A 57,671-nucleotide genomic window follows, 5' to 3' on the forward strand; every position below is an offset into this window, starting at 1 on the left:
GCAGGCCGCCAGACAGGCCAGTGATCGTGCTGCTCATGGCAGCAGCGTGGTGCAACACGCCACGCGTGAAATCAGCCAGCTTGCCGGTGAAGTGGGGCAACTGGGCGAGGCCATGCAGCGCCTGATACAGGACAGTGACAAGATTGGCGGTGTAATCGATGTGATCAAGGCGGTCGCAGAACAAACCAACCTATTGGCCCTCAACGCGGCGATCGAAGCCGCACGTGCGGGTGAGCAGGGGCGCGGCTTTGCCGTGGTGGCCGATGAGGTGCGCTCGCTGGCTCAGCGTACACAGTCATCCACGACTGAAATCGAGGCGCTGATAAAGTCCTTGCAGGATGGCACCGGCGCGGCATCGGAGCTGATGAATGCCAGCCGTCAACGTACCGAAGGCACAGTGGCGCTGGCGCGGCAGGCCGAAGAATCGCTGCTTGAAATCACTCATTCGATTGGGACCATCGAACAGATGAGCCAACAGATTTCTGCTGCCGCTGAAGAGCAGAGCGCCGTCACCGACGAAATCAATCGCAGTGTCATCAGCGTACGGGACATCGCCGATCAGTCGGCCACGGCCACCGAACAAAGCGCGGCGTCTACCGTGGAACTGGCGCGCCTGGGCAGCAACCTGCAAGGCATGGTTGCGCGCTTCCGGATCTGATTGCAGCCACTTTCAAAAAGTCGCGAGGCCCAAAAGTCTCACCCTGCAAAAAGAGCAGCGCTGGCAATCAGCGCTGCTCCACCAACTGCAAAAACCTTCGGGTTCGCTCGTTTTGCGGATTCAGCAGAATTTCGCCCGGGGTGCCGTCTGCCACGATGCGGCCGCCCTCCATGAACAGCACTCGGTCAGCGATGTCCTGAGCGAATTTCATCTCGTGGGTAACCAGTAACATGGTCATCTGAAATTCGTGGGCAATCGAGCGAATCACCGACAGCACCTCGCCGACCAGCTCCGGGTCGAGCGCCGAGGTAACTTCATCGAACAACATGACCTGCGGGCGCATGGCCAGCGCTCTGGCAATCGCTACACGTTGTTGCTGACCACCGGAAAGCTGGCTCGGATAGGCATCGGCCTTGTGTGCAAGCCCGACCAGCCCCAGGTATTGATGCGCGCGTTCAAGGGCCTCTTCGCGAGGTAGCCTGAGTACCCGTAACGGCGCTTCGGTGACATTTTCCTGCACGGTGAGGTGCGGGAACAGGTTGAACTGCTGGAACACCATGCCAACCCGATGCTCTACCGGGGCTCTGCGTGAGCCAGGCCATTGCCATTGGACCTTGCGCGCCGGCACGGTTTTGCCAGCGACCTCAATACTGCCTTGCTGGTAGGTTTCCAGGCCCTTGATGAGGCGCAGTACGGTTGATTTTCCCGAGCCGCTGGGACCGATCAACGCGACTTTCTGGCCTTGAGGAATGCTCAGGTCGAGGTGATCGATGATCCGGTTGCGGCCGAAGTCCTTGACCACGTGTTTCAGCTGTATCTGCGCAGTGGTGACGGGTGGGATTGCGGTGTGTGCGAGATCAGACATGGCTACGCCTTTCCAGGTATTTGAACAGCAACGAGGTCGGCACACTGATCGCCAGAAACATCAGCGCCATCACTGTGTACGGTTCGTTGTAACGGTAGGTCATGCCGGCGACCTGCTTGGCAGCCTGAAACAGTTCAGGGATGGTGATCACCGCCAGCAGCGGCGTTTCCTTGAACATGCCGATCAGGTAATTGCCGAGCACCGGCAGCATGGGTTTCAACGCCTGCGGCAGGATGATGCGCCGCCAGGCGTCGCCACGATTGAAGTCAAGGGCGCGTGCGGCTTCCCACTGTCCGGCCGGGATGTCGTCAATGGCACCGCGATACGCTTCGGCAATATAGGCCGCGTAATAGCAGCCAAGACCTATCACACCGGTGGTTATTGCCGGGAAGGTGATGCCCGCCAGCGGCAGCGCGAAGAACAGCACATACAACTGGACCATCAACGGCGTATTACGGAAAAAGCTCAGGTAGCCTTTGCTCAGGCGATGCACGATGGTTATCTGCGAGCGCAATGTCAGGGCCAGGATCAGACCGAGCAACACTGCGAGCAGGAACCCCAGCACCACGACCTGCACGGTCACCAGCAGGCCTTGAAACAGCTCCGGCAGGATCGACCAGGCGAATGCGCTATCAAACTCCATCGTTCATCCCCTGGTCGTACGCCACGCGGTGGCGTGCTGCTCATAGCGCCGGACCAGCCAGCTCAGTGGCCAGGCCATCACGAAGTAGCAGACCAGCACGATGCTCCAGATCAGCGTTTGCTGGCCCAACGTGGTTATCAATTGACTGCCGGTAAAGGTCAGGTCGGTGAGGGTAATGAGGGAAACCAGCGAGGTGGTTTTCAGCAGCTCGACCAATTGGTTGCCCATCGGCGGGATCATGAAGGGCAGGGCCTGCGGCAGAATAATTCGCCGAAACGCGCTTATCGGCCCAAAGTCCAGCGCACGCACAGCATCACGTTGGCCCTGGCTGACGTTGATCAGTGCCGAGCGAATTATTTCCGCGCCATACGCCGAAAACGTCAGGCCCAGCCCCAGCACACCCGTGGTCATGGGTGACAGGCGAATGCCGAACAGCGGCAGGATGAAGAACAGATAAAACAGCAGCACCAATGCCGAGATGCCACGCAGCACTTCGACATACACCGTGGCGAACCAGCGTAACGCCCTGAATGGCGACAGGCGCATCAGGGCGATTACAAACGACAGCACCAGCACCAGCAGTTCGGCAAGCAAGGTGATCTGCAGGGTGATCCAGGCGCCGTGGGCCAGTTGTCTGGCGATGAAGCCGGCGGTTTCCAGTATTGCAGCATCAACAGGCATGGCCGTACTCGTGTGGGTCAGGGCCGTTGACTGCACGCCCTTGCGGGGCGAGGCAGGTCATGGGTTGCAGCGTTGGGCTGCGGTGATGGCCGGGTCAGCCAGCTCGTTTTCGGTGTAGCCGTATTTCTGCAGGATTTTCAGCAACTCGCCCGACGCCCGGAGTTTGGCCAGTTGCTCGTTGAAAGCTTTTTCAAAGGCCGGGTCATTCTTTGGCAGACCATAGGCGTGGTAATTCCAGCCCGGCTTGCCATTGGCGTCCGGGATCTGCTCGAAAGGCAAGGCGCGCTCGATGTCCGGGCTGTTGGCCTTCTTGATCAGGCTGATGACTTCGGCATCCGGGAAATACACCACGTCAACACGACCCGCCTGCAAAGCCGCCAATGCCTCGGTGTCCTTGTCAAACAACACCACGTTGCTGTTGGCGATACCGCTGTCCTTGGCTTCCTGAACCTGATTGCTGCCAGGTTGCGTGGCCAGCCGCGCCTTGCCGTTACTGGCAACGTCCTTGAGGCTGTGCAGGTTCAGCGGGTTGCCGGTTTTGACAATGAACGCACCGCCGGATCGCGTCACCGGATTGGAGAACGAGATCACCTTGCAACGATTCGGGTTGATGAACAGGCCTGCACCGATCAGATCGAAACGACCTGCCGCCAGACCCGGCACCAGCGAACCGAAATCGGTGATAGGCGTCTCGATCTGCTTGATACCCAGCGGTTCGAGAATCGCACGCAGTATCTCTACGTTGGCCCCGGTCGCTTTGCCATCGGTGCCGATGTAGGCATAGGGCTGTTCGTTGGCTATGCCAGCGGTCAGGCCGTCAGTGCGGCCTTTTTCCAGCAGTCCGGCCAGGGCAGGGAATGAAACGACGGCATTCAGCAACAGCGCTGAACCCATCAGGGCTGGGAACGACAGGGGGTTGATGCCTTTCATTGCGGGTGCTCGAAGTAGGGGGATAGGGGCTTCTTGCTGATGCGGCCTGAACATGCGAGTCAGATGCGCAAGGTAGCCTGGTCTTGCCTGCATCCTGCTTCGGCAACGTTTGGTGCATAAGATGAAACTCTATAGCTATTAAAAAGATAATTTAAATATCGATAAGGAATATGCATATACGCAGTCGCCGACGCCATGGACTCCAAACGTCGTGCGACCAATTGATGTAAGCCCAGGTATTTGTCAGTGCATCCCTGTTTGTAACTCCAGACGCCGGCCAGGTATCGCAGCAATCAATTCCTGGGTGTAAGCCGCTTCAGGTCTGGCAAAAACATCCTCGGCCAGACCCTGCTCGACGGTCTTGCCATGCTTGAGCACCAGAACCTGGTGGGCAACGCTGGCGACGACTGCCAGGTCGTGGGACACCAATACGTAGGCGATTCCGGATTCAGATTGCAGTTCGACCAGCAAGTCAAGAATCTGCGCCTGCACCGACACGTCCAGGGCCGAAACCGGCTCGTCGAGTAGCAGCAGATCCGGTTGCAGGGCCAGCGCTCTGGCAATCGCTACGCGCTGACGCTGGCCACCGGAAAGCTCGCGGGGCAGTCGGTCCAGATACGCCACGGGCAAGTGTACTCGCTCGATCAACTGGCGCGCGGCGTGCTCCAGTTCACGGCCTTTGAGTAGGCCGAACGAGACCAGAGGTTCGACGATGCTCTCAAATAGCGTGAAGCGTGGGTCAAGGGCCGCGAACGGGTTTTGCTGTACTAACTGGATACGCCGCCGCAGCGGTCTGAATTCGCGCCAGCCCAGGTCGGTGACATCCTGGCCGTCCAGCAAAACTCGCCCGTGCGTGGGTTTTTCCAGGCCCAGCGCAATGCGCAGCGCAGTGCTTTTGCCAGAACCGGACTCGCCGACGATGGCCAGGGTCTGGCCGGGATAAACCTTGAAGTTGACTTCCTGCAATGCCTGGAAGCCTGTGTCTTCACCTTTCACATAGGGCAGACGATAGGTCTTGCCGATGTTGCTCAGGGTCAGCAGAGGCGTGTCGCTGCTCGATACCGGGCGCACTGTTGCCGGGCTCTTGCGTTGGCCGAAAGCCGGTGCTGCCGCGATCAGTGCGCGCGTATATGTATGGCGAGGCGTGATGAGTATCTGTCGCGGCGGGCCTTGTTCGACCAGCTCGCCCTTGTTCATCACCAGCACACGGTCAGCACGATCGGCAGCCACGCCGAGATCGTGGGTAATGATCAGCAGGGAAATGCCGCGCTCGGCCACCAGGCGCTGCAGGTGATCAAGGATCTTGCGCTGCACTGTCACGTCCAGAGCGCTGGTGGGCTCATCGGCGATGATCAGGCGAGGATTGCCCGCCAACGCGATGGCGATCAGCACGCGCTGGCGCATGCCACCGGATAGCTCATGCGGGTACTGGCGGGCGCGCAATACCGGCTTGTCCAGACCGACCTGTTGCAGCAACTCCAGCACATCGGCATCCACCGCCGGGTAACGCCGGCCGTGGGCCTGAATCAATGCTTCGGCAATTTGCCGGCCGATGCGCAGGGTAGGGTTGAGGCCGACCATCGGGTCTTGCGGCACCAGACCGATCACGCTGCCGCGAACCCGACGTTTTTCTCGCTCGCAGGCGTGGCTCAGGTCGTGACCATCGACGTGCAGCTCGCCGCCTGTGATGGTCGCGTTGTCTGGCAACAGGCCGAGTATGGCGTTGGCCAGGGTCGACTTGCCGGACCCGGATTCACCGACAATTGCCACGGTTTCGCCCCTGGCCACCTGAAACGAGACGCCGCGCACGGCCTGGTTGGTCTGGCCGTCGAAGCGGTAGGCGACACTCAGATGACGAATGTCGATCAGTTGAGCGGTATCGGTCATCGTTGAGTCTCTTCCAGAGTGCGGGCGATGTGGTTGAAGCTGAACACCACGCCGACCACGAACAGGCCCGGCAACAGCGACACCCAGGGCGCGGTCATCAGGAAGTGACGACCGTTGGCGATCAGCGTGCCCCATTCGGCAGCCGGTGGTTCGGCACCGAAGCCGAGGAAACTCAGCCCGGCAGTCGCCAGAATCGCTGCACCGAAATCCAGTGTGGCAAGCACCGCCACCGGGCCCCAGGCGTTGGGCAGAATGTGGCGCAGCAGGGTTCGGGTCCAACTGGCACCGCCCAGACGCGCCGCTTCGACGTAAGGCAGGGTCTTGACCCGCAGCACTTCGGCGCGGGTTGTGCGGGCGAAGCCGGGGATGATCCCTACACCCACCGCGATGGCCACCGGAATGGTGCCGAAACCGATGGCGGTGACAATCGCCAGCGCCAGTAACAGGCCGGGCAGGGCCAGCAATACATCGATCAGGCGCATGATCACTGCATCGATGCGCCCGCCTGCAAAACCGGAAATCACCCCCAGGCTCAGACCACCGGCCATGGCGATGCCCACCGCCAGCAATGCGGCTTGTACCGACAGGCTCGATCCGTGTACCACGCGGGTGTAGAGATCACGGCCCAGTTCGTCGGTGCCGAACCAGTGCGCGGCATTTGGCGCGGTGAGCTTGTCGCTGGGCGAGGTGGCGTAAGGCGCGTAGCTGCTCAGCAGGTTGGGTGCCAGCGCGGCCAGTAATGCAAAGGCGACCATTGCCACCGCGAGCAGAAACCCCGGACGACGCAGCAGAGGCTTGGCGGCCTCTACGGCGCGACTCAGGTTGCTACGCCGCCGCCATTGCGCGGCGGGGGCGGTTTTGCCGGAAAGGCTTTGACTGGAATCAACAAGGCGGGTCAGGCGCGCAAGGCGGTTGTCGAAGATAGTCATGGCGTCAGGAGACCTTTGGCGTGTGGGCGATGCGCGGATCCAGCGCGGGGTACAGCAGGTCAACGATCAGATTGACCACGACGAAAGCAGCTGCCGAGACCGCAACGATGGCCAGCACCACCGGAATGTCCTGGCGCAGCACGGCCTCCTGGGCAAGTCGACCGACCCCTGATCGGGCAAAAATGGTTTCCACCAGCACGGCACCGGACACGGTGTTGCCCACTTGCAGACCGATCAGCGTCAACAGCGGCAAGGCAGCGTTCTTGAACGCATGGCGGGCCTGAACCTGGGCGCGAGTGAGGCCCTTGGCGTAGGCGGTAATGATGTAGGGCTCTTTCCAGACGCCCTGAAAGCCGCGTTGTAAAACCTGCGCGTACACTGCAGCACTGGGGATCGCCAGTGTGACAGCGGGCAATATCAAGCTGGAAAAGCCCTGATTGCCGGTCGCTGGAAACCAGCCAAGGCTGAATGCGAACAGCTGAATAAACAACAGGCCCATCCAGAATACCGGTACTGAAAAACCCAGCGACGGCAGCCGGGACAAGACGACCTTCAACGGCTGCCAGCGCACGTAGGCGGTGAGGTAAGCCAGTCCGACGCCACCGATCAGCGACAGAACAATGGCCAGCCCCGCCAGGCTCAGGGTTTGCGGCAAACGTTCGACCAGCAGTTCTGAAACCGGACGATTGAGTGTCAGCGAATTGCCGAAGTCACCTTGAACAGCGCCCCACAGCAGGTCGACATATTGCTCGAAGACGCCTCGGTCCAGCCCGTAATAGAGCTTGGCTTGCGCCAGGTCCTGCGCGGACAGGGAGTCGATTTCGACACCCGAGGCGCTGAGCATGATCGACAAGGTATCGCCGGGCAGCAGATACAGAATGAAGTAGGTGATGCTGTAAGCACCCCAGAGTACCAGCAGCGCCTGGGCGATCCGGCTGAGGATATAACGGCTCATGGCGCTGCGATCTCGATATCGTTGAACAGCGCAAAGCCTTCCGCCGTCCAGTGGAAGTTACGCACGTTTTTCGCCGTGGCGGCTTGCCAGACCCGCTCGTAGACCGGGAATGCCGAACCTTCATCGATCAGCAGGTCCTGCAGGTCGCCATAGGCTTTTGCGCGTTGTTCGCTGCGCGTGGCGGTCAGCCCGGCGTCAAACAGTTCCAGGGCTTTGGGCAGCGTTTGCGGTGCGTAAAGGTTGGTCGCCAATGTCGAGCTATTGGCGCTACGCGGGTCGATGATGGTCTGCAGGATGATCGGGTCGGCGCGGGTCATGTAGGTGGACGTCAGGTCATAATTGCCTGCCGCATTGGCAGCTGCCCATTCGGCGGTGGTCACCACGTTGAGCTTGAGCTCGATACCCACTTTGCGCAGCTGATCCTGAATCAGCACATCGCCAGCGGTTTCAGCGGGGGAGAGGTTGTAGGCCAGCTTCAGTCGTTTGCCGTCCTTGTACCGATAGCCGTCGGCGTTCTTCTGCCAGCCGGCTTCGTCGAGCAAGCGCTCTGCACCTTGAGGGTCGTAGGCCAGTTTTTCGGCCTGGTTCTTATAAAACGGCGTGGTGACGTCGTAGATGCCGGAGACCACCGGAAATTGCGGGTTGTAAACAGTGGCGGCGTAGGTCTTGCGGTCGATGGCTTTTTGTAGCGCCAGACGCACATTGCGGTCAGCGAGGATGCGATTGCCGCGCGTGTTGGGGTACATGTTCAGGGCCGGCCCTGGCAGCGAGCGGCTCTGGATAGTCGCGCCCCTGGATTTGAACAGGTTCAGGTCCACTTCGGAAAACGGGTTGCGTGGCCAGAGGATATCGACCTGGCCTTGAACGAACTGGCCATTGCGCACGCTCTCTTCCGGAACGTAACTGACCTCGACCGCATCCAGATGCGCCTCGCCCCTGTTCTGCGCATTGGCCGATGGCCAGGCATAGCCCTTGCGTTTGATCAGGCGCAAACCGCTTTCAGGGGTGTAGCGCTCCAGCACGAATGGCCCGGTGCCGATGATTGCACCCAGCGAGCGTTCCTTGACGCTGAGTGTGTAGGACTCCGGGGCAAGAATGGCGAGGTTGGTGGTTGAGGTGGCTTGCAGAAAGCCCGCATTTGGCGTGGCCAGCACCAGTTTGACAGTGAAATCGTCGACGACTTCGGCGTGGTCGTAACCCTTCAGGTAGGTCGCGCCAAAGGTTGCAGGCAATTGCGCGGCAAACGCTTTATTGCTGTCGTAGGCGGTCTTCACGGCCTGTGCGTCGAAACGCGTGCCGTTGCTGAACGTCACATCCTTGCGCAAGTGGAAGGTGTACTCCAGCGCGTTTTCACTGACGTCCCAGCGTTCTGCCAGCCAGGGAATGATAGTGCCGGTCTGTGGGTTCTGATCGGTCAACGACTCGGCGACATTACGCAGCACCACGCGGTGCTCCAGCCAATACACCTGGAACGGATCAAGGCTGACCAGCGTGGTGTTGTCTCTGAAGAAAGCGACTTTGAGCGTCTTGCTTGCCTGGCTGTCCTGGCCGGAGGGCGAGCAGCCGAGCAGGGTGAGGGCGGTAATGACGGCGAATAACAGGCGTGCAAGAAGAGGGCGCACGGTCATCGCGCTGTCCTCCGATATACGAATCTGTAGGCGAAAGTCGAAGGTTGAGTGCGGTGCATGGAAAAGTCCTCTTCAAGTCGAGCGCAGCGATCCGGCTGGTTTTAAGACCGTATTCTTATGTAAGGAGGCTGTAAAAGTATTTTTTCTTATAAGCTAATATAGGTTTTTATGATTTATTTGATAATTTATTATGCTTTATAGGTATTTTATGGTGCCTGGTTAATGTCTGCGGTGTAGGTTCGCAGCGATTCCAGGGAGAAGTGGGGTGGAACCTGTTCTTTCCTTATCGCCACACATTGCTGATTTTGCGGGTGAGTCAGCCCGCAGCCAGAAAACCGCGGAGGATCAGCATATGGTGGGTATCAATAGAGCGGGGCCATCGGGCGCTTATATTACCGGGCACACAGACCCCGAGCCTGCATCAGGGCGCGCACGCGAATCCAGCAGCGGCGCCAGCTCTTCGAACAGTCTGCAGGTGCCGCCGCCCCCTTCAGAGACTTCCGCTTCGCAGGCGCGAGATCGGCGTGAGAGGCTTTTGCGGTCCAGACCGCTGTCGCGCGAAACCAGGGAGTGGCTGGAGCAGGGCATGCCGCCAACGGCGGAGGCTGAAGTGCGTAGCAGACCGCATGGGTCTGCCGATGCCGCAGCACCGCATGCACCTGCCGAGACAAGACCCAGGCCGCAGCACGCAGGGGTGACGGCACACGCCAATAGCATCGTTCAGCAATTGGTCAGCGCGGGCGCTGATCTTGCCCATACTCGTACCACGCTGCGCAATATCATGAGAGGCGAAGAGATGGCTCTTTCTAGAGCCGAACAGAGTATTTTGCGCGAGCATTTCCCTAACATGATTGCGACTGGAATCAACCCCCATTCAGAGCTCGCTATCGAGCTCCGTCATGCGCTCCGTAGAGCGGATCGCCAACAGGCGGCGTCAACTCCAGCAAGGACACCGACGCGGCCCCCGGCGGCCCGTACCCCTACGCAATCATCATCGAGTAGCAGCCAGCGTTCATTATTTGGGCGGTTCGCCCGGCTGATGACGCCTGATCAGAGACGTTCGTCAAACGCATCGACCTCTCAGACACCGGTAGACAGAAGCCCGCCACGCGTCAATCAGGTACCCATACGCCCCGACAGGGCTGCGATGCGTAATCGTGGCAATAACCAGGCCGCCGCAGCCTTGCAGGGATTGGTTCAACAAGGGGTCAATCTGGAAGACCTGCGCACGGCGCTTGAAAGACATCTATTGCGGCACCAACCGATCCCCTTGGATATAGCGTACGCGTTGCAGAGCGTGGGCATTCCCCCAAGTGTTGACACGGCTGAGAGCCTTGTGGAAAGCCCGCTGATGGATTTGAGTGTTGCGCTGCACCGCGTGCTTGGGCCACGTCCCGTTAGTGCTCCGCCTCGCCCAGCCGTTCCGGTGCATCCTCCAGCTGCCTCCAGGCGACCAGATGGCGCGCGTTCCAGCGCATTGCGGGTAATTCCGGAGCGGGAGGATTATGAAAATAATGTGGCTTACGGAATGCGCTTGCTTAACCTGAACCCGGGGGTTGGAGTAAGGAGGGTTGTTGCAGCCTTTATAACCGATCCGGCGGACCGGCCGGCAGTTGTGGACGATATCCGCGCAGCCCGGGACCCTATAACCTCGCAATTCAATCAACTGCGTACGGTCTCCAAGGCCGTTGTTGAATCCCAAAATCCGCCCTTCAGGGACGCGGAACACCATCACCCGGACGATGCGACCCATTGCCTTTTTGGTGAACCATTGTCGCTGGAAAATTCTCGTCAGCAGGTGATCGGCCTGGCGGGGAATCCGACGGACACGTCGGAGCTTTACAGTCAGCAGGGAAATAAGGACCTGGTGTTCATGGATATGAAAAAACTTGCCCAATTCCTCGCAGGCAAGCCTGAGCATCCGATGAACAGACAACCGCTTGACGCCAGAACCATCGCTAACTACGCGTTTAGAATCGTGCCCTGATCACGCAGCCCCTGTAGGTCTGATTGCAGTGGATGGTTTGCGAACCGGCTTGATGCCGGTTCGTTCGTTTACAAGGTGGCTCCCGCCGCGCCTGCCTTGCTCTTGAGCGCTGCTTCAAGGCGGTCAATGAACAGGCGCACCCTGTGAGGAACGCGCTGGCGTGTTGGCAGCACTGCCGTGACAGACAGCTGTTCGGGCATTGCATCTTCGAAGTCCACCTGCTGAAGGCTGCCTTCGTTGATTTCCTGTCGGACATCCCAATAGGTCAGCATGGCCAGTCCCATACCTTGTTTACATGCCGTGCGCACGGCCTCGACGCTGTTGGCAGAGAAGGGGCCCTGAGCGCGAATGGTGATGGGCTCGCCGTTTCTTGTGAACGGCCACCAGGGCATTGCGTGCAAGGCAATGCACGGGTGGTGTCTGAGTTCCTCCAGTAGCGCTGGTTTGCCGTGCCTCGCCAGGTAGTCTGGACTTACACACACCACCCGTGGGTTGGGCGCCAGCGACCTGGCCACCAGTGCCGAGTCGCGTATCGTGGCAATCCGGATGGCGACATCGATTCCCAGTCCGGCGATGTCGACAATGCTGTCCGACAGCGTCAGGTCGATACTCAGTGCCGGGTTTTCCAGCATCAATGCGGGCAGCAACGGCATGATGACTGTCTGACCAAACACACTCGGCGCCGTAACCCGCAAAACGCCACTGGCAGAGCCTGCATCAGCCTTCAGCGTGGTGCGGGCGGCCTCGCTTGCTTCTAGTATGGTTTTGGCATGAGGCAGAAAAACTTCGCCCTCTGGCGTCAGTGATACCGAGCGGGTTGTACGGTGAAACAGCCTGACGCCCAGGTCGTTTTCCAGCGCAGCCAGACGTCTGGAGATTGCCATCGGTGACAACCCGAGTCGACGCGCCGCTTCCGACAGGCTTCTGCTGGAAGCAATGGCGGCGAACACCTCTATATCAGATATTTGCACGGATTATATCCATTTTCGTTAAAGCGCCTTATCTGCACGGCCGGGTTCCAATGGTCTTCGCCAGCCCTTACCGTTGCTACAGGTTCTGTCCATGACTGCGGGCAATTCGCAGGCGATCTGCACAGTGAGGGTTTGAAGTATGAGCGAGATAAACAAACACGTTACAGCCCCGTTCGACATGGGTCATCTCAAACTTAAGAACAGGTTTGCGGTGGCACCCATGACACGCGTGAGCGCGGACGAGCAGGGCAGTGCAACGCAGAACATGACGCGCTATTACGAGCGGTTCGCCAAGGGTGGTTTTGGCCTGATCATCACCGAGGGCAACTATACAGATCGCAGTTCTTCCCAAGGCTACCGCTTCCAGCCCGGGCTCACCGATGACGAGCAGGCTCAGGCATGGCGTGCCACGACCAATGCTGTGCACCGGCATGGCAGTGTCATGATTGCGCAGCTCATGCACGCAGGCGCACTCAGCCAGGCCAATCGCTTCGTCAGCGAGTCGGCGGGCCCTTCGGCCATTCGTCCCAACGGCGAACAGATGGCGTTCTATTACGGCGCGGGCAGCTATCGAATTCCGCGAGCCATGAGCGACAAGGATATCGCCGAGGCCATCGACGGGTTCGCCCGTGCCACGCAGCTGGCTTTAGGCACTGCGGGTTTTGACGGTGTCGAGATTCACGGCGCAAATGGTTACTTGCTGGACCAGTTTCTGACCGATTACAGCAATCAACGCACCGATCAATGGGGCGGTGAGGTCGTACAGCGTCTGCGGCTGACGCTTGAGGTCATCGCCGCGGTGAAAAAGGTCGCCGGGCAGGCACCGGTGGGTGTGCGTCTTTCACAAGGCAAGGTCAACGACTTTCAACATAAATGGGCGGGGGGCGGGCGCGATGCCGAAGTCATTTTCGCTACGCTGGCCGGTGCCGGCGTCGATTACATCCATGTAACCGAACACGAAGCATGGCAGCCGGCCTTTGCCCAAGGTAAAGCCAGCCTGGTCGAACTGGCCCGACGCTACGCGCCAGGCGTTGCGCTGATCGCCAATGGCGGCCTGCACGACCCGGAAAAAGCCGACCAGGTGCTTCATCAGGGGGCGGACATCATCGCAGTGGGCAAGGGCGCGCTGGCCAATCCGGACCTGCCACAGCTGTTGCGTCAGGGCGAGCCACTCCGCGACTTCGATCCAGCCATTCTCGGGCCGATTGCCAACATCAAGGACAGCGAGCTGGCATTCAACGGGATGAATTGAACAGGTTTTCATAGGTGGGCTCGCTTCCGGTTCCAATCCTGCATTACCTTTGACTCTATCCTCCCTGGGGGGATAGAGCGCCGGTCTGAATTGTCCAGGCCAGAGCTCAAGCCATGAGTGAACACGACCACCCCCACGGCCATACGCACCTGTCCCATACAGCTGTTATAAAGCGCCTGAAACGAGCCGACGGTCATTTGCGCAGCATCATCACCATGATCGAAGAAGGGCGCGAGTGTGTGGATATCGCCCAGCAGCTGCACGCGGTCGAGAAAGCGGTGTGCCAGGCCAAGCGTACGTTGATTCAGGATTATATCGATCACTGCCTTGAAGACACGCTCGGTTCACTTGCCAGGGGCGAGCGCGCACCATTGGAAGCCTTCAAGCAAATCACCAAATACCTCTAGGTCTCACGTGCCCAACTTCGTCGAGCTGTTGCAGCAAGGGGGTTCGCACGCCTGGCTGTATTTCCCCAGTGCCATTCTGCTGGTAGCGTTGCACGGGCTGGAGCCCGGGTATTCAAAAACCATGATGGCGGCGTTCATTGTGGCCATTCGTGGCTCTGTGAAACAGGCCGTGATGCTCGGCGTCGCCGCTACCGTTTCGCACACCGCCGTCGTCTGGCTGGTGGCAATCGGCGGGATGTATCTGGGCCAGATCCTGATGTTCGGCTTGACCGGGGGGCTTATCCCTTGCCCAGCAGCCATCACCGTGTTGCTGCTGTGCCTGCAGGTGAAGCAGGTCACCCTGGGCGCGATGATGGTGATCTGTTTCAGCCTGGGTCTCGCCGTCACGCTGGTCACCGTTGGCGCTGCCGCCGCCATCGGTGCGCGAAAAGCCTCGAATCGTTTCCCCTGGCTCAGTGCAGCTGCTCGACACGCACCTTACCTGTCCAGCGTCCTGATTATTTGTGTTGGGATGTATGTAGGGGTCAACGGCTGGATCAGCCTGCATTCGTGAGCTGGCCCGGTGCTTGAGCGTGGCCGCTATCACAAAAATAATTTGTGCATCTTTAAAATATATATTGATTTTTATTGGTATCGCCCGGCCTTAGCATGAGTGGAACTTGAATAAGTCGCCGGACAGCGAGCACGCTGCCCGCTTTCACACGCCACCAAGAGCTGAAATCGGAGTCCTGATGAGTCTTTCTCCTTTCCACCTTGCAATCCCGGTTTATGACCTGGCCGCGACACGTGCCTTCTACGGTGAGGTGTTCGGTCTTTCCGAAGGGCGCTCCAGCGATCAGTGGGTCGACTTCGATTTCTACGGGCACCAGTTGGTGATTCATGAACACCCGAAAACCGCCTCTCAAGAGAGCGTGCACAGCAACCCGGTAGACGGTCACGACGTTCCGGTTCCGCACTTCGGCATCATTCTGGAATGGGCTCAGTGGGAAGCTCTGGCCGAGCGCTTGAAATCCTTCGGCACCGAGTTCGTCATCGAACCCTACATTCGATTCAAGGGGCAGGTGGGTGAGCAGGCCACCATGTTCCTGTTCGATCCCTGCGGTAATGCGCTTGAGTTCAAGGCGTTCAAAGACATGAGTCAGCTGTTCGCAAAATAGTAAAAAGCCTGGCGCACACTATGTTGCGCCAGGTCTGCTAGAGCGGGCGCAGCGCTAACGAGTCAGAGCGTGTTCGTTGATCAGTTGGACCAGCGCGGTTACCGGTTCGGTCAGGCTGCGGCGAGCGCGATGTACCAGCCCGATATCGCGATGGAACGTATGCTCTGTCAAGTCGATAGAGCGCACACCGGCGTGCCATCTCTGCAGGGTTGCCGTTTCCGGAACCAATGCGACGCCGACGCCGTTGGCGACCAGTTTCATAATCGCATCCAGTTCATCGAGCTCGCAGACTTCGCGCAGCGAGACATGGGTCTGGCGCAGGAACTTATCGACCTGTCGGCCACCAAATGACGATCGATCGTAACGAATGAATGGATGAGCCGAAATCAGTTCGGCCCAGTCATCCCCCTGCATGTCAGCAGGCACGATAAGGCGATAGGGTTCACGGACCAGCGTTGTCCAGCGCAAGTCGCTTTGCAGTGAGAAGGGCGGACGGATGATCGCTGCCATGTCGATCTCGCCAGCGTCCACCTGATTGACCAGGTCCATGGACAGGCCGGGAATGACGCGCGTCCTGCACGCGGAGAATTGCTGATGAAACCGAGCCAGCGCTTCCGGCAGAAAGGAGCGTTGTACAGAGGCAATTGCGCCGATGGTCACCAGCACGCTCGCGGGTAGCCCTACTGTCGTAGTGCCAAGGCTGCTGAACTGGCGCACCAGATCCTGACCTTGTAACAACACCTGCTGCCCCATGCGGTTGAGCTGGGCTGAACGTCCTTTTCGGTCGAACAGCTCAACGCCCAGTTCAGCTTCAAGGCGCTGCATCTGCGCACTGACAGCGGCCTGGGTGAGCCCGATCTTGCTGCCCGCCGCAGCGAACGTGCCTTCTCTTGCCACGGCGATAAACGTTTTCAGTTCTTTGATCATGGGCAAAGAATAATTGTATTTTTGCTAAAAATGCATTTGTTTATTTTGTTGTTGGCGGGTTGTCGCCGCTTCAGCGTCATAGGCGCCCGGGCGCTGCCTCAGACAAAAGGTACTCTTTCCTGGAACCAGGCAACGGCCTGGTTTTTGAATGCTTCGGCGGGCGGCGTTAACGGATAGCGCTGATCGTAGGCCAGTACGATGCGCTGAGTGGGCAGCGTTTCGCGTATCGGGCGACACACCAAGGGCTGACCGTCGTAGCTGCGGTCGCCGAAGGGCCTGGTATAGGTCAGGGAAACACCGAATCCGTTGGCGACGAGGCTGCGCTGAAACTCGAAGCTGTGGGTGCGCTGGAGGCTTTGAGGCGACAGTCCATGCATGTTGAACAGGTCCAGCACGTGCTGCCAGCTGTGGACCTGATCAGTAACTACCAGATTGCCTTCACTGAGTGCGTGCAGACTGACATCGGGCTCGTTTGCCAATGGGTGATCAGCCGCCAGCAGGGCATGGGCAGTCAGTTGACGCAACTCGATACACGCCATGTTTGTCGGCAGCCCCAGGTCGTAGGTCAGCGCCAGCTCCAGAGTACCTTCGGCGAGGCGCTTGCCCAGATAGTCGAAGCCGCCTTCGCGCATGTCGACCCTCACTCGCGGATGTTCCTGTTGCAGGCGCCTGAGGATCTGCGGCAGGCAATAGGGTGCCAGGTCCTCGTAACAACCCAGTACCAGCTCTCCGGAAAAGTCGTTGTTGTCGCTGCCGATGTCTGAAAACGTCCGGGCTTCGGCCAGAACCCGCCTGGCCTGTGCCATCACTGTACGCCCGAAAGGCGTAAGCGATACGCCCAGTCCGCGTTGACGAACAAACAGCGGCTGACCAAAAAGCTGCTCGAGTTCGGTAATCGCCGTTGAAATTGACGGTTGGGAAACATGCAGCTCTTCGGCCGCCAACGTGAGATTGCTGTGTTTGGCGGCAGCGAGCGCATAACGGAGTTGTCGCAGACTGAACTTCATAAGAATTTCTTGGGTGATAAATCAATACATATTATTTTATCTTCGCTGAGTGTCATGAAATATTTGCCCCTTGCCCACATTTATTCTTCTTCGAGGGAGTTTCAGGCCATGACACAACATTCGTTTGCCCTCACGACAGAAGACATTGAGGCCTTTCAGCGCGATGGCGCAATTTGCCTGCGCGGCGTTTTCCGCGACTGGATCGGCACCATTGCCGACGGAATCGAGCGCAACCTCGCCGAGCCGGGTGCTTACGCCAGCCGTTACGTCGAGAAGGATGACAAACCGGGCGGCTTTTTCGACGACTATTGCAACTGGCAGCGGATTCCAGAGTTTCGCGCCATGGTCGAGGATTCACCGGCAGCGTCTGTCGCGGCTGCCGTGATGCGCTCCAGATCGGCACAGTTTTTTCATGATCATGTTCTGGTCAAGGAACCCGGCGCGCAGAAGGCCACGCCATGGCACCAGGACATCCCTTACTATTTTGTCGAAGGTAGCCAGAACGTGAGCTTCTGGATCCCCGTGGACCCGGTGCGCGAGTCGACGCTGCGGCTGCTTGCCGGCTCACACCGTTGGGAGAAGGGCATAAAACCGGTGCACTGGGCCGATCAAAGCGATTTCTACAAAGATGCTGGCGGGTACCGCGACGCGCCGGATCCAGATACTGATACCGAGCAAGGCCTGCAGGTACTGGAGTGGGAGATGCAGCCGGGCGACGCGGTGCTGTTCGATTTCCGTACCGTGCATGGTGCTAGAGGCAATGCGTCGGCTCAGCGCCGTCGTGTCTTGTCGCTGCGCTGGCTTGGCGACGATATACGTTACTTCGAGCGTCCAGGACGGACCTCTCCACCGTATCCAGGGCATGCGATGCAGACCGGTCAGAGACTGCGCGAAGATTGGTTCCCGACGATACATCAAGGAGCTTGAGTTTCATGTAGATGAAACAGGTTCGCCACTGATGTGACGAGCATTTGCACTGCCATAACCCTGTTCACTGTGTTGGAGCGTGCGATTGTGAAGATCAGAAAAAACCTTACCGCCACACTGATTGCTCTCGGGCTGTTTGCCGGCAGTGCTGCAAGCCAGGCCGCCGGTTGGTGCGAGTCGGGTAAACCGGTCAAATTTGCCGGGCTCAATTGGGAAAGCGGCATGTTGCTCACCGACATACTGCAGATATTGCTCAAGGACGGCTATGGCTGTGCGATCGATACATTGCCAGGCAACTCCATCACCATGGAAAGCGCCTTGAGCAATAACGACATTCAGGTACTGGCGGAGGAGTGGATCGGGCGAAGCGAGGTCTGGAACAAGGCGTCGGCCAGTGGGAAGGTAGTCGGTGTGGGGGCACCGATTATCGGGGCCACCGAAGGTTGGTATGTGCCACGTTATCTGGTCGAAGGCGATGCCAAACGCAACCTCAAGCCCAAGGCTCCCGATCTGAAGAAGATCGCCGACCTGACCCAGTACGTGGCGCTCTTCAAGGACCCGGAAGAACCGGACAAAGGCCGTTTCTACAATTGCCCGGCGGGCTGGACCTGCGAGTTGGAAAACAGCGAGATGCTTAAGAGCTATGGCCTGGAAGCCAGTTATACCAACTTCCGCCCGGGTACAGGCCCGGCGTTGGATGCTGCCGTTTTGTCGAGCTACAAGCGGGGCGAGCCCATTCTTTTCTACTACTGGTCGCCGACGCCGTTAATGGGACAAGTCGATCTGTTAAAGCTGGAAGAAAAGCCGGGCGTCGATAAGAAAATCAGCATTCAGGTAGGGCTTTCCAATGTCTTTCACGAGCAGGCGTCGGAATTGGTAGCCGTTCTGGAAAAGGTCAATCTGCCGATCGACCTGTTAAACCAGAACCTGGCCCGCATGAGCAAGGAGCGTATCGATTCACCCAAGCTGGCGAAGATATTCTTCAAGGAGCACCCGGAAATCTGGCACACTTGGGTCAGTGACGCTGCTGCCAAAAAGATCGAAGCAACGCTTTAAGGCAAGAAAGGGCATGGATGCCCTTTCTCTTATCGCCGCTGGAGTGCTTGCGTACGCCACCAGCGACCTGGCCGGGCTATTGGTCAGTCTGCCTAATCGATGATATCGGCCACACCCTGATCCTCCCCGAGAAATCCGCCGCTCTGGTGATGCCACAGCCGCGCATAGGTGCCGTTCTTGCCGAGCAGTTCGGAGTGGGTGCCTTGTTCGATGATGCGACCGTCGTCCATGACAATGAGCCGGTCCATGGCTGCGATGGTAGACAGGCGATGGGCGATGGCGATCACGGTCTTGCCTTTCATCATTTCATCGAGGCTTTCCTGAATAGCCACTTCGACTTCCGAGTCCAGCGCGCTGGTGGCCTCGTCCAGCAGCAGGATCGGCGCGTTCTTGAGCATCACCCGGGCAATCGCGACACGTTGACGCTGACCGCCCGACAGCTTGATGCCACGCTCACCCACCAAAGTGTCGTAGCCGCTATTGCCTTGCTTGTCGCTCAGTTGGCTGATGAACCCATCGGCCTGGGCACTGGCCGCCGCGCTGTGGATTTGCGCATCAGTCGCGTCGGGACGGCCATAGGCGATGTTGTCGCGAATGGAACGGTGCAGCAGGGACGTGTCCTGAGTGACCATGCCGATGGCGCTACGCAGGCTGTCTTGAGTGACATGCGCAATATTTTGCCCGTCGATGCTGATCGCTCCTTCGTCCACGTCATAGAAGCGCAACAGCAGGTTGATGAGTGTGGACTTACCGGCGCCGGAGCGACCCACCAGGCCGATTTTTTCACCCGGCCGAATGGTCAGGTTCAGGGCATCGAGCACCTGACGTTCACCGTTGTAATTGAAACTCACATTATCAAAGGTTACCGCACCACCCGTGGTGACCAGGGCGGCTGCATCCGGCGCATCCTGAACCTTGGGGCCGCGGGTCAAGGTTTCCATACCGTCCTGTACGGTGCCAATGTTCTCGAACAGCGAGGTCATTTGCCACATGATCCAGTGCGACATGCCATTGACGCGCAACGCCATGGCGGTAATCGCTGCAACGGCACCGGTGCCAACCTGACCCTGGTGCCACAGCCACAGGGCATAACCACCTGCACCCATGATCAACGCAACGACCAATACCTGATTGACGATCTCGAACTGGCTGACCAGGCGCATCTGGCGAAAGCCGGTGAGCTTGAAGTCCTCCATTGCAGCACGTGCGAAGTGCGCCTCGCGTTTGGAGTGGGAGAACAGCTTCACAGTGGTGATGTTGGTGTAGGCATCCGAGATACGCCCGGTCATCGATGAGCGCGCGTTAGCCTGCTCCTGTCCGACTTTGCCCAGGCGAGGCACGAAATACAGCATGGCCAGACCGAACAGGGCGATCCAGGCAATGAAAGGCAGCATCAGCTTCAGGTCGAAGCCGCCGGCCAATGCAATGATCGCGATGAAGTACACCCCGATTCCGGGTGCGATTTCGATGAGGGTGAACAGCACCTCACGCACCGACAGGGCCGTCTGCATCACCTTGGTGGTGACACGGCCAGAGAATTCATCGGAGAAAAAAGAAAGGCTTTGGCGCAACATCAACCGATGGAAATCCCAGCGCAGCCGCAATGGCAGGTTGATCGCCAATACCTGGTGCTGCACCATCGTACGCAACGCCACCAGCCCGATGCTGGTCAGCAGTACCAGACCGATGCCCCACAGCACGCTACTTTCCTGCATGGCCGTCGCGTCGCCGGCCTTCCACGCCGACAGCAGGTCCACGACCTGTCCGAGGAAAGAAAACAGCCACGCTTCGTAAATCGATACGCCGGCACTCAATAGCGCAAGCGCCAGGATATAGCCACGAGCCCCCCGTGTGCAGGCCCAGAGAAACCGCACCAGACCGTCAGGAGGCGGCGGCACTTCGTCGGGCGGGAAGGGGTCGAGCCATTTTTCAAACGCGCGAAGCATGGTGGTCTCCGAAAGGATTTAGTGAAGATTCTGGCATTGGACGCCTGTGCACAATGCGTCGAGGCATTACCAGGGAATGCAGAGGTTTCTGAGCTTACGGGTCATTGGTCGTCGGCAACACTACGCAGGCTATCCCACAGTCCCATCATTTGAGTGACTGCAGTATCCAGTGTGGCATAGGGAACACCGTCGCGAGCCAGTGTAGACAAGCCCAGAAGAAAACTGTCGAACGCAGCAGCGAGGGTCTCCGGTATCACCGTCGCGGGCAGCTCCCCTGCGGCAACGGCGCGGTGGATGCAGGCAACGATACCCGCACGATTCAGGTTCCGGGCTTTTGCGAGCGGTGCGGAAATAGCCTTGCTCTCTTCCGTGCAAGCGCTCATCAGGCCTAACGCCACCAGGCATCCCTTGGGATGATCGGGCTCGCACTGCATTTTTGCGGACCGGCGAAGGGTCAGTTCAATCGCCTCCCTGGGCGGCAGAGTGTTGTCAAACAGGCTGTCGGTAACCCGACCGTGGGTGGCGAGGTAGCGCTCCATCACCTCATTGAACAGCGCTTGTTTCGAGCCAAAAGCGGCGTAAAAGCTTGGCGCGGTAATGCCTCCGCCTATGTTCGCCTTCAATTGGCTCAAGGATGTCGCATCGTATCCATGCTCCCAGAACAAATGCAGCGCCTGATTGATTGCCACGTCACGGTCAAACGTGCGCGGACGTCCCATCTTTGCCATGCCAGGTCTCCTTCAGAATCATTTAAATACTAGTCGATACATAAGTCATTGACTACCTTGGATGTCCTGCCTATATTTGTATCGATCAGTATATTAGTGGAGAGATTCGAATGACGGCAGACGAGAAACAGTGCGAAAAACTTCCGCTCGGGGCATTGCTGGCTTTGGCGATGACAGGGTTCATTTGCATCGTGACCGAGACGTTGCCTGCGGGTTTGCTGCCCGAAATCGGCAGTGGCCTGGGAGTCTCGGCATCGTTTGCAGGGCAAATGGTGACTGTTTATGCGTTGGGCTCACTGCTGGCAGCCATTCCGCTGACCATCGCTACGCAGAGCTGGCGCCGCCGAACAGTCTTGTTGCTGACGATTGTCGGCTTCCTGATATTCAATTCCGTCACTGCGCTGTCTTCCAGCTACTGGCTGACCCTGATCGCGAGGTTTTTCGCTGGCGTCTCTGCGGGGCTGGCCTGGAGCCTTATCGCGGGTTACGCACGACGTATGGTCGTCCCGCAATTGCAGGGCCGCGCGCTGGCGGTCGCGATGGTAGGAACGCCAATCGCGTTGTCATTGGGCGTGCCTCTGGGAACCTGGCTGGGCGGGTTGATGGGCTGGCGCATGGCATTCGGGTTGATGTCCGGAATGACCCTGCTGTTGGTCATCTGGGTGCTGATCAAAGTGCCGGATTACCCTGGCCAGTCCGCTTCAAAGCGCATGGCATTGCGTCAGGTCTTTTTCACCCCGGGCGTACGCTCGGTACTGGGAGTGGTCTTCACCTGGATGCTGGCTCACAACATTCTTTATACCTACGTCGCGCCGTTTGTTTCCGAGGCTGGGTTGGCGAGTGATGTTGATTTGGTATTGCTGACATTTGGTGTCGCCGCGCTGGCAGGCATCTGGGTAACGGGACGGCTGGTTGATCGTCATTTACGCAAGACCGTGCTGGCCAGCCTCGCGAGCTTTGCGGCGGTTTCGGTGTTCCTGGGCCTGTTTTCTGGCTCGGCCCTGGCCATCTATGTAGGCGTATTTATCTGGGGCCTGACCTTTGGGGGGGCCGCCACGCTTCTGCAAACCGCGCTCGCCGACTCGGCAGGTGAGGGCGCTGATGTGGCGCTTTCGATGAATGTCGTTGTCTGGAACAGCGCTATTGCAGGCGGTGGGCTACTGGGCGGCGTATTGCTTGGACAGTGGGGCGTGAGCTCGTTTACGTGGGTCTTGTTTGCATTGTTAGTGCTGAGCCTGGTTATTGCGCTGCGTGCGCGGGCTCATGGTTTTGCGAGAGGCGATCGGCTGATGGAGTAAATCGTTGCCAGTGGCTGGAGACAACCACTGGACTTGCTCTTCGCTCAACACATGGTCGTCGGCGAGGCGAGCGCCCTGGCGTTATCGCATCGCCGGCCGATCGTCATTACGCAATGCTGTAAGCGTTGAATGCCTTACCCTGTTGCAGGGCGGTGACGATGTTTTTACGGGTCACCGGCAGTTCGCTGCCTTCATTGTCGACGAAGGTTGTTTCCTGCAGTTCGGCGGTGTCGCCTTCGCCGACAAAGGTGAAACCAAGAAACTCGAGAGCTTCGCGGTCGACATTAAGGTTGGAACGCGGGGTGCGCAACGGCAGGCTGACACTCTGGCCATCCTTGCTGATGGTGTAGACCTCGGCTTCCTTTCGGGCACGCGTCGTTTTGCTCTTGGCGGTATTGGGGTTGCTGATCGCCTGATGCGTCTGGTTCAGCACCTTGAGCGCCAGGCCATATACCAGCTCCTGAAACGCCGGATCATTCTTGTAGCTGGACAGGATACGGCTGATCGGGAACTGCGTGCCAAGATCAGCCAGTGCTGCGCTGTCTGCTGCTTCGGCATCCTTGAGGCGCTTCAGTTGGCCCATCAGTTCGTAAGCTTTGTCGTCATCGTGCTCATCCTGCGCCAGGCGAATGGCTGCACGCAGCTCACGGATTTCTTCGCTTTCCTTGGCGGTCTGGAACGCATCAAGCACCATCTCGCTGATGGTCTTGGCCTGCGGCACGTGCTGGGAAAGACCAATTGCGCTTTCGTATTCCAGCTTGGAGGAGGTCAGGGCTTCGTTGGTCTGGGAATCAGGCATTGAATTTCACTATTTCAGGTTTGAGGCATTTCAGATGTGAGGCGCGAAAGGCTCAGGGCGTTTCGGGGGGCGTAATTTAGTGGAGCAACGCGAGGATGTCACGGGTCATTAGCCGGGAGGTGTGACTTGGCACCTTCAGCGACATTATTGGGCTTGTGGTGATTGGCTGACTCTGGGGCACGCAATTGCACACTTTTTTACCCTCAGTCAGGTCTTTGGGCACCTTTGACACGGAGCCGGATGCGCGAAAGGCGAAATGGTTTTGCGCATATGCAGTATCGCGACAGGCTATCTGATGGGTTGGCAGCGTTTGCCGGTCTCGATCCTCGGGGAATCGTGTTCACTCCCGCTTTTGTACTAACGAGGCGTCAAGGATAGCGTTGATGGTCGATGTCAAAAAAGACAAAGAGTTACTGAGAAAAATCATACGCGAAGAGTATGACAAGCCTGGTGCTGCTGCGAGGGCCAAAAAAATTGCTTTTCCCCTTCTTCCCAACAAACTGTTTAAGTTTCGGGGTATTACTAATGGTGCCCTTGATAATTTCGAAAGCGATACTTTGTTCTGCGCGAAGCCTAAAACTTTCAACGATCCCTTTGATTGTGGCTTGACCTTTAAAGTGCCTGATGAGCGTGCTTTACTATCAACTGCGCTGGTGCAGATTGGGTTGAGCACCCCGGCCAGATTGGAGTTGATACGGAAAGCTCCTGATGTGTATGCTGCTTTCGCTGATATTGCAAGTGAACTAAAAGGTAGCGCTGAAGTAACGGATAATTCTGAATTAGCAATGATGATACAAAGCCTGCTCGACGACCCCTATAAACTATCCGGGTCCCCAAAAAACATCTGAATCCGCGACCTCAACCAACGCTCCCCCGGATCATTATCCTGCGCGCCCCTCCAGGCCATGTGCAGCTCAAACGTACGCGTCTCGATCGGCAGGTCTTCAGACCGAACGCCGCCAGCCGCCGTCAGCACCTGCGCGGCATAATCAGGCACGGTGGCGATGATGTCGGTGCCGGTCAGCAGTGTCGCCAGGCCATTGAACTGCGGCACGGCGAGGACGACGTGGCGTTTGCGGTCGATTTTTTCCAGGTGCTCGTCAATGAACCCGCTCAGGTCGCCGGCGAAAGAGACCAGTGCGTGGGGGCGGGCGCAGAAGTCGTCGAGGCTCAAGGGGCCGGGTATCGAGTCGGCGCGCAGCAATTGCGGCTTGCTCCTGCGCAGAACCTTGCGCTTGGCGTTGGCAGGCAGGTCCTGGGTGTAGCTGACGCCGACCGAGATTTCACCCGAGGCCAGCAATGGCGGCATGAGGATGTAATTGACTCGTCTGACCACCAGCACGATCCCTGGAGCTTCAGAGCGCAGGCGTTTGAGCAGGGTGGGCAGCAAGGCAAACTCGACGTCGTCCGACAAACCGATGCGGAACACTGAAGTGCTGGTGGCCGGGTCGAACTCTGAAGCACGGCTGACCGCTGTCGAGATGGAGTCGAGTGCCGGGGAAAGCAGGCCGAATATTTCTGTGGCGCGGGCGGTGGGCTCCATGCTGCGCCCGGTACGCACGAACAACGGGTCATCGAACAGGCCGCGCAGCCGAGAAAGCGCGGCGCTGATGGCTGGCTGACCCAGAAACAGCTTTTCCGCCGCACGCGTAACGCTGCGCTCATGCATCAGGGTTTCGAAAACGATGAGCAGATTGAGGTCGACGCGACGCAGGTCGTTACGATTCATGCGGAATATCTCGGGCCATTTGTCGGTTGGGACGTGAGCAGGGTGCGATAGTACGAGCAAATGCGGGTCTGGCGCAGGGAAAATTAATGGCAAGGCCACGGAATGTCCACATGGCTTGCAATGTCTCGTCGACATGCGAACAATGGCGGCCATTGCGCATCGTGGCTTCCAGACGCTTTCTGGCTGCGACATGCAGCTCACAGGACACAATCGATGACAGGCATGTCGACTATCAATAGCCACCGATAGTGTTCCCGGCAATGCCCGGATAAAGTTTGTGGCATCAAGGTTTACCAGGCGAGGTTCTAAATGTCCCGCACGATCCGTTTTCACCAGTTTGGCCCGGCCGAGGTGCTCAAGCTCGAAGAGCATCCTGTCGCGTCGCCTGTTACCGGCGAGGTGCAGGTGCGCGTCCAGGCCATCGGTGTCAGCTGGTACGACGTTCTCTGGCGACAAAATCTCGCGTCTACCCAGGCCAGGCTGCCTGCCGGCCTGGGTTATGAGATGGCTGGCGTGGTGACTGCGCTGGGCGATGGGGTCGACGATTTGCAAGTCGGCGACAAGGTCGCCAGCTTTCCGGCAGCCGATGCCAACCAGCACCCGGTCTATGGTGAAACCATCGTATTGCCGCGTCGGGCATTGACTCGCTACCCGGATGTGCTTTCGCCGGTCGAGGCCAGCGTGCATTACACACCGTATCTGGTGGCGTACTTTGCCTATGTTGACCTGGCGCGTATCAAGTCCGGGCAAACCGTGCTGGTCACCGACGCCAGCCACTGTTCCGGTCCTGCTTTCGTGCAGTTGGGCAAGGCGCTGGGCGTTCGAGTGATCGCCGCGACCAAAACTGAAGATGCCCGTGAGTATTTACAGTCGCTGGGTGCCGACAAGGTGGTGGTCACCGAAGAGCAGGACTTGTTGATGGCAATCAACAAGTACACCGAAAACCGTGGTGTCGATGCTGTTTTCGATGGCCTCGGTGGCCCGCAGATGTCGATCATGGGTGATGTGCTCGCGCCACGCGGCAGCCTGGTGCTGTATGGTCTGCAAGGCGGTAATCAGACGCCGTTCCCGGCCTGCGCTGCGTTCCAGAAAAACATTCAGTTCTACGTGCACTGCCTGGGCAATTTCACCGGCAAGCCTGAGCTGGGTATTACTCAGGATGAGGCTGCACTGCAACGCGCCTTGCAGCAGATCAATCAAATGACCGCCGACAAGGTACTTGCGCCGTTGCAGACGCGCAGCTTCCCGTTCGAGCAGGTGGTGCAGGCGCACCGTTACATGGACGTCTGCCCGATTGGTGGGCGTGCGGTGCTGGAAGTCGAATCGGTCTAATATTTTTTTGCCCTGTAATAAAAAAGCCCTCCGCTCTGGAGGGCTTTTGCATTCAGGAGTTTGGCGTTTCCTGCTCCTTCAATAATTGCTTGATGGATGACGCGAACTGACTGCCACCCTCTGCGGCGGTGTAGACGATGTGCAGTTGAATGTCGGTAACCGCAGCTTTGTTGTCTTTTCCTATGAATTGCTTCACAACTTCTGCATCTGGAAATTCCAGCGTCCAGTTCGATATCGCGCCTGTCCCTTCAAAAGGCAAATAGCGCCCATCGTCGAACATCAGCTCGCACAGCCAGTTTTCGCTGCCTATGCCCCGGCCGTCGTCCGACAGGCTGGAAGACAGCGCGATTTGCTGTTGCGCGCGCAGATTGGTCTTGAGGTACGGGTTGGACTTGCGTGTTTCGTACAAAAGCCTGGCGGCTTCGATATCCGGTCTGACCAGCGTGGTGCTGCCGGTCTGGTTAAGCACAGCGCAGAGGTTCTGCAAGCCGTCCGGATCACTGGATTGCAACTTGAAGGACACCGACACATGCTTGAGCTGACGCAAATAATGCCCGGGATAGTTACGGTCGAAGTCAGCAGCTCTCAAGGAAAACATCAGAGGCTTGGTGCCCAGTTCCTGCAACGTCTTAAGCCATTTACCGTCGTCGGTTATACCTACTTGGGATCTGAGCGAAACCGTTTTGCGAATGTTCATGCGCCGTTCGGAAGACTGCAGGTAAGCCGCTTCCATCTCCAGCACATCCAGTTGCAATGACTCTCCGGCCAGCATGCCGCGGAAGTTGTCATTCCAACCGCCGGTGCGAATGAACTGCGCATGTTCGTAGTCGCCTATCTCATAGCGCCAGGCGCCTTCGAGGGCGAGAGCCATTGACAATACCGCATCGTAGGCCGGGGCGTAGACAGTGCTCATCCGCGCGACCAGCCAGTTGTAGGTAGGAATGATAGTGAAGCCGGTGGTCATCGACACATAGGCTTCCTGCATTGCAATACGCTGAGCTTTTGCTTCTTCGACGGCGATTGCTGCAGATTTTATAAGTATGTCTTGTTCGACGATTTGTTGGTTCAGGGTCGCCATTTCGAAAGCGGCGAGATCCACTTCAAGTTGCCAGCCTCTTGAGCGACGTTCGTATTCGGCCTCGGTAGTCAATCTGTCCGACGCGAAGGCCAGTGCTCTGCTCAAAGCATGAGCACCACCAATCGCGGCAGACACCGGAGCAGAAAATTCCTGACCACCCATTGCCATACCGAAAACATTGGGCAGCGCATCAAGCGTTCCTTTCACGGCCTCTGGTAACGACGTCGCAGTTTCCATGTACGCAGCATCGACCTTGCAACGCAGTGCTATAGACTCAAGATCAGTTTTCCCCTCGGAGACCTGATCCCTATAAAACGTGTGCCGTAAATCTATTGCATGCTTACCCGATATCAGCGTCTGTTTGCCTGCCTGGGCAGCGTTGAGCGCTTCTGCCTGGAGCTTTATTGTGAAGTCAGCAAGCTGGACTTGCTGGTCCTGTAGCTGCACCGACAGTGATGTGTCAAATTCACTCTCCATAAGATGCATCAGATGACGACCCATGTCGGTCAACACCCTTATTGCTTGCTGCACCCTCGTTACCAGTGCGGGAAAACGATAGACCGGTATCAGGCCGAAGGCACTATTATAGGTGGAACTGAGTCCACCGGCTTTCCCGGATGAATGGCTGAACGGATCGTCGGTTGCGTAGAGTGGCAAAAATGGCATTGCCTTGCCGTCAAGCGTCAGGCCGTGGCGCAGGTTGAACAGGCGCTGTTCGATGGTGCTGCGCAGATCGGTAAGGCGGGCGTTGAGCGGGGTACGGAACGCCCCTTCGGTGACGCCTTTCAACGGTTGAGCCGTCCAGCTGTCTCCCCTTGATGTTTCGGCAATCTGGCCGATCAGCTTGAGCGCCTGCTGATAGCTGAGCCAGGCCTGCGTGAGGCTGTCACGGGTGAGGTGCCGATAATAATGATCACCCTCGCGCTGCCAGTGTTCGACCAGAAACAGGAATACTGCCTGCCGGTAGTGACGGGACGAAGTGAAGGCCCGTATCGCCGGGTCGACAGAATCATCAAGCTGCGACGTGCCTGTGCTGATGTCGGCAAGCGGCCTGGTACTCCACAGCGCAGGTTGGTCATGTTCTCCAGTGCCAGTGCGGTAAGGGTCAAACAAGTGCTCAGTACACCAGCGTAACGCCTCCTGAAACTGTTTCTCCTCGCTGAGACGTGTGGTGACCAGAAACGGGAGATGCAGGAATAATTCACGGAAGTAGCGCCCGTTGGCACCATGGAAGTCCACCGAAACTGTACTTTCGGCGTCGATGGCAGGCTCCAGTAGCATCTGTGTATCCCATGCCAGCACACGATCAACCGACTGCGTGGCCCGGCTGACCAGTTGCTTGCCGAACAACGTGTTGAGCCGGATAGTGCTGAACGGGAGGTCTTGCATACCACTGAGTTCCAGGTAAAGGGCCTGTTCCGGGTTGCGGGTGATTTTGCAGTCCCATAGAGTAAACGTTCGAGACGAGACTATTTTGACTTCATGGAGTTGATTGACCACCCAGTGGTCCACCCCCACCAACGCCACCTGGTAAGTACCAGGTGAAATCTCATCAAGGTCTGCTTCGATAAAAGCCTCCCCATTGGCCACTACCTCTTTCCTGGCCCGCTCTACGAACGTTTCGTCAGCGGCAGCTTTGGTAAGGATTTTCAGCTGTATGGAGGCAAAGGCGGCATCACCCTGAAGGGCAGACCATGCGCCGTTGGGCAGCGGTATTTGCTGCAAAAAGTTGAATGAAATACGTAAGGTTTTGTTCAGTGGTCTTTTTACATAAGTCGATAGCGTGCTCGGCGACGCCTTGACTGGGACGAGGGTGACAAGATGCTCGTGGTTGGTGAATACAAGTTTTCTGTATGATATTTTGCTCGATGTGAAAGTTAGTGCGACAGTTAAGTTTCCGTTTGTTGAAGCAGTTTTAAGGTTTAAGGTTTTTATGTGTTCAATTAAGTATTCGGGTGTATTTATTGTGTTGTTTATTTTAAAAATTCTGAATGGTTTTGTGTCCTAATTTCATTACTTCCATCGTCGCCGATGTCGTTAAGTAATTCGAGCATTAACTGTAAAACATATTTTTTTTGATTTTTAGTAGGTGACGAGATACCTACGGCTTCGAGTATTTCGGCGATATAATTTCAAGCCCGTTTATGTGTTCAGAATCCTGTATAAGTACTGTGCTGTCAATGAAAAAATCTATAACTGCTTTTTCATATTTTCTTGTAAAGAGGGTGAAGTTTTCACCTTTGGTTGAATCTGTTGTCGATTTTATAGGAAAGTCGCTTTCAGTAAGTTGAAACTCAAGTTTGTAGGATTGGCTGGATAAAATATCACCTACATACACGTGCTGAATCCTTCTAGCATCGTTGTACTCAGTATGCAATGCAGTAAGCAGTTTGCTTTCCTTGTCCTCTTCATTTTGGTGTTCTTCGCCTATCACTTTTTCATCAATCAACAACAAGTCACGCGCCTGAACAAAAAAATCATAATCTTTCGTTCCTAGCGCATCCTTCTTTTTACCTGGTATTTTTGGCTGTCCTTTTACAGGGTTCTCTCTTTCAGGCTTGTCTTCTGTCGTTGCATCGTAAAGCAGTGCGATCAACCAGGGGTCGTTCTCGCGCTTGCCATGTTCGTCCACAATAGCAATTAGCCCGGGTTTGTAAGTGTCGTCTTTAAGGTAATTGTTATTTTCATCTTTTAAACGCTTGCCATCCTTTGTCCCGTCCAGGGCCAGCAACTCATTCGCTGGGCTCCATAGCCCATCTATCTGCTTATAGCAGTAATGCACGGTAATTTTTCTGAACTTTGTAGGCGTCTGCTTCGTTTCGTCTGCGCTGGGTATCGGAGTGGTCGAGCGTTCGACCCAGATCACATAGGGACGCCCAGCGATGATGATCGGACGAATCACATCCAGCGTTTGCCCATCTGTGGTTGGTGTTTGCACGATCTGCCCGCTCAGAGGCAAGCCGATTTTCTCCCATTCACTCCATGCCAGCGGGCTGAGTTGCCCCAGATTATCGCGCTTGCTGATATCCAGCGATCGCCAGTAGTACTCAGTCGGTTCGACGTTGGTCTTGCCGATGAAATGGTAGGTATCGCTTACCGGGTCAAAGCCGTCGAGGTAGCCGCTGACCACTTGCAGGTTGCTGACGTGCTCGAACTTGCCGATGTAGTTAGCCACCGCGAGTTGCACCATGTCGTTGGTCAGTTTGCCCTGATTCAGTTCATTTTCCAGCTCGACGAATGGTTGGCTCTTGCCGGGCCGCAAGGCTGGCTGGATAAGGTTTTCCGGATGGCTGACCTGTTGGTGCCAACTGCGCCAGCGCGCGTACTGGTTGCAATAGCGACGCCATTCGTCGTCCGCGTCAGCAATAATATTCCGCGCCGCTGTGTCGTAACCCGGTTCCAGGTGTGCGAAAAATCGGCTGAGGTAATGTTGCAAACTGGCCGTCGCATGCGCCATCTGACTGGTCATGACTTCACTGGAAACCTGCACGTCGGTCAGCAGAAAGTTGGACAGATCGTCGGCGTCGGCAGCAGTGGAAAACCTGTAGTCAGGCGTGTTGGGCAAGTTGATCAGCAGGTAGCCAACCAGTGCATCTCGCCACGCTTCGTTGAGCGGAATATTGATAGCGTGCTGCTCGGCCTCATCACAACTTGCGAACAACAGCGTGGCAAGTGACTGAACCTGTCCATAGGATGATTTTGCATCCAGTGCAGTCAATGCGATAAGCGACTGGCATGACAGCCCTGTCTTCTGGCAAAGCAACTGTAAGCGCAGGACCTGATCGACATCGGCGACATTGAAAGCTCTCTTCTGAATCGGTTTGGCTTCAGCTACTTCTTTGGGTGCCGTGTTCAGCAGCCCATTTAAAGGGTCCCCGGTTCGCGTGCGGTCAGTAAAGCCGAGAATCTGACCTTTAAATTTTAAGAGTTTGCCACTTTTCTTCAGGTACTCAGCTCTTTCCTTATTTTGCGAATAGACTTCAGTGAACTCATCCGGACTAACGATCAGCGGTCCAGGGTTATCGCTTAAAAATTTTTGAAACGACATGAATATCGGCTTTATCCCTGAATACACATTGTTGATGTCCAGGGTCCAATAATAGTTTTGTGCAATATATGAGACTCCTCCATTCCCGTTGACGGTGTCTCTGGAGCTCTTGTCCAGGCTGGCGAGGTAATCGGCAAATGTCTTACGATCTGGTTTGACGATAACTTTGGTGGCCTCTGGCGCAGGCTTTGGCTCCGGCAGATACGTAGTCCCCACGGCACATAGCGTTTCTTCAGCGTTCCAGCCAATCAACTTCGCCAGTCGCTCTGCCGCCTCAAGTCCTGTTGACTCGTCTCCATCGCTGTTGATGGCCTGCAGATAATCCAGAACATCGGACTCCTGATAGCCAGTCTCCTGAGCGCGTTTGACCCAATTGCCAAGGCATGAAAGCTGGTAGCACAGGTCAAGGCTTGATCCCGACTCGTCCAAGGCCATTTGCTCAGGGTATTCCAGTAGCAACTCAAGCCCGGCGGGGCTGAGGTTGAAGCGCATGATCAGTTCGGCATGGCGTTTTAGCTCTGACCACATGACGAATGCGCTTTTGCTGAACGTGTTCTGGCTGCCCGCCTGAATTGCGTTGTTTTTTATTTCATTGAGCAAGGTAGCGGTACTGATGTCGAGCCAGCGCAACAGGAGCAATACGTGCTGTTCACTCAATACCGATCGACCAGGCTGATTGCTATTGCCTGACAGCGCCGCCCCCAACGACTTGATAACATCTTCCTGAGCGATCAGCGCTCCATTGATCTGCGCGGCGAAGGCCTCACCGGTTTTGAGGTAGGCATCTACATCCAATGCATCACTCTGTGCTAACGCGCCCGTCAGACAGATTGAAATCTGAGCATTGATCGCCGCCAAGCGGTCCTGGCCCTGGAATACGGGAATTGCCTTGACCCAGCCATCTGTGTCAATCAGAGGGTTGAAAAGCTGCAGCCAGGTATTCTTGTCGTCCTTGAGTGCAACCTGCTGCACAGCGGCCAATGATGCAAGTCTGGCTTCTGTCAGCGATGATTTGCCCAGCCGATCTGCAGATTCCGTGATCAATTCCAGCCAGTCGGCCGGAGCGGGGAGCGTTTTCGCCTCGATATCCGGCGTGGGCGTCAGCAGCAACGCCAGTAGATCCAGACCGATGTTTTGCAGCCTCGCCCACTGAGTGAGGTTCACCGCAGCCATTATCACGTCGAGGATGTCCGGCTGATCGTCTTTATCAAGAAGCGTCGGTGCGCCAGCCAGTTGCTTGAGCAGGTCGTCGTTGCCGATGAACAGCAGCGACATCAGACCGGCCCCGGCCTGCGGCGATAGCCTCAACAGGCGCGGCAGGTAAACCTGACGATATAACGCAGAAAACAAGGTCAGTGTTCGTTTGGGCAGTTTTGTCGGGGCGCCTTTTGCGGCGGGTTGCTGGAATCGCTGTGTAGTTGCAACGAAATCTCTGGCGGTCTGTTCGTCGATCTTCAGTGCGTAGCACATCTGCGCCAGCGTAGCCTGGCCCGCGTCGGTATCCAGATCGAACTCAGCGTCATCGAATATCACTCGGGTCTGATTGCTGTCGTTACCGTTGGCGGCCTGCGCACCCAATACGGTATCCAGAGCGGGCAATGCCTGACCCACCGAATATACCGGCAACGCGCCAAGCATGGTCGCAAACTGCCATGCGCTGACCTTGAAATCACGATGCAGGTAACGGAACACGCTGATTGCTCGCAACGTGTTGGCGGTAAAGTGGAAATCTTTGGTTTGACCTTCTGCACGCAAGGCGGACATTACCAGCGTATCGACGTCAGCGAACGGCAGGCCGAGGAAGCGCTGCAAGTGAATGAGCTTGTGCAGGCGGGCGAAATGGCTGGCGTTGACGTTGGTCAGTTGCTGGCCTGACGAGCTGTCAGCGGGCACTGTAATGGCGATTGCCGGGCTGCTGGCATTGTTGATAAACGAGGCACCGTAAACCTGACTGGCTGCAACCTCTGTTTGCGATGCGACAGGGAGGTGTTCGGAACGTTTTACCGTGGTGCTGAAGCCGGTCTGCTTTCCATCGTCCGTACTTTTGAGGGCAAGCAGGTCGTAAAGGTCCTGTTCGCTCAGCCCGGTCTGGTGGCGAAACAGGGCTACATCGCTGATCGCCAGCAGAGCCTCGGTTGCGCTACCGGCTACGCCGTAGGCAGTTTTGAAAAAATCGGCTTTTGCCGCAGTCTCATTGTCCAGCAGCAGTGTGTGCAGGGACGGGTCAAGGCCGCTGCCCGAGAGTATGGCCGCGCGCAGGTCTTTCTGGCGGAAATTCTGGTAGCAGAAGTTGGGATAATCATAAGACGCAAGCTTGTGCACATCGAACAGCGTTATGCCCTTCTGCTCAAGCACCGCCCGCATTTGCTGGAAAGCCAGATGGAATGGCAGCGTTGCATGACTGCCCGATGCGGCGATGGCATTCGGCAATGGTGTAATGCCGGCCAGCATCTGCGCGGGATGAGCGAGTATATCGATCACCAGTTTTAGCGCGGATACGGTCTGGTGGGCGCTGGTTTCGTCAAGCAGCAGATCGCCCAGCGCAGGGCGTCGGACACCGAGTTTGATGGCCTTGTTGTCGGCCATTATTTCCAGCTTGATGGCTCGTTGATACAGATCGCTCAGGTAGGCAAGAGGCCCGTCGCTGGAATCCAGTGCGCCCGCGGAGGTGGTGTGCGCTAGGTTTTCCGGAAACAGACTGGCGTAGGTCGGAGATGAACTTTTTTCGAGGGAAGCGGATGGTAGGGCCATGGTTGTACGTCCTTGTTGGGTTTGAAAACTCCTTGTGCGTCTTTAATGCAGAGCGCATTGATCAAGCTTAGGACAGAGTGGGTCGATGTCGGTGAGTGCCGCTTAGAACCTTTGGCGATGATCGAGACAATTGAATGCCGGCTGTGTGATATTTCACCTCGACAATGCCGCGCCGGGCACGATGCTCTTTATGGCTTCATTGAAAGTACCGGTTCAGTTCCGCTGGACGAAGGTAAATATGGAGCTGTGGGCGACATGAGTATTAAAGTTTAATCAATCTGTCAGAATGCGCACAATGCCACTGGTGTTTCCTACAGGGCAGAGTAAAAGCATCATTGTATGTCGATACGCTCCTGCTCGCCGAGAGCTTCCTGTAGAGGGATCTGGCGTGGAGTATAATTGGCAAAATAATAAGTTCTTGGCTGCTGAATGAGTGGGGCGTTTAAACGCGTTGTCTAATACGGCCGCCTTATGTAAACATTCTGCGTTGTTTTCAAAAGAAAACTGTCTATTGTAATTGTTTTGAAGATATTGATAATGCGTCGGTAATTACCACTCAGGGAATGAGTCATGCTCGACTATAAACTTGGTTGTCAGCTTGATGTTCAATGTTCTGCCTGCACCGTGTCGCGTCTTGAGCGACAGGCAGGTGACACACAATGAGCTCTATCCACGAACAGGCAATGAATTACGTCTATCAGCAAGTATTGCAACGTTTGCTGGGGTATTTCACCCGTGCGGAACGCACGGCATTGCAGTTGTTGATTCAGCGATTGATTGTCGCGGCTGGCGGGATCGAGCGGATTTCCGGTTTCAAGGTGCTGGTGGCGTTCGGCGGTGGCAAGGACAGTGCCTACACGCTGGCCTTTTTGCGCGCCGCCCAGTTGAGCATTGCCTGTCGATCGCCCGGTACGTTCAATTTGCGGGTCGCCAATCGACGCCACGCGGGAATGACACCCGCGGTGATGGATAACATCAACCGCACCTATTCAGCATTGTTTTTGTATGACGACCCGCGCGTCGAAACGCTGGTGATCGACAACCAGTACACCCAGGCCTTCGAGCCGGATCTGCCTTTTTCCAGCGCAGGGCGCGAGCAGAATCGCCTGGACATGCTGCTCGGTGGACATCTGTCCGCAGGTGACGCGCGCACCACGTTTTGCAATACCTGCTATCTGGGGCTGGCGGAATTTCTGGGGCGCGCGTTGAGCTGGGGTAACGGTGTCGATGCTGTGGTCAGCGGCGATTCACGCAGGGAGCAGCGGCAGTACGCGACGTGGATCATGCGTCTGGCCCAGCGCACCGGGCAGTACACGGGCAGTTGGGGCAACCAGACGCTGACTGGCGTACTCAAGGTCATCGACACGATCGGCCAGGCGTATTACCACGAACTGTACGGGGACGGCGAAGACAGCCCGCGGGCAAACCGATCCATAGCGGTTCCTGAAAAAGCCAACGCGCCAGCCTTTATCACCATCGCCGATCTGGTCAGTTGCAAGGCAGACGAGCACTGGAACCTGCTGACTGAATTCCTTGATTTCCGCTTCGATGATCTGTCGTTCAGCTTCAGTGAGTCCGATTGCGCCAATCCTTTGCTGATGGCTCATATGCGGGGCCTGACTGCGCAGTACCTGCAAGAGCGCAATTATGCCGACGGGATAGCCGAATACCTTGAGCTGGCAACATCGCTGATGCGCAGAAAGCAGATGCCGCCACGATTGATTGATCAGGCGCTCAGCGCTTATGCCGGGCGGGCGCGAATCGAGACGCGTCGCGAGCTGGCCTCAGGCTTCGCTCAGGAGGGGTTTGGCCTGAACGAGACTCAACTGGTCTGCATGCTGTTCTCGCCATTCGTCAATCAGGGCGATGGCCTTGAATCATTTCTGCGCCGCTGCCATCCCGGCATGCTGGTGGCACTGCCGGATCTGCACAAGGTGCTCTCGGGCTCGACGGCCCCGGATCAAGTGATGCAGTGGCTGGTGGATATCAGCGGTCTGAGCCTCCAATCGCTGCAAAACCTTTACGGCAAACAACGGGTGAACTTCGATGACCCGCATTCAATCATCGCCAGAATTCGCGCTGCCGATCCTGACAAACGCCGAATCATGACCGTTGACCCGGCGACCGGTCAGGCAGTGGTCGAGATGCTTTCCGGGCGCTGAACCGGTTTCGGATCATGGCTGCTGTCGGCAACCGGCATCAGTCATGTCGCGACTTTCTAAAGTCTGGTCTGGCTGAGCGGCGGATACCTGGATGAAAAACAACATGGATTTTGCTTACCAGGCGGTTTACCGCTATCTGGTGCGGCTGGTCGACCAGCAACAAGGCGAGCTGGCGCTGAAGATGCCATCACTGCGACAGCTGGCGCAGCGACTGAGCGTATCTATATCCACAGTACAAAGCGCCTATTCGCTACTGGAAAAGGAAGGGCGCGTCTATTCGCTTCCCAAGTCGGGCTATTACTCGGCACCGTGCAGCGGGAACAGGGCGGGGCGGGCATGTTCTGACAGCGATGGCGATCTGTTACACGTACTGTGCGATAACGCCAGTCGTCCGGGCATGTCGCTGCTGGGTTGCGATGAACCGACCCTTCTGCATGCACAGGAAAGTTCGCTACCGGCAATGGAGCGAGAACTGACTCGGCATTATCCGCGCCTGCGGGAGCCAGGTTTTCAGCCGTTTGGCGAGCCAGAGCTGCGCACCGCGTTGGCAGCCCGCTACACCCGCGATGCAGAACACTGCTGGCACGCTGACAATGTCTATATCGCCCCAGACCTGCATGGGGCGTTCAAGGCCGTTATCGAAACGTTGGGGCTGCGTGGCACTGTGGTGTTGGTGGAGTCGCCCTGCGCCTGGGCGTTGCTGCGCTTGCTGCAATCGTTCGACATTCGCGTTATCGAGCTGCCACTGGACGAGACCGGCAGCCTTGATCCTGCGCGACTCGATAACCTGTTGCGCGACAATGATATCCGGCTTGCCGTGTTGCCTTCTTTACTGAACCCGGTGCGAGGCAGCATGCGCCCTCCGGGTAACAGCGAGGCCGTTGCGCGAGCGTTAAATTGCCATCAAGTCTGGGTGCTGGAAAATGACAGCCATGCGGGTTTGCAATTTGCTTACGAGCAGATCCCTCTGCGCCACTGGGTTGACCCGCAGCGTCTGGTGATTATCGGCGCATTTGACAAGAGTCTTGGGCCTGAAGCCCCTTACGGCTATCTGCTGTGCAAAACCCTTGAGGTGCGCTGGCAGCAGTATTTTTGGCTGCGAGCATTCGAACTGCCGCCGATTCGTCAGCGGGCGATTGCCAGATTGTGCAGCAGTGGGCGTCTGGACAGGCAACTGGTGGCGTTGCGAGAAACGCTGGTCAGACGCATGCAGTCGATGACACAACAACTGGATGAACAGACGGGTGGAGCGTTGCGTTATCAGGTACCCGAGGGCGGCTGCGGCGTCTGGGCCGAGAGCATGCATCCCGTAGACATGCGCCAGGTCTTCGACAGGCTGCTGGCCCAGCGCATCGTCATTACTCCCGGCGAGCTGTTCAGCCTGCAAAACCGTTATGGGCAGCATTTATGGGTCAGCTACGCCATCGACTGGGGTCAGGATCCGGCCGCGCGCCTGGCCGCGTTGGGAGGAGCGTTAACGCAGGCGCGTCTGCACTAGGCACTGACATCGCAAGCCGTCGATCCATTTATGTTTGCCAGACGTGATTCAAGGCTGTTAACTGGACGCCTGTCCAGTATTCACAACCTACGGCTTCCCAGCGCAGTGACTCCGACCGCCCCTGTAAAACCCGATTCCGGGCAAGCCCTCATCAGCGACTCGCCTGCGCATTATGTCGTGGCCGTGCGCGCACTGTGCGAGTTCACCGCCAAGGTCGGCGATCTTGACCTGCGCTTCACACCATCACCCACGGCTCAGGAAGGGATTGCCGGACACCGCACGGTCGCGTCGCGTCGTGGCGCTGATTATCAGGCCGAGTTGTCGTTGAGTGGCGATTATCGCGAGCTGACGGTAAGGGGCAGGGCGGACGGGTACGACGCCGGTCGCAATCAATTGGAAGAAGTGAAGACCTATCGCGGCGAGCTGGATGCGATGCCCGCCAACCATCGTCGATTGCACTGGGCACAGGTGAAGGTCTACGGCTGGCTGCTTTGCCAGCGTCTGCAACTTGAACAAGTGACGCTGGCTCTGGTGTATTTCAACATTGTCAGCGAGCAGGAAACCCTGATTCGCGAGCCATTCAGTGCAACGACGCTGCAACAGTTCTTCGAGCAACAGTGCACGATATTCCTCGGCTGGGCGCAGCAACAGATGGCGCATACGCAGGCGCTGCACAAGACGCTGGGCAGCCTGAAGTTCCCTCACGCGTCCTTTCGAACCGGGCAACGGGTGCTGGCCGAGTCGGTGTACAAGGCGGTGAGCACCGGCTGTTGTCTGATGGCTCAGGCACCTACGGGCATCGGCAAGACGGTGGGCACGCTGTTTCCATTGCTCAAGGCGGCGCCCGGTCAGCAGCTTGACAAGATTTTCTTCCTCACCGCCAAGACTCCCGGGCGTCGGCTGGCACTGGATGCGCTTGAGGTCATCAATCACAGTGTGCCGGAGCTAAAGCTGCGGGTGTTGGAACTGGTGGCGCGGGACAAGGCCTGCGAGCATCTGGACAAGGCCTGTAACGGAGATTCCTGTCCACTGGCCAATGGCTTTTACGATCGTCTGCCAGCGGCCCGCGCCGCTGCACTTGAGTCGCCCTGGCTGAATCAGGCCAGCGTGCGCGAGGCCGCATTGCGGCATCAGGTCTGTCCGTATTACCTCAGCCAGGAACTGGCACGCTGGGCCGATGTAGTAATCGCTGATTACAATTATTACTTCGACCTCAGTGCGCTGCTGTTCGGCCTCGGCCAGCTCAATCAGTGGCGCGTGGCGGTGCTGGTCGACGAAGCGCACAACATGGTCGAGCGGGCCCGGCAGATGTACAGCGCCAGTCTTGATCAGAGCCAGTTGAAAGCCCTGATCCAGACGTCGCCCGAACCCGTTAAAAAAGCCTTGCAGCGTCTCGACCGGCAATGGAATGCGCTGCACAAAGTGCAGCCCGCTGCCTATCAGGCGTACTCGGCGGCACCGGAAAAACTCATCGGCAGCCTGAACCAGTGCATCTCGACCATTGGTGATCATTTCAACGAGCACCCGCAGGCAGTGGATGGCACGTTGCAGGGTTTCTATCTGGAAGCCATCGGCTTTGCACGCATCGCCGAGCTGTTCGACGAGCATTTTATATTCGACATCACCCGGCGCGAGGCGGGCGGCAAGCGCATTCTGTCGCGCCTCAGCCTGCGTAACGTGGTTCCAGCACGCTTCATCCGTCCGCGCCTGACCGCTGCGCGCAGCACCGTGCTGTTTTCCGCAACGCTCAACCCGCGGCATTACTATGCGGACCTGCTCGGGCTGCCGGTCAACACAGCGTGGATCGATGTGGAATCACCGTTTAGTCACGACCAACTCGACGTGCGGATTGTCAGCCGCATTTCCACCCGTTTCACTCATCGTCAGGCCTCGCTGGCACCGATTGTCGAGCTGATGGCGGAGCAGTTCGAAGCGCGGCCAGGTAACTACCTGGCGTTTTTCAGCAGTTTTGATTACCTGCAACAAGTGGCTGAACTGATGGCGCAGACTCATCCGCACATCACCCTCTGGCAGCAGGCGCGGGGCATGGGCGAGAGTGAGCGTCACGCGTTTCTCGACCGCTTTACCCTGAGCAGTCAGGGCATCGGTTTTGCCGTACTGGGCGGTGCCTTTGGTGAGGGTATCGACTTGCCGGGCGCACGGTTGATCGGCGCGTTCATCGCCACCCTGGGGCTGCCGCAGCTCAACCCGGTCAACGAGCAGTTCAAGCAGCGCATGGCTGCACTGTTCGGTGCTGGCTACGACTACACCTATCTTTACCCCGGCGTGCAGAAGGTGGTGCAGGCCGCGGGGCGGGTGATCCGCAGCCAGAGTGATCGTGGCGTGGTGATGCTGATCGACGATCGTTTTGCCGAGCACAAGGTCAAGCAGCTGTTTCCGGCGTGGTGGCGGCCTGAAACGTCAACGGCTTAGGGATCGATACTCAAGCAGCGCTGTCGAACTGCCAGTAAACTGCCGCATCGATTATGTTTTTACCTGCAGCAAGTCTTTATTTTTTCTCCGTATTTCATTTCTTAGTGGAGGTTGTATGAGTCTCAGTCCTTTCGCCGGCAAGCTGGCACCTGCGCAGTTACTGGTCGATATTCCGAGACTGGTCACGGCTTACTACACCGGTCAACCTGATGCATCGGTACCTGCTCAACGCGTTGCGTTCGGCACTTCCGGACATCGTGGCACGTCGTTCGATCTGGGCTTCAACGAATGGCACGTGCTGGCTATCAGCCAGGCGATCTGCCTGTACCGAAAGGCAAATGGTATCGACGGCCCTTTGTTCCTTGGCGCTGATACCCATGCGTTGTCCACGCCAGCCGCTGCCACTGCTCTTGAAGTGCTGGCTGCCAACGGCGTAGAGGTGATGATCTCGCAAGGCGATGAATACACGCCAACCCCTGCGGTGTCTCACGCCATCATCTGTTACAACCGTGGCCGTACTTCGGGGCTGGCTGATGGCATCGTCATTACGCCGTCGCACAACCCGCCGCAAAGCGGTGGCTTCAAGTACAACCCGCCCAATGGCGGCCCGGCTGACAGTGATATCACCAAGTGGATCGAGAACAAGGCCAACGAACTGCTGGCCGATAAAGTCACTGGCGTTTCACGCATCAGCCATGAAAAAGCGCTGCGTGCCGATACCACGCACCGCCATGATTACGTCAACACCTACGTGGCCGACCTTAAGAACGTGATCGACATGGACGCCATCCGCAATTCGGGTCTGCGTCTTGGTGTCGACCCGCTGGGCGGGGCCGGGGTGAGCTACTGGTCGGCGATTGGCGAGCATTACGGCCTGAATCTGGATGTGGTCAATAAATTTGTCGACCCTACGTTCCGCTTCATGACCGTCGACTGGGACGGCCAGATTCGTATGGACCCGTCTTCCAGCCATGCCATGCAGAGCCTGATCGGTCTCAAGGACCGTTATCAAGTGGCATTTGCCTGTGACCCGGATCACGACCGCCACGGCATCGTGACCCCGAGCGGTGGCCTGATGACGCCCAACAGCTACTTGGCGGTATCCATCGATTACCTGTTCCAGAACCGTCCTGAGTGGCGCGCCGATGCGGCAGTCGGCAAGACTGTGGTCAGCAGCGGCATGATCGATCGTGTGGCTGCGCGCCTGTGTCGACGCCTGTACGAAGTGCCGGTCGGCTTCAAGTATTTCGCGCAGGGCCTGTTCGAGGGTTCGTTGGGCTTTGGCGGTGAAGAAAGCGCCGGCGCCTCGTTCCTGCGCCGCGACGGTACGGTCTGGACCACTGACAAGGACGGTCTGATTCCGGCCTTGCTGGCTGCGGAAATGACTGCCCGTACCGGTCGTGACCCAAGCGAAACGTACAAGACCATGACCGACGAACTGGGCGAACCATTCTCGACTCGCGTCGACGCCAAGGCCAACCCGCAACAGAAGGCGCTGCTGAGCAAGCTGTCGCCGGAGCAGGTGACTTCCACCGAGCTGGCGGGGGAGCCGATTCAGAAAGTGCTTAGCAACGCGCCGGGTAATGATCAGGCGTTCGGTGGCGTGAAAGTCATGACTGAAAACGGCTGGTTTGCGGCACGCCCTTCAGGCACCGAGGACATCTACAAGATCTACGCCGAGAGTTTTGTCAGTGAAGATCACCTCAAGCGCCTGGTAGCAGAAGCTCAAGTGCTGGTGGACGGGGCGATTTCGCCGAAATAATCACTGCTTTCGTCAAGGCCCGAAAAACCTCGAACCTCAACCGGTTCGGGGTTTTTCAGCTTTTGACCTGTGGCTCAGTCGCGATAAAAGACCTGCACCAGGTGATAACCGAATTTGCTTTTGATCGGGCCGTGCACCACGCGTAGCGGCTTCTTGAAGATCACCTGATCGATGGCACCGACCATTTGCCCAGGCCTGACTTCGCCCAGATCACCGCCACGTTTGCCGGACGGGCAGCTAGAATGCTTTTTAGCCAGCACGTCAAACGCCTCACCCTTGGCAATGCGCAGCTTGAGCTGTTCGGCCTCTTCGGCGGTTTTCACCAGAATATGGCGGGCTTGGGCTTTCATGTCGCAATATCACCTGCTGCAAAAGGCTGCCATTATGCCTGCTCTCGCTGAGCGACGCCCGCGCGTCACGCGTGCCGTCATGACGGTCGTCGTCTATTTACTTCATTTTGTACGGTATTGATTATGGATTTTCCGGCGCTGTTGAAGATTCTGGCCAGTCAGGACGGATCGGACCTGTATCTTTCCACCGGAGCGCCTCCGTGCGCCAAGTTCAACGGCGTGCTCAAGCCGCTGGGCAGTGAAACCCTCAAGCCGGGCGAGGTGGCGGTGATTGCTCAGGGGCTGATGGACGAGGAGCAGAAGCTCGAATTCCTGCGCGAACTGGAGATGAACCTTGCTGTTTCGCTGGCGGGCATCGGCCGGTTCCGGATCAATATCTTCATGCAGCGTAACGAGGTGTCCATCGTCGCGCGGAATATCAAGCTGGATATTCCGCGTTTCGAGGACCTGTTCCTGCCGCCCGTACTGCTCGATGTGATCATGGAAAAGCACGGGCTGGTGTTGTTCGTCGGTGCCACCGGTTCGGGCAAATCGACCTCGCTGGCGGCGCTGATCGATTACCGCAATCGCAACGCCAGCGGCCATATCATCACCATTGAAGACCCGGTCGAATTTATCCATCGGCACAAGAAGTCCATCGTCAACCAGCGCGAAGTGGGGGTCGATACCCGAAGCTTCCGCGCGGCGCTGAAGAACACGTTACGTCAGGCTCCGGATGTGATTCTGATCGGCGAAATTCGTGATCGCGAGACCATGGAGCATGCGCTGGCGTTTGCCGACACCGGCCACCTGGCGATCTCGACCCTGCATGCCAACAACGCCAATCAGGCGCTGGACCGGATCATCAACTTCTTCCCGGAAGAGCGTCGTGCGCAGTTGCTGCATGACCTGGGCAATAACCTCAAGGCGTTCGTGTCCCAGCGGCTGGTTAGAACCCCGGACGGCAAACGTCGCGCAGCGGTGGAGGTGATGATGGGCACGCCGACCATTCGCGACCTGATTCAGCGCAATGAACTGACCGAACTCAAGGGCATCATGGAGAAATCCGGCAGCCTCGGTATGCAGACCTTCGACACGGCGTTGTTCAATCTGGCCGTCGAGGGGGCGATCAGCGAGGAGGAAGCGCTGAAGAATGCCGACTCGCAGAACAACGTTCGTCTGCGCCTCAAACTGCACAGTGAAGGCGGAGTCGCCAGCCTGACGACGCCGCCCCCGGCCCCGATCGGCAGCAGCACGGCAAGTACCGCCGAGTGGGGGCTGGTCGATGACGACGCGCCGGGGCCGCAGGCGTAAATCGGTGAAGCTCCTGCGCCCTCCGGGCAGAAGCTTCGTTGTGGACCAGATTATTCAGGGCGCGCAGCAGCCAGCAATTCCTGTGTATAGGGGTGCTGCGGTGATTCGAAAACATCGTGGCTGGCACCGCGCTCGACAACCTTGCCGTCCTTTACCACGATGACATCATGGGCGAGCGCCTTGACCACCGCCAGGTCATGACTGATGAACAGGTACGTCAGGCCGTGCTTTTCCTGAAGCTCGCGCAGCAGTGCGACGATTTGTTTCTGCACGGTGCGGTCCAGCGCCGAGGTAGGCTCGTCGAGCAGAATCAGCGCGGGTTTCAGCACCAGCGCCCGTGCAATGGCGATACGCTGACGCTGGCCACCGGAAAACTCATGGGGGTAGCGATGCCGGCTCTGCGGGTCGATGCCGACTTCTTCAAGCGCCCGAATGACTTCGGCATCGCATTTGGCAGAGGCGAACTGGCTGTGCACCTCAAGTCCTTCACTGATGATCTGCGCCACTGACATGCGCGGGCTGAGGCTGCCGTAAGGGTCCTGAAAGACCACTTGCATCTCTTTACGCCACGGGCGCATCTGTTTCTGACTCAGGCCGTCCAGCGCCTGCCCGCGGAAGCGGATACCGCCGCGTGATTCCAGCAGGCGCAGGATCGCCTGGCCCAGTGTCGACTTGCCGGAACCTGATTCGCCAACGATACCGAGGGTCTTGCCGCGCTCGATACTCAGGCTGATGTCATCCACCGCCTTGAGGTACTCCTTGTGCCGCCGCAGAATGCCGCCGGTCAGGGAGAACCAGACTTTCAGATTATCGACCTGCAGAACCGTTTCCCGCGTGTCGCGTGGCAGCGGCTCGCCCGCAGGTTCGGCATCCAGCAGCAGGCGGCTGTAAGGATGCTGCGGCGATTTGAACAGCGACTTGCAATCGGACTGCTCGACAATCTCGCCGGCACGCATGACGCAGACGCGCTGCGCCACGCTATGAACCAGATTGAGATCATGACTGATCAACAGCAGCGACATGTCCAGGCGCTGCTGCAGCTCCTTGAGCAGCAAGAGGATCTTGCGTTGCACGGTGACGTCCAGTGCAGTGGTCGGTTCGTCGGCAACCAGCAGTTCCGGCTCGCATGCCAGCGCCATGGCAATCATCACCCGCTGGCGTTGGCCTCCGGACAGTTCGTGCGGGTAGGCTTTCAGGCGTTTTTCCGGCTGCTGAATGCCGACCATTTCCAACAGTTCGACAATGCGCTTCTGCGCTTCACGGCCACTGATGCCGCGATGCAGCAGCAGCGTCTCGCCTATCTGTCGGGCCACGCTGTGCAGCGGGTTCAGCGAGGTCATCGGTTCCTGGAAAATCATGGCAATGCGGTTGCCACGCAGCTCGCGCAGGGTGCGCTGGTCGGCACCCACCAGTTGTTGACCCCGGTAGGTGATGCTGCCAGTGGTCAGCGTACCGTTGTGCGGCAGCAGTTGCAGGATCGAGTGCGCAGTGACGGACTTGCCGGAGCCGGATTCACCCACCAGCGCCAGGCATTCACCGCGGCGTACGTCCAGGCTCAGGTTGCTGACGACCTTTTGCCCGCTGAACGCAACGCTCAGGTCGCGGATTTCGATCAGGTTTTCCGGCATATCAGGACCTCGGGTCAAAGGCATCACGCAGCGCCTCGCCTATGAATACCAGCAGCGTCAGGATCAACGCGAGGGCAAAGAACGCTGTCAGGCCCAGCCAGGGCGCTTGCAGGTTCTGCTTGCCCTGGGCGATCAGTTCGCCCAGTGAAGCGCTGCCCGCTGGCATGCCGAAGCCCAGGAAATCCAGAGCGGTCAGGGTCGAAATGGCACCGGTGAGGATGAACGGCAGATAGCTCAGCGTCGCAGTCATCGCGTTGGGCAGGATGTGACGCATGATTATCTTCCGGTCCCCCAGGCCCAGTGCACGCGCTGCCTTGACGTACTCCAGGTTGCGGCCACGGAGGAACTCGGCGCGCACGACATCAACCAGCGTCAGCCAGGAAAACAGCGCCATGATGCCCAGCAGCCACCAGAAATCGGGTTCGACGAAGCCTGACAGGATGATCAGCAGGTACAGCACCGGCAAGCCGGACCAGACCTCCAGCAGACGTTGACCGAGCAAGTCTACCCAGCCGCCGTAATAGCCTTGCAGCGCGCCGGCAGAGATGCCGATCAATGCACTGATGAAGGTCAGCACAAGGGCAAACAGAATTGAAATACGTGCACCGAAAATCACCCGAGCCAGTACATCGCGCGCCTGATCGTCTGTACCCAGCCAGTTGCTTGCAGAGGGTGGGCTAGGCGCTGGTGTCGTCAGCTCATAGTTAGGTGTGTCGTCACTGAACGGGACTGGCGGAAACAGCATCCAGCCGTCGCCCTTGGTAATCAGCTGGCGCACATAGTCACTGCGGTAATCCGGCTGGAAGGGCAGCTCGCCGCCAAATTGCTGCTCGGTGTAGCGTTTGAATACCGGAAAGTAGAGCGAGTGCTGGTAACTGACCATCAGCGGTTTGTCATTGGCGATCAGCTCACCGCCCAGAGTCAGGGCAAACAGCGCGCAGAACAGCCACAGTGACCACCAACCCCGGCGATTGCTGCGAAAGCGCTCCAGACGGCGACGGGCCAGCGGCGAGAGGCTACGCATCATGCATTCCTCGCGCTGAAGTCGATTCGGGGGTCAACCAGCGTGTAGCAGACATCGCCAATCAGTTTTATCAGCAGGCCGAAGACGGTAAAGATGAACAGCGAGCCGAACACCACCGGATAATCCCGCGAAACGGCCGCTTCATAGCTCATGCGGCCCAGGCCATCCAGCGAGAAGATCACTTCGATCAGCAGCGAACCGGCAAAGAACACGCTGATGAACGCCTGCGGAATACCCGACACAACCAGCAACATGGCATTGCGAAACACATGGCCATAGAGCACGCGCCGCTCGCTCATACCCTTGGCGCGGGCGGTAGTCACATACTGACGGGTTATTTCGTTGAGAAAGGAATTTTTGGTCAGCAGGGTCAGTGTGGCAAAACCGCCGATCACCAGCGCTGAAACAGGCAGCACCAAATGCCAGAAATAGTCAGCGATCTTGCCGACGGTGGTCAGTTGCTCGAAGTTGTCCGAGACCAGCCCGCGCACCGGAAACCAGTTCAGTGACGTGCCACCGCAGAACACCACCACCAGCAGCATGGCGAACAGGAAGGCTGGCGTGGCGTAACCGATGATGATCGCGGTGCTGCTCCAGATATCGAACTGACTGCCATGTTTGACCGCTTTGCGAATACCCAGCGGGATGGATACCAGGTAGGTCAGCAACGTCGCCCAGAGGCCCAATGATATGGAGACCGGCATTTTTTGCAGAATAAGGTCGGTCACCGTGGCTCCGCGAAAGAAGCTGTTGCCGAAATCCAGTCGGGCGTAACTCTTCAGCATCAGCCAGAGCCGCTCATGCAAGGGCTTGTCGAAACCGTATTGATGTTCGATCTGTTTGATCAGTACCGGGTCCAGTCCTCGGGACGCTCGGGAGTGTCCGGCATCGGCCGATTCGCTCGCCCCCGCGCCCACGGTCGCACCGCCAATTCCCTGCAAGCGCGCAATAGCCTGTTCGACAGGGCCGCCCGGCGCGGCCTGCACGATGAAAAAATTGACCAGCAAAATGCACAGCAGAGTAGGGATGATCAGCAGCAGGCGACGCAAAATATAGCCGAGCATTCAGTGCATCTCCGAAACGATGGCTGAAGCACCGCGTTTTTCAGCGAACTGCTCATTGGTCAATGGCGTCGGGCTGATTTCCCACCATGTTTCGATGGCTTCATTGTTGCTGGCCTGGATTTTCGGAATGCCGAAACGGTTCCACCAGACGGTGGAGGAGCCTGGCGGGTAATAGTTGGGAATCCAGTAGTAGTTCCACTGTAGTACCCGGTCCAGGCAATGTGCATAGTCGGTCATGGCCTGCTTGTTGTCGGCCTTGAGCAGGCCTGCAATCAGGGTGTCTACGGCGGGGTCCTGAAGTGCCATGTAATTGCTGGAACCTGGGTCCATCGCTACTTTCGAACCAAAGCTGTTGTATAACTCGGCCCCGGGCGAGGTAGATACCGGGTAGCCGGTGACAATCATGTCGTAATCGCGGGCCATTACCCGGTTGAGGTATTGCGCGGAATCGATGCGACGAATATCAAAATGAATGCCGATCTGCGCCAGTGTGCGTTTGTAGGGCAGCAGCATCCGCTCGAAACCATTCTGTGCGTTGAGAAACGTAAAGCTGAAGGGTTCGCCCTTTGCGTTAACCAGTTGGTCGCCCTGTGGCGTCCAGCCAGCCTCTTTCATCAGCGCCAGTGCTTGCAGTTGCTTGTCGCGAATGAAGCCTGTGCCATCGGTTTTTGGCGTCTTGAACACGCTGTCGAACACCTGTTCGGGGACCCTGCCACGCAGCGGCTCAAGGATTTTCAGTTCGGCGGGAGTAGGTAATTCGCTGGCAGCCAGCTCCGAGTTGGAGAAGAAGCTGTCCTGGCGAATGTACATGTTGCGCATCAACTGCCGGTTGGTCCATTCGAAGTCCCAGAGCAACGACAGCGCCTGGCGCACGCGGCGATCCTGAAACATCGGTCGGCTCAGGTTGAATACGAAGCCCTGTGAGCTTTGCACCGCGCCCTTGGCCAGTTGGGCCTTCTGCAAGCGACCGTCACTGAGTGCCGGGCCGTCATAGCGAATTGAATAGCCGGTCGCTGAAAACTCGCGGTTGTAGTCGTAGGCCCCGCCCTTGAGAACCGTGCGTGCCACGTCAATGTCGCCGAAATACTCGATGCTGAAGGTGTCGAAGTTGTACAGGCCTTTGCTGACCGGCAGGTCTTTTCCCCACCAGCCTGGGTCACGTTGAAACGTGACGGTGCGCCCCGGGTCGACACGGCTGATGGTGTAAGGCCCGCTGCCCGGAGGAACTTCAAACCCCGCGCCACTGGCGAAGTCGCGGGATTTCCACCAGTGTTCGGGGAATACCGGCAGTGAAGCGAGGTCCAGGGGCAGGGTGCGGCTGTCGCTGTGCTTGAAGTCGAAACGGATCTGCAAGGGGGATTCGACTTCCAGGCCTTTGACCGCCTCAAACTGGGTCCGGTATTGCATGTTGCCTTGGGTCATCAGCAGTTCGTAGGTGTACTTGACGTCGTCGGCGGTAATCGGGGTGCCATCCGCGAAACGCGCCTTCGGGTTGAGGTAAAAGCGCAAGGAAAGGCCGTCTGCACCACGCTCCATTTTCTCGGCGACAAGTCCGTAGACCGTATAAGGCTCATCCATAGAGCGTATGGCCAGCGGGGCATAGAGCAGGCCATTGATCTGCGAAACCCCCATACCTTTGTCGGTAAACGGCATCAAGTGATCGAACTGACCTATTTCAATGGCCGAGCGGCGCATGCTGCCGCCTTTCGGGGCGTCCGGGTTCACATAATCGAAATGTTTGAAGTCGGCAGGGTAGCGCGGGGCCTCGCCGTAAACGGTCAGTGCGTGTTGTGGTGCTGCAGACAGCGATTGAACAACGCCAACGAAGGTCAGCGTCAAGGCGAGCAATGATGGAAAAACAAAACGCATGACTCGAATCCTGACTGACGTTCGCAAGCGAATGTCAGGGTTAAAGGCGACTGACTGTAAAGGTATGGCGAAATCCCGGCAGCGCTCATGCACCTGCGTCGCGGTATCTTCTACAGACAAATGGTCGCTTCGCCAAGCCGCTACGAGCAGGCAACGGTATTACCGGCCACCTGCAAAAACGGCCCATCCGAAGATGAGCCGTCTGGTACTCAGCGCAGCAGGATCAGTCCTGGCGGCTGGTCACTTCCAGCAGGTGGTAACCGAACTGAGTCTTTACCGGACCCTGAACGGTGTTCACTGGTGCACTGAATACGACAGTGTCGAATTCCTTGACCATCTGGCCTGGACCGAACGAACCCAAGTCACCGCCCTGACGGCTGGATGGGCAGCTGGAGTTTGCCTTGGCGATTTCAGCGAAATCAGCGCCGCCTTCGATCTGAGCCTTGAGTTCGTTGCATTTTTCTTCGCTCGAAACAAGGATGTGGCGGGCAGTGGCTTTAGCCATGGGGAATAATCTCCTGTGAAAAAAAAGAAACAGCCTACCGGATTCAGTGCGGTATTTCCCGACAAAGTTCCTTCGCTCTGTTTATCTGTAACGCAGACGGTCAACCGCGCGACGCAATAGCTGTTCGGTGCCTTCCCAGCCAAGGCAGCCATCGGTGACCGAAACGCCGTACTGCAGCGTCCCGCCCAATGCCTGGCAGCCGTCGAATAGGTGGCTTTCGATCATCATGCCGATCAGTGAGGTATTGCCGGCCAGGCGCTGTTCAAGAACATCGTTAAAGACGTGGGGCTGGCGTGACGGGTCCTTGCCACTGTTGGCGTGGCTGCAATCGACCATGATTCGCGATGCGATATTGTTTTTGGTCAGGCTGGCCTGCACCCGAGCGACACTCTGGCCATCGTAGTTGGGGCCGCTGTGGCCGCCGCGCAGCACAATGTGAGTGTCCGGATTGCCCTGCGTCTGGATGATTGCCGGATGACCGTGACCGTCCATGCCGAAGTGGCGATGCGGATGCGCCGCTGAACGCATTGCATCGCTGGCCACCGCGACGCCACCGTCAGTGCCATTCTTGAAGCCGACTGCCATGGGCAGCCCGCTGGCCATTTCCCGATGGATTTGCGACTCGGTGGTACGTGCGCCGATCGCGACCCAACTGAGCAGGTCATCGAAATAGCCCGCGGCCATGGGTTGCAGTATCTCGGTGGCAATCGGCAGACCCATTTCCAGCATGTCACGCATCAGTTGTCGCGACAGCGTCAGGCCTTCAGCCATATCGTCACTGCCGTCCAGATGGGGATCGTACGCCAGGCCTTTCCAGCCCACTGTCGTGCGCGGTTTTTCGACGTAGGCGCGCATCACCAGCAGCATCTGATCACTGACTTGTGCCGCAAGGCCGGCCAGTCGCTCGGCATATTCACGAGCAGATTGCGGGTCATGGATCGAGCAGGGACCCACGATAACGAGCAGTCGCGAGTCTTCACCTTCAAGGATGGCGCGTACGGCGCGGCGATGGGCAGCAACCTGTTCGGTCAGCGCTGCATTCAGTGGCAGGCGCATTTTCAGTTCAAGCGTGCCGGGCAGGCGTTTTGAGGAGAGGCTATTGTCTGCCAGAGCAACGGCATGGCTGGACAGGTCGGACGGTTTTACGGCAACGGACGAATTCATATTCTGGCTTCCTGGGCTGGCGGTGCAGTACCGCGCAGACCTACTGGGGTGTTCGACAAAGGGCCGTATTGGCCGGGCGTTTGTGGTTGCCACTTGGCAGTGACCGAACGGAGGCGGCAGGCTGTCCCGAACGGAGATGGCTAAATCGCCAGGCGAAGTCGATGTCGTTGCGGTAATAAGTGGCGTAGTTCATGTCGTAGTCCTCAATGTGCAGCGTGATATTTATGAAGGGTTGAAAATACCTGGCCCTGAAAAAACAAAACCCCCGGTCGGGAAGCCGACCGGGGGTAGAGAATTCTCTGGTTGGCGTCCCCTTGAAGTGGGCGCCGGGTGGGTATCAGGCGCGCCAGTGGCTAAACCAATACCCATAATAAGAGTTGAGCTGAACAGGAGCATTCACCGAGGCAACCCGCACAGCCACAGCGCATGCACGGCAGGAAATGCCGGTAGCCGCTTGAAGCAGTGATGAAGTGGATTGCAGCATGGTGGGTCTCCGTTGATTGCTCCGAAGCTTACTTCAGGAGCGGCGGCGCATTCAATTGGAAAATTCAATCACCAGGATTATCAATGGCTACGAGCATTGACGTGGTGGTCCAGAGGGCGAGGGGTAAACCGCTCAACGGCTGATGACAGTTACCTGGCGGCAGGCTATGGTGCGGCCAGGCTTCTACATATTGCGCCTGCAGTCTCCGGCAGGATCAGCTACTCTTCACCCATTACTTCTTCCTGCGGGGTTTGCATGTTCGGGATGGTCCCGATCTTCATGCCCAGCAATACGGCTACCTTATGCGCTTCACCGCGCCTGCCTTTCTTGCGGCCTGCCAGCACCTGGTAAGTTGTCGCCGGATCAATGCTGTTTTCCCGAGCGAATTCCTGAACAGATTTTCCCTGTTGTTCGAGCCAGGCCTTGGCTTGTGCGGCGGTGCGTATTCCGGGCATAGTTCAAAACCGTTCAAATCTATTCAATTCCGCGGGATTCTAACATTCGTTAGGATGGCTTTAACAGGATCATAGATTCAAATGAGTGGAATCGGTTGTCGGCTGAGAAAAGAACGAGAGCGTCTGAGCATGTCTCAGCGTACCTTCGGTGAAATAGGGGGAGTTGAGGCTAACGCCCAGGGAAAGTATGAAAATGGTGATCGTGCGCCCAAGGCCGATTACCTGGCTGCGGTGGCGGCCAAAGGTGTGGATGTGCTCTATGTGCTGACGGGAGCGCGCACGCCGGTGCCGATTGACAACCTCAGTGTGATCGAAGAAAAGATTCTGGGTAATTACCGGGTGTTGGCCAAGGATGATCAGGATGCGATCAGGCGTTTGACGACGACCATTGCCGAGCTTTCCGCTCCTGAAAAGCTTCCTTAGGGTAAGCATTGCGAGGCGGACATGCAGCCTGCTTTCCTGCGGCCTGCGGGTTTTTTTCCGTCGTTCTCGAAGCACCCACCGTCAAGTTGTCGAGAGTCTGAGTTCGCAGTGCTAGGTCTGACTCATTGTTTTTGTTATGGTGATTGGCATTCGTTATGACCGTTGCGCGAGGTGTCTGCTTGATTAAGGTGCTAGTTGTCGATGACCATGATCTTGTCCGGACAGGCATCACACGCATGCTGGCCGACATAGACGGTCTGCAGGTTGTCGGGCAGGCTGATTCCGGCGAGGAATCACTGAAGAAGGCGCGCGAGCTCAAGCCTGACGTTGTACTCATGGACGTCAAGATGCCGGGCATCGGTGGGCTGGAGGCGACGCGCAAGATGCTGCGCAGCCACCCTGATATCAAGGTCGTCGCAGTCACTGTCTGTGAAGAAGACCCGTTTCCGACCCGTTTGCTGCAGGCAGGTGCTGCCGGCTACATGACCAAGGGTGCGGGGCTTGCCGAAATGGTCCAGGCCATTCGCCTGGTGTTTGCCGGTCAGCGTTACATCAGCCCGCAGATTGCCCAGCAGCTGGCCTTGAAGTCGTTTCAGCCGCAGGTCAACAATTCGCCGTTCGATCTGCTTTCCGAGCGTGAAATCCAGATTGCCCTGATGATTGTCGGCTGCCAGAAAGTCCAGACCATCTCGGACAAGCTGTGCCTGTCACCGAAAACCGTTAATACCTACCGATACCGTATCTTTGAAAAGCTCTCGATCAGCAGTGATGTTGAACTGGCTTTGCTCGCTGTACGTCACGGCATGGTTGATGCCAGCGCCTGAACATGACCCAGACTTTCGATCCAAGTGCATTTCTCGCGACCTGTAGCGGTCGTCCCGGCGTCTACCGTATGTTCGACGCCGAAGCCACACTGCTTTACGTCGGCAAGGCCAAGAACCTCAAGAAGCGTCTTGCCAGCTATTTTCGCAAAACCGGACACGCGCCCAAGACCGGAGCGCTGGTGTCGCGCATCGCCCAGATTGAAACGACCATCACGGGCAACGAAACTGAAGCGCTGTTGCTGGAGCAGACCCTCATCAAGGAGTGGCGGCCGCCCTACAACATTCTGCTGCGTGACGATAAGTCCTATCCCTATGTGTTTCTGTCCGATGGTAACTACCCGCGACTGAGTATTCATCGGGGAGCCAAAAAGGCCAAGGGCCGTTATTTCGGGCCTTACCCGAGTGCCGGCGCGATTCGCGAGAGCCTTAGCCTGCTGCAGAAGACCTTTCAGGTGCGGCAGTGCGAGGACAGCTACTTCAAGAACCGCACACGTCCTTGCCTGCAATACCAGATCAAACGTTGCAAAGGGCCGTGTGTCGGGCTGGTCGAGCCTGAGGTGTATGCCGAGGACGTACGTCACTCGGTGATGTTTCTCGAGGGACGCAGCAATGCCCTGAGTGACGAACTGAACGCCTCCATGGAAAAAGCCGCGATGGCGCTCGACTTCGAACGCGCAGCCGAGTTGCGCGATCAGGTCGCCTTGTTGCGCCGCGTCCAGGATCAGCAAAGCATGGACGGCGGTACCGGCGATGTCGATGTGGTCGCCGCGTTCGTCAACCCTGGCGGTGCCTGCGTGCACCTGATCAGCGTGCGGGGCGGGCGGGTGCTGGGCAGCAAGAACTTCTTCCCGCAGGTCGGCATAGAAGAGGAGGTCGGCGAAGTGATGTCGGCATTCCTGGCTCAGTATTTCCTCGGCGGCATCGACCGTGAGCTGCCCGGCGAAGTCATCGTCAATGTCATCAACGACGATTTCCCTGCGTTCGTCGACGCCGTCGAAGAACTGCGCGGCGTCGAGATGGTTATCAGTCATCGCGTGCGCGGCACCCGGGCGCGCTGGCAGCAAATGGCGGTCACCAATGCCGAGCAGGCACTGACTGCGCGGCTGGCCAACCGTCAGCATGTTGCGTCGCGGTTCGAAGCGCTGGCCAAGGTGCTGGGGCTTGAAGAACCGCCAATGCGCCTCGAATGCTACGACATCAGCCACTCCAGTGGTGAGGCGACCGTAGCGTCCTGTGTGGTGTTCGGTCCGGAAGGCCCGATCAAGTCCGATTACCGGCGTTTCAATATCGAAGGCGTAACGGCGGGCGACGACTATGCCGCCATGCACCAAGCGTTGACCCGACGTTACAGCCGCATCAAGGCCGGGGAGGGCAAGTTGCCGGATGTGCTGCTGGTGGACGGCGGCAAGGGCCAGATGTCCATGGCCCGTGATGTGCTCAATGAATTGCAGGTGCCTGATCTGATTCTGCTCGGTGTCGCCAAGGGCACCACGCGCAAGGCGGGCTTTGAAACCCTTTACCTGAACGACGCGGCACATGAATTCACGCTGCCCGGCGATTCTCCGGCGTTGCACCTTATTCAGCAGATTCGCGACGAGGCCCACCGCTTCGCAATCACCGGTCACCGCGCGCGGCGCGGTAAGACCCGGCGCACCTCGACCCTTGAGGGTGTTGCAGGCGTCGGGCCGACCCGGCGTCGTGACCTGCTCAAACATTTCGGCGGATTACAGGAATTGTCCCGTGCCAGCATCGATGAAATCGCTAAAGCACCCGGAATCAGTAAAAAGCTGGCAGAGTCGATTTATGCAAACCTGCACAGCGAGTAGAATGCCCGCTCACCTCGTAGCCAGTTGTGCCGATGAATATCCCTAATCTGATCACCGTACTACGCGTTTTATTGATTCCGATCTTCATTTTGCTGTTCTACATGCCTTATCACTGGAGCTACATGGCCGCCAGTGCAGTCTTTGCGTTCGCTGCGGCGACCGACTGGCTCGACGGGTATCTGGCCCGCCGTCTTGAACAAAGTACGCCCTTTGGCGCCTTTCTCGACCCGGTAGCAGACAAACTGATGGTGGCCGTTGCACTGGTGCTGCTGGTTCAGGCGCATGCCAATCTGTGGTTGACGCTGCCCGCAGCGGTGATCATCGGTCGCGAAATCGTCATTTCTGCACTCCGCGAATGGATGGCGGAAATCGGCGCGCGTGCGCAGGTTGCCGTTTCCAATATGGGCAAATGGAAAACGGCGGCGCAAATGCTCGCGCTGGTCATTCTGCTGGGCAACCCACCTGCGATCACGATCTGGGTGATTCTCGGCTACGCATTGCTGCTCGTTGCAGCGGGGCTGACCCTGTGGTCGATGGTGCAATACCTCAGAGCCGCATGGCCGCACCTCAAGACTACGGCAGAAAAAAAATAAGTTTTTGAATCAAGGGCTTGACGCAGCTTTCTGAAACGCTAGAATAGCGCCCGTCATCAAGACAATGCGGGAATAGCTCAGTTGGTAGAGCACGACCTTGCCAAGGTCGGGGTCGCGAGTTCGAGTCTCGTTTCCCGCTCCAAATATAAATCCATGTATGCACAAGAGGCATATGGGATTAACAAAAAAGACGCTTAGGCGTCTTTTTTCGTTTTTGCGGTAAATATCCCGGGTTTACTTTCTTGTGATGTACTTCTGCTTGTCTGAAGCGGTTTTGGCGTCCGAAGCCATATAGCCATCGCCACTTCAAGCAGTCGAAGGAACAGTAGACCGGCTGGAGGCCATTGTCGGGCACCCGCTGCGCACCTACGAAGACTTCGTCAAGGAAGCCACTGTCGGTTGAATCGCCGGCAGGGCAGCCATCCTGCCGGGTAAGAAACCCGGCAGTCAGTGCTTTAGTAGTTCACTCAGGCGGCATCGTTATTGGCAGACTGTACCCAGCGCACACCTTCTACGCCAGTGTCGATACCCGGCTTGGCAGCCCATGCCATGCGTTGCCTCTGAACTTCGAAACTCATCTGGCCAGGGCGTCCATCCCACCATTCGATACTCGCCTTCCCGACTACTATTTATAATGTTGCTCGAACACCGCTACCTGCTCCGGTGTAATGAGTTGGAAGGGCACCCAGACCTCGGCGTCGACCGGCTCGCCTTTGATCATTTTTATGGCCGATTGCAGAGCTGTGGTCGCCTGGGCTTTCGGGTCTTGAAACACCGAGGCTGCCAGCATTCCACGTTTGATTGCCGCCAGGCCATCAGGCAAGCCGTCAATGCCTACAATTGCAACTTCCCCCTTCGCTTTGCCAGCCTGTTGTAACGCCATGGCGGCGCCGATGGCCATCTCGTCGTTATTGGCCACGATGGCATCAAAGGTTCTGCCCGCCAGTAGCCAGTTACTGGTCAGGTCCATGCCTTTGTTACGTTGCCATTCCGCTGTTTGCTGCTCGACGATCGTTATGCCCGGATAGTCCTTGAGCACCTGTTTGACGCCTTCGCTGCGGTCGTGTGTCGAGTTCTGCGCAAGGTCACCCATGATGAGCGCGATAGTACCTTTGCCTCCCATCTTTTCTGCCAGATAGCGCATCTGCAATTGTCCTGCCTCAATGTCGTTGGACGCCACGGTGGTAACGCCCTTGGGCAAGACGCGCTCATCCGGGTGACGGTTGACGTAGACAAGCGGCATCTTTGCCTCGACCGCTGCGCGGGTCATATTTGCCGTGGCGGCGGTGTCCACCGGCAAGACGATAACCGCATCCACTTTCTGGCTGAGAAAGCCCTGAACCTGATTGATCTGGCGAACAACATCGCCTTGAGCGTCCTCGAACTGGAGCTGCACATTCTCTTTTCTGGCAGCTTCTTCCAGACCGCTGCGCACATAGGTCATGAAGTTATCGTCGACTCTGGCGATCGTGACGCCAATTCGGTAGCTCGCAGCAGCCCATTGGCTGGAAACCAGTAACAGCACGGCGATAAACAGTTTGCAGAAGGGCATGAGACGTTTCCTTTTGTTGTTATGTGTGACGTTCACCAAGACCTGTCATGAACGTTTCCAGCGCTTTTCACGAGAGCTTGCCAAGGTGTTCCTCAAGCCAGGGTGAAGGCTTTTTTGAAGCGTTCCAGTGCTGCTTCGCTGTTGCCACTGGCCCAGCCTTCAAGCCCGACGACACCCGTGTAGCCC

Annotated in this window: 48 protein-coding genes and 1 tRNA gene (2 of these 49 only partly in view); 22 read left to right on the forward strand and 27 right to left on the reverse strand. The window is 57.6% G+C overall.

Annotation, left to right across the window (positions count from 1 at the left end):
• Positions 1 to 658, forward strand: partial view of a methyl-accepting chemotaxis protein gene (locus tag RYA97_RS26490; protein ID WP_369812055.1) — the 3' portion only. Its footprint begins 47 nt before the window's first position; only the last 658 of its 705 coding nucleotides appear in the window; its start codon lies beyond the left edge, outside the window; the stop codon is at positions 656 to 658.
• Positions 659 to 725: 67 nt separating this feature from the next.
• Here the strand turns inward: RYA97_RS26490 and RYA97_RS10500 are convergent, their stop codons facing one another.
• From RYA97_RS10500 to RYA97_RS10535, 8 genes are all read right to left on the reverse strand, one after another.
• On the reverse strand, positions 726 to 1,523 hold the full coding sequence (locus tag RYA97_RS10500; protein ID WP_117139362.1) for an amino acid ABC transporter ATP-binding protein: 798 nt from the start codon (positions 1,521 to 1,523) through the stop codon (positions 726 to 728).
• Positions 1,516 to 2,166 (reverse strand): ectoine/hydroxyectoine ABC transporter permease subunit EhuD, encoded by a 651-nt coding sequence (ehuD, locus tag RYA97_RS10505; protein ID WP_117139361.1) that lies wholly within the window; start codon positions 2,164 to 2,166, stop codon positions 1,516 to 1,518. The genes RYA97_RS10500 and ehuD overlap by 8 nt, the downstream gene beginning before the upstream one ends.
• A 3-nt stretch (positions 2,167 to 2,169) precedes the next feature.
• The gene (gene ehuC / locus RYA97_RS10510; protein ID WP_117139360.1) at positions 2,170 to 2,847 is read right to left on the reverse strand and encodes an ectoine/hydroxyectoine ABC transporter permease subunit EhuC; all 678 of its coding nucleotides are present in this window, start codon (positions 2,845 to 2,847) and stop codon (positions 2,170 to 2,172) included.
• Positions 2,848 to 2,904: 57 nt separating this feature from the next.
• Positions 2,905 to 3,777 carry an ectoine/hydroxyectoine ABC transporter substrate-binding protein EhuB gene (ehuB, locus tag RYA97_RS10515; protein ID WP_117139359.1) on the reverse strand — a complete coding sequence of 291 codons (873 nt, stop codon included), beginning with the start codon at positions 3,775 to 3,777 and terminating at the stop codon, positions 2,905 to 2,907.
• Between the two features lie 243 nt (positions 3,778 to 4,020).
• Positions 4,021 to 5,664: a dipeptide ABC transporter ATP-binding protein gene (locus RYA97_RS10520; protein ID WP_117139358.1), complete on the reverse strand. Its 1,644-nt coding sequence runs from the start codon at positions 5,662 to 5,664 to the stop codon at positions 4,021 to 4,023.
• Positions 5,661 to 6,593 (reverse strand): ABC transporter permease, encoded by a 933-nt coding sequence (locus RYA97_RS10525; RefSeq protein ID WP_005745125.1) that lies wholly within the window; start codon positions 6,591 to 6,593, stop codon positions 5,661 to 5,663. The genes RYA97_RS10520 and RYA97_RS10525 overlap by 4 nt, the downstream gene beginning before the upstream one ends.
• A 4-nt stretch (positions 6,594 to 6,597) precedes the next feature.
• Positions 6,598 to 7,548, reverse strand: coding sequence for an ABC transporter permease (locus tag RYA97_RS10530; protein ID WP_005759270.1), 951 nt, complete (start codon positions 7,546 to 7,548; stop codon positions 6,598 to 6,600).
• A complete protein-coding gene (locus tag RYA97_RS10535) occupies positions 7,545 to 9,176 on the reverse strand; it encodes an ABC transporter substrate-binding protein (RefSeq protein ID WP_117139357.1) in 1,632 nt (543 codons plus the stop codon). Before RYA97_RS10535 ends, RYA97_RS10530 begins: the two co-directional genes overlap by 4 nt.
• A gap of 1,039 nt (positions 9,177 to 10,215) precedes the next feature.
• Between RYA97_RS10535 and RYA97_RS10540 the strand changes: the two genes are divergently transcribed.
• Positions 10,216 to 11,163: a type III effector gene (locus RYA97_RS10540; RefSeq protein WP_272939219.1), complete on the forward strand. Its 948-nt coding sequence runs from the start codon at positions 10,216 to 10,218 to the stop codon at positions 11,161 to 11,163.
• Positions 11,164 to 11,231: 68 nt separating this feature from the next.
• On the opposite strand, the gene RYA97_RS10545 is transcribed toward RYA97_RS10540, so the two are convergent.
• Positions 11,232 to 12,134 carry a LysR family transcriptional regulator gene (locus tag RYA97_RS10545; protein WP_054078951.1) on the reverse strand — a complete coding sequence of 301 codons (903 nt, stop codon included), beginning with the start codon at positions 12,132 to 12,134 and terminating at the stop codon, positions 11,232 to 11,234.
• 139 nt (positions 12,135 to 12,273) lie between these two features.
• Between RYA97_RS10545 and RYA97_RS10550 the strand changes: the two genes are divergently transcribed.
• The 4 genes from RYA97_RS10550 (at position 12,274) to RYA97_RS10565 (ending at position 14,950) form a co-directional block, all read left to right on the forward strand.
• A complete protein-coding gene (locus RYA97_RS10550; protein ID WP_117139355.1) occupies positions 12,274 to 13,386 on the forward strand; it encodes an NADH:flavin oxidoreductase in 1,113 nt (370 codons plus the stop codon).
• A gap of 113 nt (positions 13,387 to 13,499) precedes the next feature.
• Complete coding sequence (locus tag RYA97_RS10555; protein WP_117139354.1) at positions 13,500 to 13,793, forward strand: metal-sensing transcriptional repressor; 294 nt, start codon at positions 13,500 to 13,502, stop codon at positions 13,791 to 13,793.
• A 7-nt stretch (positions 13,794 to 13,800) separates the two neighbouring features.
• Entirely contained in the window at positions 13,801 to 14,346 is a 546-nt protein-coding gene (locus RYA97_RS10560) for a nickel transporter (RefSeq protein ID WP_117139353.1), read from the forward strand.
• Between the two features lie 178 nt (positions 14,347 to 14,524).
• Positions 14,525 to 14,950 carry a VOC family protein gene (locus RYA97_RS10565; RefSeq protein ID WP_003364399.1) on the forward strand — a complete coding sequence of 142 codons (426 nt, stop codon included), beginning with the start codon at positions 14,525 to 14,527 and terminating at the stop codon, positions 14,948 to 14,950.
• A 54-nt stretch (positions 14,951 to 15,004) separates the two neighbouring features.
• Here the strand turns inward: RYA97_RS10565 and RYA97_RS10570 are convergent, their stop codons facing one another.
• Both RYA97_RS10570 and RYA97_RS10575 read right to left on the reverse strand, forming a co-directional pair.
• On the reverse strand, positions 15,005 to 15,877 hold the full coding sequence (locus tag RYA97_RS10570; protein ID WP_117139352.1) for a LysR family transcriptional regulator: 873 nt from the start codon (positions 15,875 to 15,877) through the stop codon (positions 15,005 to 15,007).
• A 98-nt stretch (positions 15,878 to 15,975) separates the two neighbouring features.
• Positions 15,976 to 16,884: a LysR family transcriptional regulator gene (locus tag RYA97_RS10575; RefSeq protein WP_117139351.1), complete on the reverse strand. Its 909-nt coding sequence runs from the start codon at positions 16,882 to 16,884 to the stop codon at positions 15,976 to 15,978.
• A 108-nt stretch (positions 16,885 to 16,992) separates the two neighbouring features.
• On the opposite strand from RYA97_RS10575, the gene RYA97_RS10580 reads away from it, so the two are divergent.
• Both RYA97_RS10580 and RYA97_RS10585 read left to right on the forward strand, forming a co-directional pair.
• Positions 16,993 to 17,811: a phytanoyl-CoA dioxygenase family protein gene (locus RYA97_RS10580; RefSeq protein ID WP_003364393.1), complete on the forward strand. Its 819-nt coding sequence runs from the start codon at positions 16,993 to 16,995 to the stop codon at positions 17,809 to 17,811.
• Positions 17,812 to 17,898: 87 nt separating this feature from the next.
• Positions 17,899 to 18,867, forward strand: a complete 969-nt coding sequence (locus tag RYA97_RS10585) for an ABC transporter substrate-binding protein (RefSeq protein ID WP_117139422.1) — start codon at positions 17,899 to 17,901, stop codon at positions 18,865 to 18,867.
• Positions 18,868 to 18,959: 92 nt separating this feature from the next.
• On the opposite strand, the gene RYA97_RS10590 is transcribed toward RYA97_RS10585, so the two are convergent.
• Both RYA97_RS10590 and RYA97_RS10595 read right to left on the reverse strand, forming a co-directional pair.
• Entirely contained in the window at positions 18,960 to 20,813 is a 1,854-nt protein-coding gene (locus RYA97_RS10590; RefSeq protein ID WP_005745112.1) for an ABC transporter ATP-binding protein, read from the reverse strand.
• 101 nt (positions 20,814 to 20,914) lie between these two features.
• On the reverse strand, positions 20,915 to 21,541 hold the full coding sequence (locus RYA97_RS10595) for a TetR/AcrR family transcriptional regulator (protein WP_005776963.1): 627 nt from the start codon (positions 21,539 to 21,541) through the stop codon (positions 20,915 to 20,917).
• Between the two features lie 110 nt (positions 21,542 to 21,651).
• Here RYA97_RS10595 and RYA97_RS10600 point away from each other — a divergent pair, with 110 nt between their 5' ends.
• Positions 21,652 to 22,839, forward strand: a complete 1,188-nt coding sequence (locus tag RYA97_RS10600) for an MFS transporter (RefSeq protein WP_010197402.1) — start codon at positions 21,652 to 21,654, stop codon at positions 22,837 to 22,839.
• 106 nt (positions 22,840 to 22,945) lie between these two features.
• Here RYA97_RS10600 and RYA97_RS10605 read toward each other — a convergent pair whose 3' ends face one another.
• Complete coding sequence (locus tag RYA97_RS10605) at positions 22,946 to 23,638, reverse strand: hypothetical protein (protein ID WP_002553325.1); 693 nt, start codon at positions 23,636 to 23,638, stop codon at positions 22,946 to 22,948.
• A 383-nt stretch (positions 23,639 to 24,021) separates the two neighbouring features.
• Between RYA97_RS10605 and RYA97_RS10610 the strand changes: the two genes are divergently transcribed.
• Entirely contained in the window at positions 24,022 to 24,486 is a 465-nt protein-coding gene (locus RYA97_RS10610; RefSeq protein ID WP_005776973.1) for a hypothetical protein, read from the forward strand.
• On the opposite strand, the gene RYA97_RS10615 is transcribed toward RYA97_RS10610, so the two are convergent.
• Positions 24,453 to 25,367 carry a LysR family transcriptional regulator gene (locus tag RYA97_RS10615; protein WP_002553328.1) on the reverse strand — a complete coding sequence of 305 codons (915 nt, stop codon included), beginning with the start codon at positions 25,365 to 25,367 and terminating at the stop codon, positions 24,453 to 24,455. The two genes, RYA97_RS10610 and RYA97_RS10615, sit on opposite strands and share 34 nt — an antisense overlap.
• Before the next feature lie 309 nt (positions 25,368 to 25,676).
• Here RYA97_RS10615 and RYA97_RS10620 point away from each other — a divergent pair, with 309 nt between their 5' ends.
• Positions 25,677 to 26,699, forward strand: coding sequence for a zinc-dependent alcohol dehydrogenase family protein (locus tag RYA97_RS10620; protein ID WP_005776975.1), 1,023 nt, complete (start codon positions 25,677 to 25,679; stop codon positions 26,697 to 26,699).
• Between the two features lie 52 nt (positions 26,700 to 26,751).
• On the opposite strand, the gene RYA97_RS10625 is transcribed toward RYA97_RS10620, so the two are convergent.
• Both RYA97_RS10625 and RYA97_RS10630 read right to left on the reverse strand, forming a co-directional pair.
• Positions 26,752 to 29,367, reverse strand: a complete 2,616-nt coding sequence (locus RYA97_RS10625) for an insecticidal toxin complex protein (protein ID WP_316892247.1) — start codon at positions 29,365 to 29,367, stop codon at positions 26,752 to 26,754.
• A gap of 511 nt (positions 29,368 to 29,878) precedes the next feature.
• Positions 29,879 to 34,576 (reverse strand): Tc toxin subunit A, encoded by a 4,698-nt coding sequence (locus RYA97_RS10630; protein WP_316892248.1) that lies wholly within the window; start codon positions 34,574 to 34,576, stop codon positions 29,879 to 29,881.
• Between the two features lie 45 nt (positions 34,577 to 34,621).
• Here RYA97_RS10630 and RYA97_RS10635 point away from each other — a divergent pair, with 45 nt between their 5' ends.
• The 5 genes from RYA97_RS10635 (at position 34,622) to pgm (ending at position 42,431) form a co-directional block, all read left to right on the forward strand.
• Entirely contained in the window at positions 34,622 to 34,849 is a 228-nt protein-coding gene (locus tag RYA97_RS10635; RefSeq protein WP_135187567.1) for a hypothetical protein, read from the forward strand.
• Positions 34,850 to 35,235: 386 nt separating this feature from the next.
• Positions 35,236 to 36,738, forward strand: a complete 1,503-nt coding sequence (locus RYA97_RS10640) for a hypothetical protein (RefSeq protein ID WP_010197391.1) — start codon at positions 35,236 to 35,238, stop codon at positions 36,736 to 36,738.
• Between the two features lie 91 nt (positions 36,739 to 36,829).
• Positions 36,830 to 38,236, forward strand: coding sequence for a PLP-dependent aminotransferase family protein (locus RYA97_RS10645; RefSeq protein WP_005776978.1), 1,407 nt, complete (start codon positions 36,830 to 36,832; stop codon positions 38,234 to 38,236).
• A gap of 105 nt (positions 38,237 to 38,341) precedes the next feature.
• Positions 38,342 to 40,669, forward strand: coding sequence for an ATP-dependent DNA helicase (locus tag RYA97_RS10650; protein WP_005776979.1), 2,328 nt, complete (start codon positions 38,342 to 38,344; stop codon positions 40,667 to 40,669).
• Positions 40,670 to 40,784: 115 nt separating this feature from the next.
• Positions 40,785 to 42,431 (forward strand): phosphoglucomutase (alpha-D-glucose-1,6-bisphosphate-dependent), encoded by a 1,647-nt coding sequence (gene pgm, locus RYA97_RS10655; RefSeq protein ID WP_005746410.1) that lies wholly within the window; start codon positions 40,785 to 40,787, stop codon positions 42,429 to 42,431.
• 74 nt (positions 42,432 to 42,505) lie between these two features.
• On the opposite strand, the gene RYA97_RS10660 is transcribed toward pgm, so the two are convergent.
• The gene (locus tag RYA97_RS10660; RefSeq protein ID WP_002553334.1) at positions 42,506 to 42,781 is read right to left on the reverse strand and encodes a peptidylprolyl isomerase; all 276 of its coding nucleotides are present in this window, start codon (positions 42,779 to 42,781) and stop codon (positions 42,506 to 42,508) included.
• Between the two features lie 123 nt (positions 42,782 to 42,904).
• Between RYA97_RS10660 and RYA97_RS10665 the strand changes: the two genes are divergently transcribed.
• Positions 42,905 to 44,074 (forward strand): PilT/PilU family type 4a pilus ATPase, encoded by a 1,170-nt coding sequence (locus RYA97_RS10665; protein ID WP_054071721.1) that lies wholly within the window; start codon positions 42,905 to 42,907, stop codon positions 44,072 to 44,074.
• A 50-nt stretch (positions 44,075 to 44,124) separates the two neighbouring features.
• Here the strand turns inward: RYA97_RS10665 and RYA97_RS10670 are convergent, their stop codons facing one another.
• From RYA97_RS10670 to RYA97_RS10700, 7 genes are all read right to left on the reverse strand, one after another.
• A complete protein-coding gene (locus RYA97_RS10670) occupies positions 44,125 to 45,702 on the reverse strand; it encodes an ABC transporter ATP-binding protein (protein WP_117139349.1) in 1,578 nt (525 codons plus the stop codon).
• A gap of 1 nt (position 45,703) precedes the next feature.
• Positions 45,704 to 46,726, reverse strand: coding sequence for an ABC transporter permease (locus RYA97_RS10675; protein WP_054097554.1), 1,023 nt, complete (start codon positions 46,724 to 46,726; stop codon positions 45,704 to 45,706).
• On the reverse strand, positions 46,726 to 47,790 hold the full coding sequence (locus RYA97_RS10680; RefSeq protein ID WP_117139348.1) for a microcin C ABC transporter permease YejB: 1,065 nt from the start codon (positions 47,788 to 47,790) through the stop codon (positions 46,726 to 46,728). The genes RYA97_RS10675 and RYA97_RS10680 overlap by 1 nt, the downstream gene beginning before the upstream one ends.
• Positions 47,791 to 49,659, reverse strand: coding sequence for an extracellular solute-binding protein (locus tag RYA97_RS10685; RefSeq protein ID WP_117139347.1), 1,869 nt, complete (start codon positions 49,657 to 49,659; stop codon positions 47,791 to 47,793). It abuts the gene before it with no gap.
• 223 nt (positions 49,660 to 49,882) lie between these two features.
• Positions 49,883 to 50,164 carry a peptidylprolyl isomerase gene (locus RYA97_RS10690; protein ID WP_002553340.1) on the reverse strand — a complete coding sequence of 94 codons (282 nt, stop codon included), beginning with the start codon at positions 50,162 to 50,164 and terminating at the stop codon, positions 49,883 to 49,885.
• 81 nt (positions 50,165 to 50,245) lie between these two features.
• Entirely contained in the window at positions 50,246 to 51,328 is a 1,083-nt protein-coding gene (locus RYA97_RS10695) for a 3-deoxy-7-phosphoheptulonate synthase (RefSeq protein WP_117139346.1), read from the reverse strand.
• 702 nt (positions 51,329 to 52,030) lie between these two features.
• On the reverse strand, positions 52,031 to 52,267 hold the full coding sequence (locus RYA97_RS10700; RefSeq protein WP_002553342.1) for a DNA-binding protein: 237 nt from the start codon (positions 52,265 to 52,267) through the stop codon (positions 52,031 to 52,033).
• Between the two features lie 129 nt (positions 52,268 to 52,396).
• On the opposite strand from RYA97_RS10700, the gene RYA97_RS10705 reads away from it, so the two are divergent.
• The 5 genes from RYA97_RS10705 to RYA97_RS10725 all read left to right on the forward strand — a co-directional run bounded on the left by RYA97_RS10705 (position 52,397) and on the right by RYA97_RS10725 (position 56,075).
• Positions 52,397 to 52,690, forward strand: a complete 294-nt coding sequence (locus tag RYA97_RS10705) for a helix-turn-helix domain-containing protein (RefSeq protein WP_005746418.1) — start codon at positions 52,397 to 52,399, stop codon at positions 52,688 to 52,690.
• 179 nt (positions 52,691 to 52,869) lie between these two features.
• Positions 52,870 to 53,514, forward strand: a complete 645-nt coding sequence (uvrY, locus tag RYA97_RS10710; protein ID WP_002553344.1) for a UvrY/SirA/GacA family response regulator transcription factor — start codon at positions 52,870 to 52,872, stop codon at positions 53,512 to 53,514.
• A 2-nt stretch (positions 53,515 to 53,516) separates the two neighbouring features.
• Entirely contained in the window at positions 53,517 to 55,340 is a 1,824-nt protein-coding gene (gene uvrC, locus RYA97_RS10715; protein WP_117161887.1) for an excinuclease ABC subunit UvrC, read from the forward strand.
• Positions 55,341 to 55,372: 32 nt separating this feature from the next.
• Positions 55,373 to 55,933 carry a CDP-diacylglycerol--glycerol-3-phosphate 3-phosphatidyltransferase gene (gene pgsA, locus RYA97_RS10720; RefSeq protein ID WP_002553346.1) on the forward strand — a complete coding sequence of 187 codons (561 nt, stop codon included), beginning with the start codon at positions 55,373 to 55,375 and terminating at the stop codon, positions 55,931 to 55,933.
• Positions 55,934 to 55,999: 66 nt separating this feature from the next.
• Positions 56,000 to 56,075: transfer RNA gene (locus RYA97_RS10725), tRNA-Gly, on the forward strand.
• Between the two features lie 483 nt (positions 56,076 to 56,558).
• Here the strand turns inward: RYA97_RS10725 and RYA97_RS10730 are convergent.
• Positions 56,559 to 57,485: a sugar ABC transporter substrate-binding protein gene (locus RYA97_RS10730; RefSeq protein ID WP_005732034.1), complete on the reverse strand. Its 927-nt coding sequence runs from the start codon at positions 57,483 to 57,485 to the stop codon at positions 56,559 to 56,561.
• A gap of 92 nt (positions 57,486 to 57,577) precedes the next feature.
• Positions 57,578 to 57,671 carry the final stretch of a TIM barrel protein gene (locus tag RYA97_RS10735; RefSeq protein ID WP_005746422.1) on the reverse strand. The gene runs 695 nt beyond the window's last position, so 94 of the gene's 789 nt are visible here — the last part of the coding sequence; the start codon falls outside the window, past its right edge — the gene reads right to left on this strand; its stop codon occupies positions 57,578 to 57,580.

The sequence above is a fragment of the Pseudomonas syringae group sp. 26L6 genome, from assembly GCF_032587815.1.
Lineage (GTDB): Bacteria > Pseudomonadota > Gammaproteobacteria > Pseudomonadales > Pseudomonadaceae > Aquipseudomonas > Aquipseudomonas amygdali.

Coding starts and splice junctions, on each gene's coding strand:
- RYA97_RS10500 (WP_117139362.1), bottom strand. CDS start 1,523: ATGTCTGATCTCGCACACACCGCAATCCCACCCGTCACCACTGCGCAG.
- ehuD (WP_117139361.1), bottom strand. CDS start 2,166: ATGGAGTTTGATAGCGCATTCGCCTGGTCGATCCTGCCGGAGCTGTTT.
- ehuC (WP_117139360.1), bottom strand. CDS start 2,847: ATGCCTGTTGATGCTGCAATACTGGAAACCGCCGGCTTCATCGCCAGA.
- ehuB (WP_117139359.1), bottom strand. CDS start 3,777: ATGAAAGGCATCAACCCCCTGTCGTTCCCAGCCCTGATGGGTTCAGCG.
- RYA97_RS10520 (WP_117139358.1), bottom strand. CDS start 5,664: ATGACCGATACCGCTCAACTGATCGACATTCGTCATCTGAGTGTCGCC.
- RYA97_RS10525 (WP_005745125.1), bottom strand. CDS start 6,593: ATGACTATCTTCGACAACCGCCTTGCGCGCCTGACCCGCCTTGTTGAT.
- RYA97_RS10530 (WP_005759270.1), bottom strand. CDS start 7,548: ATGAGCCGTTATATCCTCAGCCGGATCGCCCAGGCGCTGCTGGTACTC.
- RYA97_RS10535 (WP_117139357.1), bottom strand. CDS start 9,176: ATGACCGTGCGCCCTCTTCTTGCACGCCTGTTATTCGCCGTCATTACC.
- RYA97_RS10540 (WP_272939219.1), top strand. CDS start 10,216: ATGACGCCTGATCAGAGACGTTCGTCAAACGCATCGACCTCTCAGACA.
- RYA97_RS10550 (WP_117139355.1), top strand. CDS start 12,274: ATGAGCGAGATAAACAAACACGTTACAGCCCCGTTCGACATGGGTCAT.
- RYA97_RS10555 (WP_117139354.1), top strand. CDS start 13,500: ATGAGTGAACACGACCACCCCCACGGCCATACGCACCTGTCCCATACA.
- RYA97_RS10565 (WP_003364399.1), top strand. CDS start 14,525: ATGAGTCTTTCTCCTTTCCACCTTGCAATCCCGGTTTATGACCTGGCC.
- RYA97_RS10570 (WP_117139352.1), bottom strand. CDS start 15,877: ATGATCAAAGAACTGAAAACGTTTATCGCCGTGGCAAGAGAAGGCACG.
- RYA97_RS10575 (WP_117139351.1), bottom strand. CDS start 16,884: ATGAAGTTCAGTCTGCGACAACTCCGTTATGCGCTCGCTGCCGCCAAA.
- RYA97_RS10580 (WP_003364393.1), top strand. CDS start 16,993: ATGACACAACATTCGTTTGCCCTCACGACAGAAGACATTGAGGCCTTT.
- RYA97_RS10590 (WP_005745112.1), bottom strand. CDS start 20,813: ATGCTTCGCGCGTTTGAAAAATGGCTCGACCCCTTCCCGCCCGACGAA.
- RYA97_RS10595 (WP_005776963.1), bottom strand. CDS start 21,541: ATGGCAAAGATGGGACGTCCGCGCACGTTTGACCGTGACGTGGCAATC.
- RYA97_RS10600 (WP_010197402.1), top strand. CDS start 21,652: ATGACGGCAGACGAGAAACAGTGCGAAAAACTTCCGCTCGGGGCATTG.
- RYA97_RS10605 (WP_002553325.1), bottom strand. CDS start 23,638: ATGCCTGATTCCCAGACCAACGAAGCCCTGACCTCCTCCAAGCTGGAA.
- RYA97_RS10610 (WP_005776973.1), top strand. CDS start 24,022: ATGGTCGATGTCAAAAAAGACAAAGAGTTACTGAGAAAAATCATACGC.
- RYA97_RS10615 (WP_002553328.1), bottom strand. CDS start 25,367: ATGAATCGTAACGACCTGCGTCGCGTCGACCTCAATCTGCTCATCGTT.
- RYA97_RS10620 (WP_005776975.1), top strand. CDS start 25,677: ATGTCCCGCACGATCCGTTTTCACCAGTTTGGCCCGGCCGAGGTGCTC.
- RYA97_RS10630 (WP_316892248.1), bottom strand. CDS start 34,576: ATGGCCCTACCATCCGCTTCCCTCGAAAAAAGTTCATCTCCGACCTAC.
- RYA97_RS10635 (WP_135187567.1), top strand. CDS start 34,622: ATGCAGAGCGCATTGATCAAGCTTAGGACAGAGTGGGTCGATGTCGGT.
- RYA97_RS10640 (WP_010197391.1), top strand. CDS start 35,236: ATGAGCTCTATCCACGAACAGGCAATGAATTACGTCTATCAGCAAGTA.
- RYA97_RS10645 (WP_005776978.1), top strand. CDS start 36,830: ATGAAAAACAACATGGATTTTGCTTACCAGGCGGTTTACCGCTATCTG.
- pgm (WP_005746410.1), top strand. CDS start 40,785: ATGAGTCTCAGTCCTTTCGCCGGCAAGCTGGCACCTGCGCAGTTACTG.
- RYA97_RS10660 (WP_002553334.1), bottom strand. CDS start 42,781: ATGAAAGCCCAAGCCCGCCATATTCTGGTGAAAACCGCCGAAGAGGCC.
- RYA97_RS10665 (WP_054071721.1), top strand. CDS start 42,905: ATGGATTTTCCGGCGCTGTTGAAGATTCTGGCCAGTCAGGACGGATCG.
- RYA97_RS10670 (WP_117139349.1), bottom strand. CDS start 45,702: ATGCCGGAAAACCTGATCGAAATCCGCGACCTGAGCGTTGCGTTCAGC.
- RYA97_RS10675 (WP_054097554.1), bottom strand. CDS start 46,726: ATGCGTAGCCTCTCGCCGCTGGCCCGTCGCCGTCTGGAGCGCTTTCGC.
- RYA97_RS10680 (WP_117139348.1), bottom strand. CDS start 47,790: ATGCTCGGCTATATTTTGCGTCGCCTGCTGCTGATCATCCCTACTCTG.
- RYA97_RS10685 (WP_117139347.1), bottom strand. CDS start 49,659: ATGCGTTTTGTTTTTCCATCATTGCTCGCCTTGACGCTGACCTTCGTT.
- RYA97_RS10690 (WP_002553340.1), bottom strand. CDS start 50,164: ATGGCTAAAGCCACTGCCCGCCACATCCTTGTTTCGAGCGAAGAAAAA.
- RYA97_RS10695 (WP_117139346.1), bottom strand. CDS start 51,328: ATGAATTCGTCCGTTGCCGTAAAACCGTCCGACCTGTCCAGCCATGCC.
- RYA97_RS10700 (WP_002553342.1), bottom strand. CDS start 52,267: ATGCCCGGAATACGCACCGCCGCACAAGCCAAGGCCTGGCTCGAACAA.
- RYA97_RS10705 (WP_005746418.1), top strand. CDS start 52,397: ATGTCTCAGCGTACCTTCGGTGAAATAGGGGGAGTTGAGGCTAACGCC.
- uvrC (WP_117161887.1), top strand. CDS start 53,517: ATGACCCAGACTTTCGATCCAAGTGCATTTCTCGCGACCTGTAGCGGT.
- pgsA (WP_002553346.1), top strand. CDS start 55,373: ATGAATATCCCTAATCTGATCACCGTACTACGCGTTTTATTGATTCCG.
- RYA97_RS10730 (WP_005732034.1), bottom strand. CDS start 57,485: ATGCCCTTCTGCAAACTGTTTATCGCCGTGCTGTTACTGGTTTCCAGC.